Raw genomic sequence first — 56,042 nt, 5'->3', positions numbered from 1 at the left:
CACCAGAATGAATCCTGATTAGCTCGTTTAAAGAGTGCGCAAATTTGCTTATGCGTTCTGCCGTCCTGCGCCACCATCAGGCGCACTTCGTTTGCCCAGGATGCCCAGTTAGGCTCTTTAGGCCGGACTACTTCACCGTCACTTTCAGCGGCCTGCTCGTACATCGCGATGATTTTTCCCCATAGGTATTCCGCACAAGTCAAATCATCCTGACTGCCCCACTGCCGCTTCGGTACATTCCAGGTCACTGCTTCAGGATGTTTAGCAAGAAACTGTTCAACAGGAGATGAACTTTCAGCGTCCGGTTGCGAAGCTTCCGGACAAGAAGGGTTACTGATCTGTTTGTGGTGATCTGAGTAATGATCTGTATAGAGAATAGGTTCCGCGACTTCGCGGTTAGGGTTCCGCGGTTCTACGTTTTCGGTTCCGTGATTCTGCGGAATGGGTTCCGCGACTTCACGTTTCCCGTTCCGCGATTCTGCGTAATCCAGCGTTACCGGGAATAAAACGTTGATTAGAGCTTCGCCATTGATACGGTAATGCGTCTTTTTAGTGCCGTTGACCTGTCGCTGGGCCTTCTCAACAACCCCTGGTAACCATCGGGTACAAATCTTGTTTACCAGGCGCTGCACCTGATCTTCACTCACACCGCGAATCTCCGCCGCCAGCTCGCTGTGCTCTTTGTAAAACCAACCATCATTCAGATCTGATTTACCAGACCAGAACACAAGCTGGTTTAGCACAGCACCCAAAGCATGCGCTTGCTGATCGCCGGAGAAATAATCGAGGTACGGGACCGGAATGGTGATGCAATTCCTTTGCCCCGACAGCGATTGAACGATTTCAAATATCTGGCTCATGGTCGTCCGTTATCTCCCTGAACTTTTGCCTGAAATGCTCAAGTGGGCTGAAGCATTCATGCGGGTAGCCATCACGCAGGTAGATAACGCGCTGTGTTTCTGGCTCCCAGCGGATAACACGGACTGGCACTCCACGGTGGTCTTTGAACCTTCGGTTAAGTTCGCGCACAGGCGTTTTGCCCTCCGGTAGTAGACCCCCACAATTACAGAGGCCTGACTGTGGTTACATGACACCCAGCGATTTGATACTTTGCATTCATACCGAAACAGCGGAAGACCCGGAACCGGGATCATTCGCAGTTGCGGTAAGTGAGGATTTACGATTAAATTGCTCATGCGGATTATTTCTCCATACTCGAAGAGTTGTTCGCCAAGGCGCCCGGAGCTGCACACTCGCGGGCGTCACTCTTTTCTGGAAGGCAATAAACTCGTGAAATCAGGTTCAGAAACGTCATGAGCGTTACCCTGAACTGGTAAGCTATTTCGTTCAGGCTGTCCCATTCCCCTTTATCAACCACGCCATCATCGATGTATCGACGGTATGCGTTGACCAGATCCCCGAGCCTGCCCACCAGCTCAGCCAGCTTTAAGCCAATCTCTTCGTTCTCTGTTTCTGGTGCCGCGCCCGGGATATGGATCCCGTTATCGGTTTGACGAGAAAACGCATCAGCTATGTAGCTAACCCCAGCAGCTTTCTGTAGCACCATCGCCCACCCCATAGGGAAGATCTGATCCCCATCCACACGAAGGCGGTTAAACAGCGCATTCTCTGTTACCCCCAACCATTCCGCCGCTTCGGCGTAACCACCAGGCAGATCGGTAATCGTCTTTTTAATCGCGGCCACCAGCCAGGCTGGTTGACGTTCGACTTTCCAAATAGGTTCGTTACCCACGGTTAACCCCTTAATTCTGTGGTTATAAAAATCAGCTCGTCTGCTACTGTTTAGGGTAAATGTCAGGACGAAGATCAGATTTGCTGATAATCCCAGCAGTTGTTTCCTCCAGCTTTTTAGCCAAGGAAAAACCTGCCTTTTTGTAGCCATTGAAAACTAAACGCAGGTAGCCAGGCGTGGAACCTACGCTTCCAGCTAATTCGCCCTGCTGCTCTTTAGTTAAAGAGTCCCAATACTCTTTCATAATATGTACCTCCTGTGTACATATTACACGAAAGAAATGAACCTACAAGGTACTTGTACCATAGAGGTACACATTGTTTAATTTGCTGATGAAAACTATCCAGGAAATCAGGCGATTAAACGCCCGAAAATTGAGAGATGGTGTTGGGGGTAATAGCTACTTCGCTAACATGATCGATCGTGAACCTACACAAACCAGCCGGTTTATGGGTGAAGGTGCCACCAAAGGTATTGGTGACGCTATGGCAAGGCATATCGAAAAATGTTTTGACTTGCCTCAAGGTTGGCTAGATACCGAACATCAAACTACCAACATTGCTAAATCACCCGACGTTTCAGACGTTAATAGATCAATTACGATGGTCCCGGTTATATCCTGGGTGCAAGCCGGAGCATGGACGGATGCTGGTTATGCAGAGGTAGATTTGAGTAGTGTAGAAACATATCCTTGTCCCGTTCCGTGCGGGCCAATGACTTATATCTTACGCGTCATTGGTGATTCAATGATCGATGAGTATCGTCCTGGCGATATGATTTTTGTAGATCCAGAGGTTGCAGCTTCTCATGGCGATGATGTTATTGCTTTAATGCATGATTCTGGCGAAACGACGTTTAAACGATTAATAGAAGATAGTGGCGAAAAGTTTCTTAAAGCTTTAAACGCCAACTGGCCAGAACCATATATTAGGATCAATGGTAATTGCTCGATTATTGGCACCGTTGTTTTCTCAGGAAAACCACGACGGCACAGGCATAAGCCTTAACCCATCATCACAAACCTGCTTCGGCAGGTTTTTTTATCCTTGACAATGTACCCTCAAGGTACATAATGTACCTATACGAAACAGCGAACAGGCAGGACGCCCACGAAGTAGCCGCCGGTGGCATATGAATAACCGGATGATTCGCTGACAGGTGTCTTCGGGAGGGGTAACAGAGACGCGGTCTGATTAACCGCGACTCGTAGTCAAATTCCTATAGCTGGTGGCGATACCCAAGCCAGGAATACCAAAACCAGCAGGAGTGTTAAGGGTAAGGGCTAATCACCCCCTTAGCACCCCGCCCGAAGATACCTACCACCGCGCCTGATGTGGTTAAAAGCAGGCCAAAGCAATAACAAGTACTTCCCTGTTCTGGCGGCCCGGTGTTTTCCCACTTGTCCGGTAACCGCCAGCCTTTTTCAGGGCACAACAGAAAAGGGCATCACCGGGCGACGGGCTCATAACCCAATCCACCCGGGCAAAAAGAAAGCGGTCTCTGCAAGCCGCCGACCAATGCAGGTGCCCTTCTCTGTTGTGTATGGAGAAAGTTCGGCGGTTGCAGCCGCCTTAACGAGGGTAAAACCATGAGTAATGACCGCATGACCGTAGTGCCAGATTTTCTTGGCGAACTGGATGCCGGCGTGTTCATGAACAAAATCGCGGCAGCACTTAATACCACCGCGCTTGGCGTTCTGAACAACGGCAACAAAGGCAAAGTAGTCCTCACATTTGATTTTGAGCGTATGGGTAATTCCGTTGAAGAGAAGCGCGTGAAGATCAAGCACAAGCTGAACTACAGCACCCCGACACCGCGTGGTAAAGCCTCCGAAGAGGACACAACCGAAACCCCTATGTGGGTTAACAAAGGCGGGAAGCTCACCATCCTGCAGGAAGACCAGGGCAACTTGTTTACCCTCGGCGGGGATCCGGATGGAAAGTTACGCGCGGCGAAATAAGCCGTGATTGATAGCCCATAGTTTCAGTTTTTCTACATCTATCTTTAAGGAATTTTTATGTCTCAGTTAGACAGCGGTACCTTCAAGCAGGTCAAAGACCTGGTTCTTTCCGGTTATCACCTGAATGATATTCATGGCCTGGCTTGCCCGACCGCATTACTGCCAGAGGGCACTGGCGTTGAAAGCCTCGAGCGCTTTTCTCTGGAGCGTTTCCGCTTTCGTGGCGCAATGACCACAACCAGTATTGACGACTTCGCACGTTATTCTAAAGGTTACGCCAGCGACAGTGAGCCAGCTCGTTGCTTCATTGACGCTGACAACATGACCGCCCGTTCAGTGTTCAACATCGGCACCCTGGATAATCCCGGTCACGCCGATAACGTTGCTTCAATCACCCTGAAGAAAACCGCCCCGTTCCGCGCGTTACTGCAAATCGATGGCCAACGCCTGAAGCAAAAGCAAATCGCTGAATGGCTGGAAGACTGGAGCGATTACCTGCTGGCGTTTGATGCTGATGGCAATGCGATGCAGATTTCCCAGGCGGCTCAGGCTGTGCGTCGTATCACTATTCAGCAAGCAACCCAGCAGGACCATGAAACTGGTGATTTCGCTGGTAAAAAATCGCTGATGCAAAGCGTTGAAGCAAGCAGCAAAGACGTAATGCCTGTGGCGTTCGAGTTCAAATGTGTGCCGTATGAAGGTCTGGGCGAACGCCGCTTTAGCTTGCGTAACAGCCTGCTGACCAGCGATGAACCCTGCTTTGTTCTGCGCATCGTCCAACTTGAAGCCCAGGAAGAAGAGATTGCCAACGAATTCCGCGATTTGCTGATCAGCAAGTTCGAAGGTGAATCAGTGGAAACTTTCATCGGTAACTTTAAAGCCTAATTGCTCTGCATTAAATCCCCGGCGCCGCGGGGATTTATTGAAGCGTAATTCCATTAATTATCGCCAACCGGCGAGGGATTCGTGCAACCAAAATCTGCGCGGTGCAGCGCGCCAATATGGAGAAAACCATGAGCTACATTCAGACATTATCCGGCAAAAAATTTAACTACCTGACCGCCACTATCGACGATATCGATGTTGAGGATATCGCGACTGCTCTTTCCAACATCTGTCGATTCGCTGGGCATCTTCCAGAGTTCTACAGCGTAGCCCAGCACTCTGTGCTTGTAAGCCAGATTGTACCGCCAGAGTTCGCCTTTGAAGCGCTGATGCACGACGCTGCGGAGGCATATTGCCAGGATATTCCTGCCCCGCTCAAAGCCCTGTTACCTGACTACCAACGCATGGAAACTTATGTTGATGGTCTTATCCGCTTTAAATTCGGTATCTCTCTCGAACAAGCTGCTGTCGTGAAATATGCCGATCTAACCATGTTAGCTACCGAGCGCCGTGATCTGGAAATCGATGACGGCTCGAAATGGGAAATTCTCGAAGGTATTCCCTGCTCTGATCTCGTTCAGGTTATCCCTCTCCGCCCCGGTCAAGCCTATGGCCTGTTCATGAATCGCTTTAACGAACTGGTGGAGCTGCGCCAATGCGCCGCATGAAGGTAAAAGAACTCGTAGCGGAGGCTTTTGCCTCCGTTGCTGAATTGCCACCAAAGCATGCACCGCTTATGCGCGAAGTCGCCACCAGACTGGACGCTACGTTCGCAGCATTAAAAGAGTCTCTGGTGCAACTGGAACAGGAACGTAAAGGTAAAACGCCATGACCGTATTTGAATATCTCCAGTCTCATCCGAATACCACCAGCGGTGAAATCGCCAAAGGTATGAACAAAAAGACACCCGCGGTCGCTGGCGCATTATCGCAACTCTATGGTACAGGCCGGATCGTGAAGTCTGGTGTTCGTAAGGGTATTCCAACATACCGTGTTAACGATATGCCGTTTGGGTGTAGTAACAGCCTTACCATGATGTTTAACCAGCTATTGAATAGAGCCAGACAGGGAGGAGCGCTATGAGCAAATCGAGTATGGAGTATTACTTCGAGTTCCCTGCCTCTCGCGGCTTGCAGGGGGATACGCTTATTCTTTTGATGAACGTTCCAGGACGAACCCTATCCCGCGTACTGGCATCTGATAATTACGGACACACGCTTGAGCGTTCTCAGCGTGAACTCAATAAATCACGCGTAAAAAAATTTTACGAATACCTAGTGGCAGCTGCTGAAAATAAGGAGCCTTTCATCATCCCACCACTGGTTGGTAACTGTGCTTCACATGTGGAGTTTGAAGAGTTCGGCAATACAAACGTAGGCGTTGTTCGGTTCCCAATGGACGCAGAGATTAAACTTTTTGATGGGCAACATCGTGGTGCAGGTATAACCATGTTCTGCAGAGAATACGATACCCCCCTGTTTGTACCTTTGATGATGACTCTGCAACTACCACTGAAGACACGCCAGCAATTTTTCTCTGATATCAATAACAACGTATCTAAGCCTTCTGCAGCAATAAATATGGCTTATAACGGCAGGGATCAGGTTGCCCAGACAATGGTGTCATTCCTCTCCACTCACTCAGTGTTCTCCGAGATCACCGATTTTGAACACAGCGTGGTTCCTGCAAAAAGTGATCTCTGGATAAGTTTTAAGGCCATTGGCGATGCCACTGCAAAATTCGCGGGTAACGGGGACGACGCGCTGTCTACTGGCGATATTTATGACCTTTGGGAAGCGTGGCTGAAGCTGACGGCTATTGACGGTATCCGACACGGTGTATCACCAGCTGAATACAAGCGAGACTACATCCAATTCCATGCGGTGATGATCAATGCGTTTGGCTATGCAGTCCAGGAACTACTGAGGCGTCGCCCTGCGCATATCATCGTGCAGATGATCGAAGAACTGGTAACAAAAGCCACAATGACCGAGCTGGAAGACTTCTTCCTTATCTCTTCATGGGATGGTGTTTGTGCTGATGCCAGCAAAGAAAGAGCCACGGTAATTGCCAGCGTTCCGGCACAGAAAGCTGCAGCACAAAGGCTTGCAATGGCTATTACAGCAGGGACATTCGCAATGGAGGCAGCCCAATGACAGCACTCAACAAACAGGCGTTGCGTGTTCCTGAGCGCAAAAGACATGACTGGAGTCAGGCAGTAATGCGCGATTGCGACTTCTGTAGCCAATGGGCACTAACTGTTAAGCATGACGACGGCGGACATATATGCGCTAGCTGCTGCGACGCTGAATACACATCTGAACTTAAGTGCGCTCTTGAATCAGCGATTGACCGCGCTGAAGCCGCAGAACGCCGCATAGCAGAACTGGAGGCGCGGGAGGTGGCAGTAAAGCAATTCGATGACTTCCAGATTGTCCACTATGGCGGTTCTGAGGATTACGCGAAAGGTTATATCGACTGTCAGAACAACTACAACAAAGCGATGACCGCCGCTGGCATTGGCGTGAAGGGGGAGTGAGATGGATAAATTAATCAAACCTACCACCAAAGGTAAACATGACGGTTCATGTGATTATCTTTGCTCGGACGATGCGCGATTCATCGTTATGCGCGGCGATTATACGGAAGCGGAAATAATTCAGGCTTCTGTGTCCCAAGATGTAATCGACTCGGATGGTGCGGCTGATTTTGCAAGTAGCGCCCGCTATTACCAGTGCTGGTACAAAGTTAGCCCAATAGGTGGTCAGGATGGCTATTCAGGCTGGCATCATCCTCGTGACACGCCGTGTCGCGGCGCATATTTCGCATCAGTTTTGCAATGGGATTAAGGAGGACTAACCCATGACAACTAACCACCCGGCGCACGGTCCTGTATCACTCGAGCGCCTGCACCAGATACGTGAACACCTGCAGCATGATACCCAGTACTCAAACGGCGGGAACAGAGCTTATATTCTCGCTGATGTGCTGAAGGTGATTGATGGGGCTATTGCTGCTTTTGGTGCCGAGCCTGTGGCGTGGCTCCATTCTGATAATGGTATTGGTATTCCGGCAATAACAAGAAGTCGCAATGTTGCTGATAGCTGGTTTTCAAAAGGCTGGAATATCAAGCCACTCTACACCACACCGCCAGCGTCGGTAGTTCCGGATGCTATCAGCACGCGTCAGGCTATAGCAAAAATGGAAAATCACGAACCATGCGATTCGATAAACGTCGCCTATAAGTACGGCTGGAACGCATGCCGCGCCGCCATGCTTCAGGCGGGCAACTCTCCGGTAACTCCAGATGGTTTGGCTTTGGTGCCTAAGAGGCTAACCGCCGAGAACGGCGCAAAGGGTGTGCTGTCCGGTGAGTTTTCAGAAACGAAATTTATAAACTGCCCAGAGTGTTTTGGTGATGATGAATGCGAAACATGCGACGGCAGCGGTCGAATTGAGATAACAGTGCCAGTCAGTTGGACGAACATCAAGGCCATTTGGGCTAAAGGTGTCGAGCATTTCGAAGCGGCACCTCAGCAGGAGAATATATAACGTGAACAATTTAATGATCGACCTTGAGTCTATGGGCAAAAAACCGAATGCCCCTATCGTCTCCATTGGTGCCATATTCTTCGATCCGCAATGCGGTGAATTGGGTCAGGAGTTTTACACCGCCGTTAACCTTGAAAGCGCTATGGAGCAGGGAGCGGTGCCGGATGGTGACACTATTCTGTGGTGGTTAAGACAAAGCTCAGAAGCACGATCAGCAATCTGTGTTGATGATGCGATGCCGATATCATCTGCCCTATCTGAACTGAGCCATTTCATTAATCGGCATTCTGATAACCCAAAATATTTAAAAGTTTGGGGCAATGGAGCTACTTTCGACAACGTTATATTGCGCGGCGCATATGAGCGCGCCGGCCAGGTTTGCCCGTGGCAATTTTGGAACGATCACGACGTCAGAACCATCGTCACATTAGGCAGAGTTGTAGGTTTCGATCCTAAGCGTGATATGCCATTCGATGGGGTCGCACATAACGCACTGGCCGATGCGCGCCACCAGGCAAAATACGTGTCCGCGATCTGGCAGAAGTTGATTCCGGCCACCAGCAGCGACCTGTAATTTCCCCTGGGTGCAGCCAGGTTGTATGGAGAACGTCTATGAATACTTTGTTTTTACTTATGGCTGAGTTCAACACGCCTAACATCGAGCTGTCAGCTGTATGCCAAAAGTATTTCGGTATGAGCCCTAACACAGCAGAAGCGAAAGCAAATGCCTGTCAGTTACCTATCCCGACTTATCGTGTAGGAACATCACAGAAAGCGAAGCGCTGTATCAACATTCAGGATCTTGCTGAGTATATAGACCAGCGGCGTGAAGAAGGCAGAATTGAATGGGAAAGGGTTAGAACGAACAAACAGAAAAATAGTTGAGCTTCGCACCGATAAAATAGAAAAACCCGCCATCTGGCGGGCTTTCAAAAAGCACCAGCTATGATCATGCTGCCTTGCGACGACGAAGCTTACCCTGCTGCTCTTTACCAGAGACAATAGCGTGAGTGAACGCGTTAGGAGCAGCCTTCATCAGAACTTCAACAGCAGCACCCATACCTGCGAATGCTTTCATTGTGTCGAACTTAACCTGTGGCTTGGTTGCTTTTTGATCTTTCATAGAAAACTCCCGAGACGATAAGGGCGCCTCTAACCTCTTAGTTAAAGCTAGCTTGTCCAGCCAACTTGTGCCAATCGGTTCCTCCGATTGGTGACATCGTTTTTAGTAGTGAGAATACATAACGACTGTCCCAGATGTACCTTTAAGGTAATCCGGATGGATATCCTACAATCTGTAGACACTCGGCGTCTACACCTATTGTGCGAATTTAAGAAATGTCTCTTGTAGATTATCTGTGGCTGTAGACATCACGTAGCCACACTTTTCCATGCAAAAACCGAACGACTCATAAAATGGCTGCAGCTCAGGAACTGGTTCAACAATTTGAACAACCTCACACTCGACAGCCTTACAAAAAACAAAGGCACTCATTAGTGTGAGCAAAACCATGCGCCCTTTTAGTGGGTGTGATTCATCTTCCCTTGAGAACCTTTCAACAATATGGATGCGAAAGATTTTATCTTCAACCCCATAAACACAAATTGCCGCCCCTGAAGGAATCCCCTGCACTACTCCTTGCTGAACAAGTTTGATGCAAAATTCATACTTGTCATCAGAATTACCATAGGCACCGAGCATATAGTCCCACTCAAGCTCGCCATAACCACCACAGAGGATCTTGTAATCCTCATCACTGATCGGGCCAACTGCGAGAGGCAACCCCACATGGTCAATAACTAACTGAATGTTGTTACGAACAGATTGACCTATCTCGTCTAAAGTGAGCATTAGAGCCTCTCAAGCGGAACGGCGAAAGACCCCATTATACCTATTCCCGCCATGCAATGCCTGGTAAGAGTTGCGTATTAAATTAAAAACATCGGGTCCCCAATAGGCCCCCATAAAACACACGACACCGCTATTTCTCTGTATAATCCGTCCTATCGAGCATGGGCGCGATGGAGAAACGGTGAGCGGGGAAATGGCGTTGTGATTCTGAAGACATGGCGAAGTTTTGAGCATCTGGTGAATTGGGGGCGCTACTATAGCACAGGCCGCAATCGGATACGATTCGCCTTGATGTGATATCATAAAGTGATATCATAAATTGGACTTTGGCGGATGCAATACACAACGCAATGGAAGCATAAATGAAGTCATTAAACGCCAGACACCAGAAAACACTGCGGCTGATATTTTCGTTACCCACTCCTGCCACTCTGGAATGGCGAAAAATTGAGTCTCTGCTTGTCGCGTTAGGTGCAAAAGTATCGGAAGGAAACGGCTCCCGGATACGGTTCGAAATCAATCAGATTGTGGCTTCTTTCCACCGTCCCCACCCCGATAAAGAGGCAAAGGTTTACCAGGTTCGTGATGCAATGGCATTTCTTATCGCAGTAGGAGTAACTCCATGATGAATACCATGACGTACAAAGGCTATGCCGCAAAGATTGATTACAGCGACGAAGATTTATGCTTTATCGGGCGAGTGGCAGGCATCAGGGACGTGATTGGCTTTCACGCCGATAACGTTGCTGATCTTCGTACGGCCTTCGAAGAAGCCGTTGACGATTACATTGCCTATTGCGCTGAGCAAGGACGGGAACCACTGCGGCCAGCAAGTGGCAAAATCAGCCTGCGCATTTCTCCTGAGGTTCACTCTGCCATCAACGTTGCGGCGGAGGTTTCGGGGAAAAGCGTTAATCAGTGGATTAACGATACGCTTTCCAGAGCCGCGCACGGCTAGCAAGTATTGAGAGATCCCGGCGGCGCTTCGCCTGACCGGGCTACAGGTTTGTATGGCCCTGTAGCCCGGACGAGGTGCGCAGCACCGACGCCGGTAAGGGAGCTAAGTCAGAACGCGACGCTCAGTTGCGCCCCCGCGCCCCAGGTTTGGTTTTCACCGTACAACCCCATCAGGTCAACGTGTACCCGGTTAAACGGCGCAAAGCCAACGCCGCCGGTAAAGACGTTGCTGTCGTTGTGCTTTACATCGGCGCGATAGCCTGCGCGCACCGCCAGCCAGTCGAGCGGCCGCACTTCCGCGCCCACGCCAACGTACTGTGAGGTGTCTTCGCTTTTAAAGCCTTTGGTTTCGGTGAGATCGCCATCGGCGCTGAGGGTCAGCATATCGGTGTGCCAGGCCACCCCGGCGGTCACCAGCGGGCGAATCTGGTAGGTATCGTGCACGCCATCGACCTCTTTGGTGTCGATGTCGCGGGAGAACAGGTTTTGCCCGCTCAGTCCCACCGTCCAGTTATCGCCAACATCAGCGGCCAGACCGGCGTCAACGTTGAAGCCGGTATCGTCATTGCGATAGCGGCTGCTATTGATATCGTCGCTGCTGAAATTGTAGATGGAGGTGGTGTAGTTATAGAGCCAGGTTTGCTGCAGCTTTGGTGTAATACCCAGCGACACCGGCACGCCGCCGACGTCAAACTGGCGCGCGATAGCCACGCCGTAGTCGCTGACGATCGCTGCGCGGCCGTAGCCTTTCGACTTGAGATCCTGAGCACTCGCACCGGCCGCATTAAGAGGATTCGACTGAATGCTGCGCAGAAGCTCGATATCCCCTTGATCGATATACGAACTGACCCTCGCCCTTGCATTCGCTTTCGCCACGAAAGCCACATTCAGCGTATCGTTAGGAATACTGACTGCCAGTCCGGCACCGGCTTTGCCGCTGGCGGTTTTTCCTTTCAGCGAGGAGAGTTGATTTGCCAGATCGCCTGCCGCCGCTGAAATCTGGCTAAGATTAAGCGTACTTATCACCCGTCGGTAGTTGTTCACCTCATCGCTGATGTCGTCAATTTTGGTGCGCAGATCGTCCTTATCGGAAATCTGCGCACCAATGGTCGGCGCAATCAGCGTGATACCATCGTCCGGCTTCGCCTTCGCCAGCAGCGCCGGGTTGATGAGTACGCCGCTGCCATAATTCGCAGAAGCTACCCCCGTACCGCCCATCGCGTCGTTACGCGCCTCCGTCCAGCCATTTGCCGCCCCTGCCTGTCCCGCCACGAAAAAGGAGACAGCGACTCCCATTAGCGAAAATTTGTCTTTTTTATTCACAGTTTGCTCGTCTTATTGTCGGTAATGAAACAACCCTCCATCCGTTATCACCTGGATGGAGGCGAACTGTTGCTGTGAATAGCGGGAAAAAAAGCGGTGTGTTCCCCTAACTGAAATTTTTTCGGTTATCGTTATTTTTAATAAGCACCCTAATCTTTATAGAAGAAGATGCTAATTTCGCCCAGGTTTTCCATCGTGAGGGCCGAAAAACTGCGGCGGGTGATCGACCCAGCGATCCTCGCGCGTCACGGCGTACGAGGCGTTCAGCGGGTAATAGATGCGGTTGTGTTTTTTGTTCGCCTCACCCACCACCAGTAGCCGAACCTCTTCGGAGGTGTTGTTGATAAAGGTATGGCAAACGCCGGTTCCGGCAGGAAAGCCGACGCTATCTCCCGGCTGCAGCTTCCACAGATAGCCGTTGATCCACGCCTGCGGGTAGCCCTCCAGCACGTAGATAAACTCCTCTTCGTCACTCTCCGCATGTGGGTATGAGGTGCGGCGACCTGGCGGGAGACGCTCGTGGTGTATACCGAGATGACGTAGCCCCAGCGCGCGGGCCAGCGGCGCACCGATGGCAAAAAGCTCATTGCTGTCGGGGTAAGTGGAGTCATCGGGTCCTTCAACATCATGCCAATGGCGAATGCAATCGGGTCTTTTCATCATTTTTCATCCTGAGTGTGAAGTACGCCTGCTATAACACACCTATAGCACACCTGCGGAAACTCGGCGTTTCCGGCATAACATGATAAAGTAGGGGTTTGTTTCACCCGTAACCCGAGGACGCCAATGGATAAGACCACTACGCAAGAACTGTTAGCGCAGGCTGAAAAGCTGTGTGCGCAACGCGGCGTGCGCCTGACTCCGCAACGTCTGGAAGTGCTGCGTCTGATGAGTCTCCAGGAAGGGGCGATTAGCGCCTACGACCTGCTTGACCTGCTGCGCGTTAAAGAGCCCCAGGCTAAACCGCCGACGGTTTATCGCGCGCTGGAGTTTTTGCTCGAACAAGGCTTCGTGCATAAGGTGGAATCAGCCAACAGCTACGTGCTTTGCCACCTGTTCGATCAGCCAACTCACACCTCCGCCATGTTTATCTGCGATCGCTGCGGCGTGGTGAAGGAAGAGTGTGCGGAAGGGGTGGAAGACATTATGCATGCGCTGGCGGCCAAAATGGGCTTTGCCCTGCGTCACAACGTGATTGAAGCACACGGGCTGTGTTCGGCCTGCGTGGAAGTGGAAGCGTGCAGCGCGCACGAACACTGTCATCACGACCATACCATTCAGATTAAGAAGAAATCCCGCTAGCAGGCGCTAAACAGGGGGAGCGTACTTCCTTGTACGCACGGGCAGGAGGACGTTATTACCAGCGGTGGTTGTGGCGTTTGTCCCAGCTATCCACCTCTTTCTCGGCCTGATCTTTCGCGTAGCCGTAGCGTTCCTGAATTTTACCGACCAGCTGATCGCGTTTGCCTTCGATCACCGTCATATCATCATCGGTCAGTTTGCCCCATTGCTCTTTCACTTTACCTTTAACCTGTTTCCAGTTACCGCCGACTTCGTCTTTATTCATCATCGAATCCTCGATCGTCAGTGAGTGAATAGCAAAACCGATGCTTCAGGAAAGGCATCTTTTTCGCTAAGCGTGAGGTTAATTGTAGTCAGTCATTCTGAGGTCATTTCATTATTCGGAATCTTTAACCATTTCGTCAGGCAAACCAGCTGTTGTTTTTCCAGTGGCGGCGCCAGATAAAGGCCAGCGATAGCCCGCGCAGCGCAAGGAATACGGCGAGCGCCAGCCACAGTCCGTGGTTGCCAAGCAGCGGCAACGCCAGCATGGTGAGCGCAAATCCGGCGGCAGCCACCGCCATACTGTTACGCATCTCCGCGCCGCGAGTGGCGCCGATAAACATTCCGTCCAGCAGATAGCACCACACGCCAATCACCGGCAGCACCGCCTGCCAGAGCACATAACGGTCGGCAAGCTGCTGTAGCTCAGGCAGCGACGTCAGCAGCGCCACAATATGTTCACCCAGAAGGGCGTAAATCAGCGCAAACGCCAGCGCCACGACGCCCGCCTGGCGGCATGCTGCGCGCCAGACCTCCAGCAACTTGCTGCCGTCGCGCGCGCCATAGGCCTGCCCGGAGTGGGCTTCCACCGCGTAGGCAAAACCGTCCAGCGCGTAGGCGGTGAAGGTCAGCATGGTCATCAGCACCGCGTTCACCGCCACCACTTCGCTGCCAAGGCGGGCACCGAAGACGGTCACCGCGCCGAAGCAGAGCTGAAGCAGCAACGAGCGCAGCATGATGTCGCGATTGAGCGCCAGCAGGCGGCGAAAATCGCCCTGCCAGGCCGTTTTCAGCATCGCCCACGAGATCCCGCGCATCACCAGCACCTTGCGCGCCATCCCCAATCCCACCAGCAGCGTAGCGTATTCGGCAATCGCCGTTGCCAGCGCCGCACCCTGCACGTTCATATGCAGCCCCATCACCAGCCACAGGTCGAGCACGATATTCAGCACGTTCCCCACCACCAGCAGCACGACCGGCGCACGGGCGTACTGCACGCCCAGCAGCCAGCCAAGCAGCACCAGGTTCGCCAGCGATGCGGGGGCACTGAGCCAGCGGATATCAAGGAAGCGCCGCGCCTGCTCCAGCACTTCGCCGCTGCCGCCAACGATGGAGAGCGCCAGGTTAATCAGCGGCGTTTTGAAAAGAATGATCAGCAGCCCGGCGCCCAGCGCCAGCATAAGCGGCTGCACCAGCGCGCGGGCCAGCGCCTGCGGGTTCTTCGCACCAAACGCCTGCGCCGTAAGCCCAGTGGTACTCATGCGCAAAAACAGCAGCAGCATAAACAGGAAGCTGGTTGCCGTGGCGCCAATGGCTACGCCGCCCAGATAGACGGGGCTATCGAGATGGCCGATAACGGCGGTGTCGACCAGGCCCAGCAACGGCACGGTAATGTTGGAGAAGATCATCGGCAGCGCAAGGCGCCACAGCGCCTTATCGGCGTGAGTAAGTAGCGGCATGAGTTTTGACCAGAACGAAAAAAGGCTGCGATAGCGGAAGTATCGCAGCCATTAGAATGGGGGGAGAGTTACAGCCACTCGCCGTTGCGGATAACGCCAACGGCCAGCCCTTCGATGGAGAAGTTCTGCTGACGCAGATCGACCACGATAGGCTTAAATTCGCTGTTTTCCGGCAGCAGTTCGACGACGTTACCCTGTTTTTTCAGGCGTTTTACCGTCACCTCTTCGTCGATACGCGCGACCACAACCTGGCCGTTACGCACGTCCTGGGTTTTATGCACGGCGAGCAGGTCGCCATCCATAATACCGATGTCTTTCATCGACATACCGCTGACGCGCAGCAGGAAATCCGCGCTCGGCTTAAACAGGGACGGGTCAACCTGGTAGTGACCTTCGATGTGCTGCTGCGCCAGCAGCGGTTCGCCCGCCGCGACGCGGCCTACCAGCGGCAGGCCCTCTTCTTCTTCTACCAGCAGGCGGATACCGCGAGAAGCGCCTGAAACAATCTCAAGGACGCCTTTACGCGCCAGCGCTTTCAGATGCTCTTCAGCTGCGTTCGGGGAACGGAACCCCAAGCGCTGAGCAATTTCCGCACGCGTTGGCGGCATGCCCGTCTGGCTGATGTGATCCCGAATGAGATCAAACACCTCTTGCTGCCTGGTCGTTAACGCTTTCATTCCGCCCCCTGGGTGTATATACAGTTATGCTGTGAGTATATACAGCTACTGCCTATTTTGGAACCATAAAACTCACGAAATCAGGCAGTTTTCACGACTTTAGTGAAAATGAGACCACAGCAGCGTCGCCCAGGTGAACACCGCCACGAAAATAGACAGCAGAACCGCCGCCGAACCCATGTCTTTCGCCCGGCCGGAGAGCTCGTGATAATCAGAGCCGATACGGTCAACGACTGCTTCCAGTGCACTATTGAGAATTTCCACTATCATCACCAAAAGGACGGACCCGATGAGCAGGACACGGGTGATGGCATCGACATCCAGCCAGCAGGCGATAATAATCGCGATAACAGAGGCAACCCCTTCCTGGCGGAACGCCGCTTCATTGATCCACGCCGCGCGGAATCCTTTCCAGGAATAGCCCGCAGCTTTGATGATTCGGGTAATCCCAGTGGTATTATTGGCCATCTCAAGAACCTTTTTCGTTTTTACGTCAATGACAATGCTTGTTATGAGGCGGTAGAACAGAAATTTTACGGACTTTCTGATATTCTTGCCGCGCATTTGCATGATTAACCAGAGGCTTTACATCGTTTATGTCCGGCTGGCCACGAATTTACTACAAATTACTGAATTTACCATTAAGTGTTCTGGTAAAGAGCAAGTCTATTCCGGCACAACCTGCCCAGGAATTGGGGCTTGATACGTCGCGTCCTATTATGTACGTCCTGCCTTATAACTCTAAGGCTGACTTGCTGACGCTGCGCGCTCAGTGCCTGGCGCACGATTTACCCGACCCGCTTGAACCGCTTGAGATCGACGGTACGCTGCTGCCGCGCTACGTCTTTATCCACGGCGGCCCGCGCGTGTTCACCTACTACACGCCGAAAGAAGAGTCGATCAAACTGTTCCACGACTATCTCGACTTGCACCGCAGCAATCCTGACCTGGATGTGCAAATGGTGCCGGTATCGGTGATGTTTGGTCGCTCCCCAGGACGCGAAAAAGGCGAGGTTAACCCGCCGCTGCGTATGCTGAACGGCTTCCAGAAGTTCTTTGCCGTCTCCTGGCTTGGCCGCGACAGCTTTGTCCGTTTCTCACCTTCCGTCTCTCTGCGCCGCATGGCTGACGAACACGGTACCGATAAAACTATCGCTCAGAAACTGGCTCGCGTCGCGCGTATGCACTTTGCTCGTCAGCGTCTGGCGGCGGTCGGCCCGCGTCTTCCTGCTCGTCATGACCTTTTCAAGAAGCTGCTGGCGTCAAAAGCAATCGCCAAAGCGGTGGAAGACGAAGCGCGCAGCAAGAAAATTTCCCACGAGAAAGCGCAGCAGAACGCCATTGCGCTGATGGAAGAGATCGCCGCGAACTTCTCCTACGAGATGATTCGTCTGACCGACCGCATCCTCAGCTTCACCTGGAACCGTTTGTACCAGGGCATTAACGTTCACAACGCCGAGCGCGTACGCCAGCTGGCGCACGACGGGCATGAAATTGTCTATGTGCCGTGTCACCGCAGCCACATGGACTACCTGCTGCTCTCTTACGTGCTCTATCACCAGGGGCTGGTGCCGCCACACATTGCTGCTGGTATCAACCTGAACTTCTGGCCAGCAGGCCCGATTTTCCGCCGCCTGGGCGCCTTCTTTATTCGCCGTACCTTTAAGGGTAACAAGCTCTATTCCACCGTGTTCCGCGAATACCTCGGCGAGCTGTTCAGCCGCGGTTACTCCGTGGAGTACTTTGTGGAAGGCGGGCGTTCCCGTACCGGTCGTCTGCTGGATCCGAAAACCGGCACCCTGTCGATGACCATTCAGGCGATGCTGCGCGGCGGTTCCCGTCCTATCACATTAGTGCCGATTTACATCGGCTACGAACACGTGATGGAAGTGGGCACCTACGCGAAAGAACTGCGCGGCGCGACCAAAGAGAAAGAGAGCTTACCGCAGATGCTGCGCGGCTTGAGCAAGCTGCGTAATCTGGGCCAGGGCTACGTCAACTTCGGCGAACCGATGCCGCTGATGACCTATCTGAACCACCATGTGCCGGAGTGGCGCGAGTCTATCGACCCGATCGAAGCCGTGCGTCCTGCCTGGCTGACGCCGACCGTCAACAAGATGGCGGCTGAGCTGATGGTGCGTATCAACAACGCAGGCGCGGCAAACGCCATGAACCTGTGCTGTACCGCGCTGCTGGCTTCTCGTCAGCGTTCACTGACGCGCGAGCAGCTGACTCAGCAGCTCGATTGCTATCTGGCGCTGCTGCGTAACGCACCGTATGCGCCTGATGCGACGGCTCCAACGTCTTCTGCCAGCGAGCTTATCGATCACGCGCTGCAGATGAACAAGTTCGAAGTCGAGAAGGACACCATCGGCGACATCATCATTCTGCCGCGCGAGCAGGCGGTGCTGATGACCTACTACCGCAACAACATCGCGCATATGCTGATCATGCCGTCGCTGCTGGCATCGATTATGACCCAGCATCGCGAGATTTCCCGCGAGCAGGTGCTGAGCATTATCGATACGCTGTATCCGATGCTGAAAGCCGAGCTGTTCCTGCGCTGGGATCGCGCGGAGCTGCCAGCGGTTATCGATACGCTGATTGCGGAGATGGTTCGTCAGGAGATGCTTACCGAGCACAACGGCGAGCTGCGTATCAACGCTTCCCATTCCCGCACCCTGCAGCTGCTGGCTGCCGGCGCGCGCGAAACGCTGCAGCGTTATGCGATCACCTTCTGGCTGCTGAGCGGCAACCCGTCGATGAACCGCAGTACGCTGGAGAAAGAGAGCCGGACGCTGGCTCAGCGTCTCTCGGTGCTGCACGGTATCAACTCGCCGGAGTTCTTCGATAAAGCGGTGTTCTCTTCTCTGGTGTTAACCCTGCGCGATGAAGGCTATATCAGCGACAGCGGCGATGCCGAACCGGAAGAGACGATGAAGGTGTACCAGATGATGGCAAGCCTGATTACCTCAGACGTGCGCTTGACGATTGAGAGTGTGACGCAGGAAGAGGCGGCGCAGTAAAAACAAAAATCCCCGGCTGAGACCGGGGATTTTTTTATCCGTTGATTTTGTAGGCTCCGAGCCAATCCCGGCGGCGCTTCGCTTGGCCGGGCTACGGGTCGGGCAACGGTTTGTAGGCCGGATAAGGCGTTTCGGCAATACCTGTATCAGATCTGCCAGTAACTCATCGCCAGGCCAATAAACAACACCAGCCCCACGTAGTTATTATTCAGAAACGCCTGGAAGCATGGCCCACGTTCGCGGTGGCGAATCAGCTTCTGCTGGTAAACAAACAGCGCGCCAGCAATCAGAATTGACCAGTAAAACTCCCAATGCAGACCGTTCAGCCAGCCGATAAGCGCCATCAGCCCCAGCACGCACGCCTGCAGAATACCGATAATCAGGCGGTCGTTATCGCCGAATAGAATCGCCGTCGATTTAATGCCGATTTTCACATCGTCGTCGCGGTCAACCATCGCGTACTGTGTGTCGTAGGCCACCGCCCACAGGATGTTAGCCAGCAGCATCAGCCAGCAGCTCAGCGGCAGCGTTTCGCTGACGGCGGAAAAGGCCATCGGGATAGACCAGCCGAACGCCGCGCCTAGCACCACCTGCGGCAGATGGGTATAGCGCTTCATAAACGGGTAAACCCACGCCAATGCCAGCGCGGCAATCGACAGCAGGATAGTCATGGTGTTGAGGGTCAGCACCAGTATGAAGGAGAGCAGCACCAGCACGATAAACAGCGTACGGGCCTCTTTCTCCGTCACCGCTCCGCTCGGCAGCGGCCGATTAGCGGTACGCTTTACGTGGCCGTCAAATTTGCGATCCGCATAGTCATTCACCACGCAGCCCGCGGCGCGCATCAGCCAGACGCCGGCGACAAACACCGCCAGGATCCACAGCGGCGGCACGCCTGGGGAAGCCACCCATAGCGCCCACAGCGTCGGCCACAGCAGCAATAGCGCGCCAATCGGTTTGTCCGTACGCATGAGTCGATGGTAAGCGAGCAGCTTATTCGACCTAAGACTCCACTCCATTTTTCTTCTTCCTCTTAGTACAGCGGCGATGCGGGTAAAAAAAGCTCCGTCAGCAGCAGCGGTTTACCGCTCAGACGCAGGCGGGAACGTCGCCCCCACAGCGCATCATGACACCCTATTTCGATAAAATCCCGGGTCAACGTCGATGACGTAAACAGATAGCGCCCGAGCGGCGTTTGCCCCAGTTGCTGTAGCGCCAGCTCCGGGCCGCACAGCGTCGACTCCGGCACCACGGTACGCCCGGCAAGCCAGGGTTCGTCGCCCACGCACAATAATATTTCTCGCAGCCAATAGCGAGGTTCATCCGGCAACAAATGCTGCTCACCGTCCAGCGCGTCCCGGCCCACGAAGGCTTCATTCAGCAGCGTGACGCTAACGGGTTTCCCGAACTGCTCAAACCGTTTGGTCATGGAATCTTCCAGCATCAGCCAGTCACGCTGTGCCGATTCGAACGGGGGAATGACGTCAAAATAGCGCAGTGCGCGGAGTTGCGTCAGTGCGGGGTGCGACATGCCTGTCTCTCCAATACATAGCTTCTGGCCATTGTATCGCAGAACACAGCGGGAGGGGGTGCAGGAATGGTCAAATACGATCATTAGCGCAACAGCAGTGCAACAGTTTGTTGTCACGCTATGGAGTGTAGAAAAATGGCGTGCCCGGATGGGCACACCAAAAGGCTTCGCCTAAACATCAGCGCTGCGGGGTAAAGCTTACCCCTTGCCTTTTACAGCGCCGATAAAGGTGGAACGAGCAGATTTCGAGCCCAGGCGTTCGGCTTCATTCATCAGCTTCAGGGCTTTGTCGATATCCCCTTTCGCTACCGCCTGTTTAATACCGTTGTTGAAGTAGGTTTCCGTGTCATCCAGCATCGGCTCAGCTTTCGCCGCTGGAGCCGCGACTGGCGCAACCACCGGAGCGGCGGCAGGCGCACTTGCGGTGTTACCCACGGTGACCGGTGCCGGGCCGGAGGAGCCAAACAGTGGGCCTACCAGCACGCTGGAGCTGCTGTTGGTTTTTACCTTCAGCTTCACGAGGCCGTCAGTGGTGTGTTTTGCCACCGGGTCTGGGATATCCGGTACCGCGTTGCCGGTGCCTTTGGCGTAGGCTTTAGCCGGATCCAGCAATGTAGTGGTCTGCTGGAGATCTTTATCCGTGGTAAAGACCAGGACGTACAGCTTTTGCTGGCCCAGTGCAGGGGTCAGGCGCATAACGCCTTCCAGACGGTCGGCGCTCATCACGCCCGGTGCCTGATAGGTAAAGTAGCTGCTTGGGAAGAAAGCAGATGGCGTCATGTTCTGATCGAGAATCAGCACGTTCGGCGCAAAGACGTTGGTTTGTTTGTTCACTTCGCTGGTCAGCGTCAGCGTGAGTTCGCCAATATTGGCCGGCACGCTGTAGGCCACGACGTTACCGGTGATGCCCGGTACGTTCAGGCTCTGACCACCGGTAGAAATTTGGGTGGACTGCACTTTAGATTGATCGACCGGCGTCCAGGTCAGCTGCTGGAGGGCCGAGGTTGGGATAGTTGGCGCGGCGCTGGTGTTTTGCGGCACATAGTTGACGTCCGCAAGGCTGATACCCGGAACGCTCGCCAGCAATCCCGCGGATAAGCACAGAGCAACGAGACTTTTTTTCATTTTCATTATGATGACCTCAGAAATCGTCAGTCTAGCGGTAGCCAGGCAATAGCGCGCTAAACCTTACGGAACAGAGGGGCTTTCGCCCCTCGTCAGTTTATTGCTTCAGGTTAGTGCTGAATTACCACCAGATTTCCATCTGAGCACCGAAGGAGAACTCGTCGCTGTCGCCACGGCTAAAGCTCTTCGCAGCAGTATCGCTGTATGCTACGCCAGGTGTGTAGCCAGAAATGGTGCCATTACCCGTTGGCGCATAGCCCCATTTTTCATCCCACTTGGCGTAGGTTGCGAACACGCGGATTGCCGGACGAGACCAGATGCTGTCGCCAGCCTGCCACTGTTGTGCCAGGGTGATTTTGTACTGGTTGTTGGTATCGCCAGTTTGCTGAGATTTGACGTTGTCGTAGCCGACTTCCAGCAGGGTACTCATGATTGGCGTCCACTTGTACATTGGACGAACGCCCACGGTATACCACTTGGTTCCGTTCTTGTTATCCCAGCTGATGTCCTGGTACATACCGACATACATCAGATCCCAGTTTTCACCCAGCGAGATCGCACCATGATCCAGAACACGCACCAGGTGGCCGTTGTTGTTCATCGCATAGTTGATACCGTCAGTAGTGCCAATACTGGAACCCTGTGACAGACCTTTGCCCTGAGAGGTCATGGAGTCAGTAGCGTACTGAACAACAAACTTGTTGTAGCCTTTCAGCATGCTCTGAGTATGTTCTGCAGTGAACATCCAGCCATCTTTTGATGCGCCATCAACCAGATAGTAGCCATCACGCTCGTTAGCACGGCCATAGTCCACACCCAGTTCCAGGGTGCCGCCTGGGTTAACTTCCATCTGCGCTAAACGAACGTCAAAGACGTCGTTCGCAGTACGGGTGGTGTAATCATAGATGTCGTTGCTGGCGAAGGAAGAAGAACCGCCTGCTTCAGAGGAGCGAGTCGCTGCCAGAGAGAGCTTACCGAAGCCCAGGTCAACGTTTTCGATACCGGCACCAGGACCAGAGATATCCCAGTAGTAGAAGTCGATCATGTGAACGTCATGACGCTGGTAGAAGCGCTTACCGGCCCAGATGGTGGATCCTGGCAGCCATTCGATCAGGTTTTTACCCTGGACGTTCGCTTCACGGAACGCTGGGTCAGTGGATTCCCAGTCGTTCTGCTGTGCTACGGAGTAAGCCACGTTGGTGTCGAAGTAGAAGCTCTTATCGCCCTCTTTCCACACTTCCTGACCTAATTTAATTTCGGCATAGGTTTCACATTCGTTACCGAGACGGTATTTACTGCCGGCACCGGTTGCCTGGAAGCACTGTTGTTCACCGCCGCTGCCCGTCCAGCCAATGCCGGAACGCGCGTAACCATGGAAATCTACGGCCATTGCCTGAGCAGACATAATGCCTGCTGCGACGGCAACCGCCACGGGGAGTTTGCGCAGAGTAATCATCATTCTATCTCCTGAGATCATTGCTTTTCTTGAACATTCCACCCTTCTTGCCTTATCGCTGGCGACGTAAGAGCTTCATGCTTGTTTTGTTTTATGGGACTTCTTTAAACGCCTGGCTCTTTGTGCAGCCGACGACATGCGGTGCCATCCTCACGGAACAGATGACAGCGCTCTGGCGGCAAACCGATAGCGAATGTGGCTCCCTCTTCAACCAACACCACGTCGTTCTGGCGATAGATCAGGTTTTGACGGATGGCAGGGATCTGGATATGAATTTGCGTTTCGTGACCAAGCTGCTCGACAACGTTGACCACCCCTTCCAGCGTCACATCAGCGATGTGGCTCGGCAGCAGGTGTTCCGGGCGAATGCCCAGTGACATGTTGGCGCCAACCTGAACGTTGTTACTCTCCACCGGTAACCAGATCTGCTGACGGTTCGGCAGCTCGACCTGCACCTGGTCGATGGCGGTAGCGGTGACTTTGACCGGCAGGAAGTTCATCTTCGGCGAGCCAATGAAGCCTGCAACAAAGCGGTCTGCCGGGTAGTGATACAGTTCCAGCGGTTTCCCGACCTGCGCCACGCGACCGGCGTCCAGCACCACGATTTTGTCGGCCAGCGTCATCGCTTCGACCTGATCGTGGGTGACGTAAATCATCGTGCGGCCTAACCGTTTGTGCAGACGGGAGATTTCAATACGCATCTGAACGCGCAGCGCGGCGTCCAGGTTAGAAAGGGGTTCATCCAGCAGGAAGACGCGCGGCTCGGCCACCAGCGTACGACCAATCGCCACGCGCTGGCGCTGGCCGCCGGACAGGGCTTTCGGTTTACGTTCCAGAAGATGGGCTAACTGCAGCACTTCAGCGACCTGGGTCACGCGCTGGTTGATAATCTCTTTTTTGGCACCGGCCAGCTTCAGGCCAAAGGACATGTTTTCGGCGACGGACAGATGGGGATACAGCGCGTAGGACTGGAACACCATGCCCACGCCGCGTTCGGCTGGTGGGATATCGTTCATGCGGGTTTCGCCGATGAACAAATCACCGCTGGTGATGGTTTCGAGGCCCGCGATCATACGCAGCAACGTCGATTTACCGCAGCCGGATGGCCCGACAAACACCACGAACTCCCCTTCCTGGATGTCGAGGTTGATATCTTTTGATACCACCACGTCGCCCCAGGCTTTCGTTACATTGCGTAGCTGTACGTTCGCCATGCCCTTCTCCCTCGTTACAACTTGTCACCAACAGAAACATTCAAGATGGGCTGACTATGCCGTACACATCCATTCGGTGAATCCTCCACCCCCCCGGTTTTTTATGGGGGAGGAGACGGGAGGATGAGAAGGGGCGCTCTGCCCCCGATGACATCTCATCAAAACGAAAATCGTGATGGGGCCTGCAAAAAACGGCGCTTTTTTTTGTGCGCCAAGACGCATAACGGGGATTTATGTTACGGAGATCACACTACAGACCCCTAGGGCGTAGACTCCAGGAGGATGGAAAGGGGTTGCTAAAAAAGGAAACTCATCGACGTTAAACCACCTCTGTGTATCCACGAGTACATCACCTAGAAAGGACGGGATATATGAAAATTAAAACTGGCGCTCGCATCCTCGCGCTGTCCGCATTGACCACGATGATGTTTTCCGCCTCTGCCCTGGCAAAAATTGAAGAGGGAAAGCTGGTTATCTGGATCAACGGCGACAAAGGCTATAACGGCCTGGCCGAGGTAGGTAAGAAATTTGAGAAAGATACGGGGATTAAAGTCACCGTAGAACACCCGGATAAGCTGGAAGAAAAATTCCCGCAGGTTGCCGCGACCGGTGACGGCCCGGACATCATCTTCTGGGCGCATGACCGCTTTGGCGGCTACGCGCAGTCTGGCCTGCTGGCAGAAGTCACCCCAGACAAAGCGTTCCAGGACAAGCTCTACCCGTTCACCTGGGATGCCGTTCGCTACAACGGCAAGCTGATCGCTTACCCAATCGCGGTTGAAGCGCTGTCGCTGATTTACAACAAAGACCTCGTGCCAAATCCACCAAAAACCTGGGAAGAGATCCCTGCGCTGGATAAGACGCTGAAGGCGAAAGGCAAATCTGCGCTGATGTTCAACCTGCAAGAACCGTACTTCACCTGGCCGCTGATCGCTGCCGACGGTGGTTACGCGTTCAAGTTTGAAAACGGCAAGTATGACGTGAAAGACGTGGGCGTGGACAACGCTGGCGCGAAAGCGGGCCTGACCTTCCTGGTTGACCTTATCAAGAACAAGCACATGAACGCGGATACCGATTACTCCATCGCGGAAGCAGCCTTCAACAAGGGCGAAACGGCGATGACCATCAACGGTCCGTGGGCGTGGTCAAACATCGACAAGAGCAAAGTTAACTACGGTGTTACGCTGCTGCCAACCTTCAAAGGCAAGCCGTCTAAACCGTTCGTAGGCGTGCTGAGCGCCGGTATCAACGCTGCGAGCCCGAACAAAGAGCTGGCGAAAGAGTTCCTCGAAAACTACCTGCTGACCGACCAGGGTCTGGAAGAAGTGAACAAGGACAAACCGCTGGGCGCCGTTGCGCTGAAATCCTTCCAGGATACCTTAGCGAAAGATCCGCGTATCGCGGCCACCATGGATAACGCCCAGAAAGGCGAAATCATGCCGAACATCCCACAGATGTCTGCATTCTGGTATGCCGTTCGTACCGCGGTCATCAACGCCGCAAGCGGTCGTCAGACCGTCGATGCAGCGCTGAAGGACGCGCAGGGTCGTATCACCAAGTAATGTTTTTATCCCCTCTCCCTCAGGGAGAGGGGAAAAGCTCAAACGCTGTAGAGGAAGATCCCCATGGATGTCATTAAAAAGAAACATTGGTGGCAAAGCGACACGCTGAAATGGTCAGTGATTGGTCTGCTGGGCTTGCTGGTGGGTTACCTTGTAGTTTTAATGTACGCACAAGGGGAGTACCTGTTCGCCATCATGACGCTGATCTTAAGCTCAGCGGGCCTGTATATTTTCGCCAACCGTAAAACCTACGCCTGGCGCTACGTTTACCCTGGTATGGCCGGGATGGGGCTGTTCGTCCTGTTCCCACTGATTTGCACCATCGCCATCGCCTTTACCAACTACAGCAGCACCAACCAGCTCACCTTTGAACGCGCCCAGCAGGTGCTGATGGACCGTTCTTATCAGGCGGGCAAAACCTACAACTTCAGCCTGTTCCCGGCGGGTGATGAGTGGCAACTGGCCCTCACCGACGGCGAGAGCGGCAAAAATTACCTCTCCGACAGCTTTAAGATTGGCGGCGAGCAGAAGCTGCAGTTGAAAGAGACTGAAGCGCTGCCGACCAGCGAGCGCGCGCAGCTACGCGTGATCACCCAAAACCGTCAGGCGCTGAACCAACTGACCGCCGTGCTGCCGGATGAAAGCAAAGTCACCATGAGCTCGCTGCGCCAGTTCTCTGGCACCCAGCCACTCTACACCCTGGCCGATGACGGCCTGCTGACCAACAACCAGAGCGGCGTAAAATACCGTCCTAACAACGACGTCGGTTTCTACCAGACGGTGAACGCCGACGGTTCCTGGGGCGATGAGAAGCTGAGCCCTGGCTACACCGTCGGTATCGGCTGGGACAACTTCACCCGCGTCTTCACCGACGAAGGCATCCAGAAGCCGTTCTTCGCTATCTTCGTCTGGACGGTGGTCTTCTCGGTGCTGACCGTCATTCTGACCGTCGCCGTCGGTATGGTGCTGGCCTGCCTCGTACAGTGGGAATCACTGAAGGGCAAAGCCATCTACCGCGTGCTGTTGATTCTGCCGTACGCCGTACCGTCGTTTATCTCGATTCTGATTTTCAAAGGGCTGTTCAACCAGAGCTTTGGCGAAATCAACATGATGCTGAGCGCGCTGTTCGGTATCAAACCGGCTTGGTTCAGCGACCCGACCACCGCGCGTTCGATGATTGTGATCGTCAACACCTGGCTCGGCTACCCGTACATGATGATCCTGTGCATGGGCCTGCTGAAGGCAATTCCGGACGACCTGTATGAAGCGTCGGCAATGGATGGCGCGGGCCCGTTCCAGAACTTCTTCAAGATTACGTTACCGCTGCTGATTAAGCCGCTGACGCCGCTGATGATCGCCAGCTTCGCCTTTAACTTTAACAACTTCGTGCTGATTCAGCTGTTGACCAACGGCGGCCCGGACCGTCTCGGCACCACCACGCCGGCTGGCTATACCGATCTGCTGGTGAGCTATACCTACCGTATCGCCTTTGAAGGCGGCGGCGGCCAGGACTTCGGCCTGGCGGCAGCGATTGCGACGCTTATCTTCCTGCTGGTCGGTGCGCTTGCGATAGTGAACCTGAAAGCCACGCGCATGAAGTTTGATTAAGGGAGACTCGAACATGGCTATGGTACAACCCAAATCTCAGAAACTGCGTCTCTTTACCACGCACCTTCTGCTGCTGATTTTCATTGCGGCGATTATGTTCCCGCTGCTGATGGTTATCGCGATTTCACTGCGCGAAGGTAACTTCGCCACCGGCAGCCTGATCCCGGAGAACATCTCCTGGGAGCACTGGAAGCTGGCGCTGGGCTTCAGCGTTGAGCACGCCGATGGGCGCGTAACGCCGCCGCCGTTCCCGGTCCTGTTGTGGCTGTGGAACTCGGTGAAAATCGCCGGTATCACTGCGATTGGCATCGTGACGCTCTCCACCACCTGTGCCTATGCGTTTGCCCGCATGCGCTTCCCGGGCAAAGCTACGCTGCTGAAAGGGATGCTGATTTTCCAGATGTTCCCGGCGGTGCTGTCGCTGGTTGCCCTGTACGCATTGTTTGACCGTCTGGGCCAGTACATTCCGTTTATCGGTCTGAACACCCACGGCGGCGTGATCTTCGCCTACCTCGGCGGTATCGCGCTGCACGTCTGGACGATTAAAGGCTACTTCGAAACGATTGATGGTTCTCTGGAAGAAGCGGCGGCGCTGGATGGCGCTACCCCATGGCAGGCGTTCCGTCTGGTTCTGCTGCCGCTGTCGGTACCGATTCTGGCGGTGGTGTTTATCCTGTCGTTTATCGCCGCGATCACCGAAGTTCCGGTTGCATCACTGCTGCTGCGTGATGTGAACAGCTACACCCTGGCCGTTGGTATGCAGCAATACCTCAACCCGCAAAACTACCTGTGGGGTGACTTTGCCGCGGCGGCCGTACTTTCCGCTATCCCGATTACCGTGGTCTTCCTGCTGGCGCAGCGCTGGCTGGTGAATGGCCTGACGGCCGGGGGCGTGAAGGGCTAATTTTCATCAGCAATGCCACTGCTATTATCCTCAACTTGAACGTACCCTAACTTGTGACTGTTTGGCGCTCCTATGGAGCGCCTTTTGCAGGTATCGGTAGCCTCCGAGTCGTTCCCGGCGGCGCTTCGCTTGGCCGGGCTACAAACGTGCGGGCTTTATTCTCGTTTCAGCCGCTTCGAATTGCACAGCCACAGCGTAATCACCAGCAGCAGAATGGCGGCGGAGTAAATCAGCACGTCCAGCGGTGATTTATGGTCGACGATAATCAGCCGCACAATCGCGGTAATACCGATATAGACAAAGTAGCGTAGCGGGAAGTGAAAGCCAGACTGGAAGTACTTCACAATCAAGGCGATAAATTCAAAATAGAGGAAATAGACCACCAGCCCTTCTACCAGCTCGTACTTGCTGGTGCTCTCAGGAGCGAACAGCACGTCCGCCAGGTGTAATGTCTCTTTGCCGAGGAACACGACCAGGATCAAGCCAAGGCTGAGCAGGCCCAGGTTCAGCACGGTCTGCAGAATGGTGGAGATAAACTCAACGCGGGGACGAGAGAGTGACGTCATGGCTAGCTCCTCTTTTTCTAGGCCGAGATCTTTGTATAGCGCAGAAATGTGATCTGGATCTACTTTTTTATCCATCCTGAAGCTCCATAAACCGTCTGCGTATTCATGGCCAGCCCTCACGGGAGAACCTTAAACTCTGCCTCACCGCACACTTTATCCCCTTATCCCTTACCTCTGCGCGTGGCCTGCTGGCACAATCAACATCTGTTTATCATCAGGAGTAGACGGTACATGCAAAGCATTCGCCAGGTCGATACACGCAACGTTACCTGTGGGGAAAACGTGGTTATCTACGAACCCGCCAACCTCTATGATTGCACGCTTGGGGATAACGTTTTTATCGGCCCGTTTGTCGAGATTCAGGGTAATACGCGGATTGGTGCCAACAGCAAAATCCAGTCGCACACCTTTATCTGCGAGTACGTCACCGTCGGACGCGACTGCTTTATCGGCCACGGGGTGATGTTTGCCAACGATATGTTCCGCGAGGGCAAGCCCAACGCCGACCGCGAAAGCTGGGGGCGGATTACGATTGGCAACAACGTTTCTATCGGCAGCGGTGCGACCATCCTTGCGGTGTCGATTTGCGATGGCGTGGTGATTGGCGCGGGCAGTGTGGTGACCCGCTCCATTGAAGAGAAAGGGGTGTACGCCGGGAATCCAGCGCGGTTGTTGCGGCGGTTATAAAACCAATTGTAGCCCGGCCAAGCGAAGCGCCGCCGGGTTCGGTTCGGTACTCCCCGGAGTCGGCGTAAACGCCTCGTCCGGGCTACGGGATGCACGTTATCTGAAGTTCTGGCTTCTATCGCCGGTCATGTTATACAGCTCGAACTTGCGACCCAGCATCTGACCGCCGTCGCGCGTCAGCGGCGTCCAGCCAACCACCGCACGGCTGCGGGTTGGGCCGGAGGTGAAGAGATCCATCGGGATATTCACGTAAACCCCTTTGGTGAACTCCCCTTCGCCATACTCGTCCGCCGAAACGTTGGTAATGGTGGCGTATGCGCCCACCACAATGCCGCTGTCGAAGTGTTTCGAGATATCCAGCGTACCGCCTTTATCTCCCGCCAGATACTGCCCGACGCTGGCTTTCACCAGCACATCCTGCGCGAACGATGGCGTCCAATAGGCGGTGAGATGACCGGTTTTTACGCTGTAGTCGGTAAACTTCATCATGTCCTGCGCGCTGCGCCAGTCACGCTGCTTCACGTAGTTGGCGTTCAGACCAAAGGCCCAGTTACTGTCCACCGGGCGATAGAGCACTTCCGCCCCCGCGCCGCCGTACATGGTTTCCAGATAGCCACCGTAGACCTGGCCGTAGAAATCATTACCCAGGTACTGGAAGTAGTTCGCCTGCAGGTTATTCACGTACACATCGTTCTGCACGTATTCACGGATATGCGTACGCACGCGCGGCAGGGTTGAGTCCTTCGGTGGGTTGGTGTAGTTAAATTTATCGTAGTTGTTCGCCACGTTGGCAAACAGGCTGCCGCTGGTCAGCAGGTGGTCGGTCACCCACCAGTCCGCCGAGCCCATTACGCCCACCTGGTACATATAGAAGCTTTCCGCCCCGCCGATAGACTGGCTAAGCACCGGGTCGATATGGAAATCAAAGCGCGATTTGTCGATATACCAGCCCTGCTCGGTTTTATCCGGCACGATTGGCGTGACGCGTTTTTGCTCCAGCGGCGTCTCCTGGCCAAGCGGCTCCCCGGCAAGATGCCGTTGCAGGCTCGCCACATCGGTTTCCGTGGTCACTTCCGGCAGATTCAGCCGCGTTTCGGTAATGCGGATCGTGCGGATCCCTTCCGGAAGATCGTTGGCAATGATCCGATTGGCACGTTCGATCCCTTCACGCGAATCACGGTACTTCACCTGCTCACCGGTGACGTACAGCGTGTCGCCCTGCACCTGAATATTCGGTGCCGCAAATCCGGCGTTGTACTTAAGCTGGGTGAGTTGGTTCGCCACCACCGAATGCTGGAGGATCGGATCCTGCGGCTGAGGTCGGTAGGTCGGGCGCGCGTTGTCGTTATAGGACGGACGCAGATCGTTAAAGTTAGTGCGTAGGGTAAAGCCGAACATTACCGTATTGCCACGCTCGTAGCTCAGGTTCACGTCGGCCCAGTCGGTAACGCGATAAATGGCACCAACGTTAATTTTGCTCTTCTGATCGAGCTTGCCAGCAAAGTCCTGCTGGTAGTTGTTACCTTCATACTCCAGCTTCAGGCGCAGCGGCTGCCACGGCGTCTGGTACTCAATACCGCCAAAATAGGCTGCCGGGCCATGGAACATCTGGCTGCCGTCGACCGAGCCCGCTTTACGATAGCTATTATCGCGGTAGCAGTATTTGTCACTGTAGGAGCAAAACGGGTTGGTCGCGTTGCCGCTGGTACCGAGGTAGCCCCAGCCTAAGCCGAGGGTAAAGTCGAACGGCCCCCAGGCTTTGCTGGCAACGATATACTCTGAGTCAAACAGGCCGGTACCGCCGATATCACGCGCCCCGACCGCCACCTGCGGCATCCAGTAGCTCTCTTCCCACAGACGCAGCTTCACGTCGAAGGCTTTATCTTTATAGGTTTGCGAGCCGGAGAAGGCCTCTACGCTGCTGTAGTCTTTGGTGCGCACGTCGGTGTAGCGCAGCGTGGTTTCCAGCCACGGGAAAAGCTGGGCGGAGGCGGAGTAATAGCGGTACTGATCGTTATCGCGATAGTTCAGGCTGAATTCGCCGTCGCGCGCCATGCGCGCCGTCGGGGTTTGCAGCAGGCCAACGCCGCCAAAATCTGACTGCGAGGGGCCAATCGGTGCGGGGTAAGTTTCCGCATGACACGCCGCGCTGACCGATAGAGCCAGTAGACTGTAAAGACAGGCTTTTTTCATTATTCAGGTCTCCGCTGCGACAGGGAGCGAAGGATTTCAGCGTTCAGCGCTTCATATTTATTCGTCCACAGTGAGTCGGCAAAGCCGACAAACAGAATGCTGCCGGGCATCGGTTCAACGTGCCGCTTATTCCAGTACGCCACCGGCGCTTTTTGCGTGCGCCCGTCCGGGTAAATCACCCAGGCGTAACTACGATCCGCGCCGCTGAGCAGGCTGACATCATCGAGGTAGCTGGCGGCGTCGCGCCCCGGCGTGAAGGGCATTTTTCCCGGTTTATCCACCAGCCCCACCAGCGTAACGGTGGAAGGCTCGCGCCCCAGCCACAGGGTGTAATTGCCTTCGAGCGGCGGGTTATTTTTGTTGTGAACCCTCACGGTGTCAGGGTCCAACGGCACCAGTAAGCGTCCGGTCACCGGGATAGCCTGCAACTGGTTGCGCAGAGCATTAATCGCCCCCGCCGCGCTGCCGCCCTCATCCACCGCCAGCGCGGCAAGTTCTGCCAACAGCGCCTGATGTTCACGCCCGGCTTTAGCAGCTGCCATCGGAGAGGTGATTACCGCGCCGGGCCACCAACTTCCCGCCAGCCTCGGTTGCCTTACCAGGTCGGCTAGTCGTTCGGCGTGGGTTAAGGTCAGCGTTTTTTCGTTTCCGGCGATATGAACCTCAACGGTGCCTGCCGCCAGGGCGGCAAAGGAGATAGCGCTGAGCATAACGGCGATAATTAACGGTTTTTTCATGATTTCGCCGCCTTGATAAGCGTGGTTTTCACCGGGAACGTCCCCGCGCCGAGGTACTGTTCCGACTGGCGAATTTGACCTTCGCTATCGACCCAGTAACGGTTGCGCCAGCTCGCTTCAGAGGTGGTGACCTCCTCTTCCAGCACGCGCACAGCGGTGTTCTGGCCTACCATCGTCAGCGTGTCGTTATCGTCCCAGTGGAAGGTGGACGTGGCGGTGGCATAGCGTACCTGCTGGTGCTCGGTCCAGCCCATCGTCCGCGTCCAGCGCGCGCCGTCGGTAATCTGGTTCGGACGGGCTAGGGGATCGTTGTCGAGGTTATTCACCGTGAGCAGGTTGTCGCCCCCGAGCTGCGTTTTCACCAGCCGTCCATGCTGAGTGACCAGCATCGCCCGGTCCTGTGTCAGCCATTTCTGCTGACCTTCTTCGGAATACGCCAGCACCACGAAGATCTGCGGGCCGCCATTAAGCTGCATATATTGGCTGGCGTACGGCATGGTCTGGATTTCGTCATCGGTGAGCTGCACGCCCGACTCACCAGATACGCTTTGCCAAAGCGATTTCCCCAGTCCCTTGGTGCTGGGTGAACACGCCTGAAGCAACAGGCAAATTAGGGGAATAACAAGTCGCTTCACGACGCTTCTCCAGGGGCGAAATAACCACACCGAAGTGTGGTTAGGATTAACGTACCGATTACTACTGGGTACGGGTGGTCGTTGTCGTGCTGGTCGTGGTGGTGGTCCCGGTGTTGGAACCATCGCCGCCAGCCGCTGCCAGCGCCATACCGACCGCAGAACCTACGGTGCTGGCGCTGGTGGCGGTTGAACTCCCGGCCGACACGGACGTTGCTGCTGCACCAGCCGCTTCACCTGTTTCAATAGGTGCCGCGCTGGCGCTTGCCGCAGCAAACACCGATATGGCAAAAATGCCATAGAGGATTTTCTTCATGCATATTCCCTTCATTAGATGAATGGAGATGTACCCGAAAATATTCAGGCGTCATCGAGTATACACAACCAAATGAACGGAATTCGGTGATGGGAAATAGGAGAAGGTTTTTTAGGAAAATATGAAGATGGAATATAAGAAAATAAAATATCAATAAATAACAATCAGTTAATTGAAGATACAAAAATGGCAATATACGGTTAATCCGAAACACACACCTGGGATAGGTGATATTTAGGATTATACTCAATATCAATATAATTCAGAAAACAGAGATATACGGAATTATCTGACAAAAAAATGCCGGCATTACGCCGGCATTGAGAATATATAACCTTACGCGCGCCAGGATTTATAACGGTTGATCAGGCCGTTGGTGGAGCTATCGTGGCTGTCGATGGCTTTATCATCATTCAGCTCCGGCAGAATGCGGTTAGCCAGCTGTTTACCCAGCTCAACGCCCCATTGGTCGAAGGTGAAGATGTTCAGGATTGCACCCTGAGTGAAGATTTTGTGCTCGTACAGGGCAATCAGCGCACCCAGGCTGTACGGGGTAATTTCGCGCAGCAGGATGGAGTTGGTTGGACGGTTGCCTTCGAACACTTTGAACGGTACCACGTAATCCAGGGTTGCTGGGTCTTTACCCTGGTCACGGTATTCCTGCTCAACCACTTCACGAGATTTACCAAACGCCAGCGCTTCGGTCTGAGCGAAGAAGTTAGACAGCAGCTTCGGATGGTGGTCGGTCAGCGGGTTGTGGGTGATGGCCGGGGCGATGAAATCGCACGGTACGATTTTGGTGCCCTGGTGGATCAGCTGATAGAACGCGTGCTGGCCATTGGTGCCCGGCTCGCCCCAGATGATTGGGCCAGTCTGGTGCTCAACTTTGTTGCCGTTACGGTCAACATACTTACCGTTGGACTCCATGTTGCCCTGCTGGAAGTACGCGGCAAAGCGGTGCATGTACTGGTCGTACGGCAGAATCGCTTCAGTTTCGGTACCGTAAAAATTGTTGTACCAGATGCCGATCAGCGCCAGCAGTACCGGCAGGTTTTTCTCCGCCGGGGTGGTGGAGAAGTGCTTATCCATCGCGTGTGCGCCTGAAAGCAGTTCAACGAAGTTGTCGTAGCCTACAGACAGGATGATAGACAGGCCAATCGCGGACCACAGTGAGTAACGGCCGCCAACCCAGTCCCAGAACTCGAACATGTTGGCCGTATCGATACCGAACTCGGACACCGCTTTACCGTTGGTAGACAGCGCAGCGAAGTGTTTTGCCACGTGCTTCTGATCGCCCGCGCTTGCCAGGAACCAGTCGCGCGCGCTGTGGGCGTTGGTCATGGTTTCCTGAGTGGTGAAGGTTTTAGACGCCACCAGGAACAGCGTGGTTTCCGGGTTCAGGTTCTTCAGCGCTTCGGCGATGTGGGTACCATCGACGTTAGAGACGAAGTGCATATTCAGATGATTTTTGTACGGACGCAGCGCTTCAGTCACCATGAATGGGCCGAGGTCGGAGCCGCCGATACCGATGTTCACCACGTCAGTGATGGATTTGCCGGTATAGCCTTTCCACTGACCGGAGATGATCGCCTCAGAGAAGGCTTTCATCTTCTCCAGCACCGCGTTCACTTCCGGCATCACGTCTTTGCCATCAACGATAATCGGGGTATTGCTACGGTTACGCAGCGCCACGTGCAGCACGGCACGGTCTTCGGTGCGGTTGATTTTCTCGCCGGAGAACATGGACTTAATCGCGCCGCTCAGATCGGTCTCTTTGGCCAGATCCAGCAGTTTTGCCAGGGTCTCTTCGGTAATACGGTTTTTGGAGAAATCGACCAGCATCTGATCGTCGAAGGTGGCGGAAAACTTGCTGAAACGGTCGCCATCTTTGGCGAACAGTTCCGCAATGGTCACGTCCTTCATGGCATCGAAGTGTTTCTGTAGTGCCTGCCACGCAGCGGTCTGCGTTGGGTTGATGTTTTTCATTAGCAATACCCTTCTGATTTAAGAATCAAACTGCCCTCGATTGTAGCGCCTGTCACAAAAAATTGTGATGGTTTTAATGTTATCCCCCCTAAGGCTGACAAAATCGCCCAGAAAACAGACAAAAGTATAGCCTTTATAAGCCCCGTTTCTGTGGGGCTCGCCTGCATGAAAAATCCGCATAACCCCAACGTTGACAAGCTACCCGCTAACCCTTTATTTATAAAGGTACTACCTGCGCGTGCGCAGGCCAGAAGAGGCGCGTTGCCCAGGTAAAGGGTGTGGGAGGAACCAATCCTGTGAAAACACCTGAGGGGGAGCAACGCCGAGATGCGTGAACAACAGGTTGCGTTCACCATCGGCTGCAGGGGCTGAATCCCCTGGGTTGTCACCAGAAACGTTCGCAGTCGGGCGTTTCGCAAGTGGTGGAGCACTTCTGGGTGAAATCGTAGTTGTTTATCGCTCTGCGCCCACCCGTCTTTCGCTCTTCCCTTGTGCCAAGGCTGAATAATTTGGTCCGGTTTATTTAAACCAGGCCTCCCCTGACACGAGGTTATTATGACAGCATTAGTCGTCGCCAAATTTGGTGGCACCAGCGTGGCCGATTTTGACGCCATGAACCGTAGCGCCGATGTGGTGCTCTCCGACGCTAGCGTACGCGTGGTTGTGCTGTCTGCTTCGGCGGGCGTCACCAACCTGTTGGTTGCCCTCGCCGAAGGGCTGGAACCAGCTGAGCGTCAGGCCAAACTGGAAGCCATTCGCGCCATTCAGTACGCCGTGCTTGAACGTCTGGCAAATCCTGCCGTTATCCGCGATGAAATCGAACGCCTGCTGGAAAACCTCGGTACGCTGGCGGAAGCCGCTTCTCTGGCAACCTCCACCGCCCTGACCGATGAACTGGTCAGCCACGGCGAACTGATGTCCACCCTGCTGTTTGTTGAAATTCTGCGTGAACGCCACGTGCAGGCGCAGTGGTTTGACGTGCGTAAAGTGATGCGTACCAGCGACCGCTTTGGCCGCGCCGAGCCGGACGTTGCCGCACTGGCAGAACTGGCCACCCAGCAGTTGGCCCCGCGTCTCGAAGAAGGTCTGGTGATCACCCAGGGCTTTATCGGTAGCGAAGGCAAAGGCCGTACTACCACGCTTGGCCGTGGCGGCAGCGACTATACCGCTGCGCTGCTGGGCGAAGCGCTGCATGCGACCCGCGTCGATATCTGGACCGACGTGCCGGGCATCTACACCACCGACCCGCGTGTGGTGCCAGCGGCAAAACGTATTGATGAAATCGCTTTTGAAGAGGCCGCTGAACTGGCGACCTTTGGCGCGAAAGTGCTGCATCCGGCCACCCTGCTGCCTGCCGTTCGCAGCGATATTCCGGTGTTTGTCGGTTCCAGCAAAGATCCAAAAGCTGGCGGCACCATGGTGTGCAATAAAACCGCCAACCCGCCGCTGTTCCGCGCGCTGGCGCTGCGCCGCAAGCAGACCCTGCTGACCCTGCACAGCCTGAACATGCTGCACTCCCGCGGCTTCCTGGCGGAAGTGTTCGGCATTCTGGCGCGCCACAGCATCTCTGTCGATCTGATCACCACCTCTGAAGTGAGTGTTGCGCTGACGCTGGATACCACCGGTTCAACTTCTACCGGCGACACGCTGCTGACGCAGTCATTGCTGATGGAACTGTCGGCGCTGTGCCGCGTAGAAGTGGAAGAGAACCTGGCGTTGGTGGCGTTGATTGGTAACAACCTGTCGAAAGCCTGCGGCGTGGGTAAAGAGGTGTTTGGCGTGCTTGAGCCGTTCAACATCCGCATGATTTGCTACGGCGCATCCAGCTATAACCTATGTTTCCTGGTACCGGGCGCGGAAGCCGAGCAGGTGGTGCAGAAACTTCATCATAATTTGTTTGAATAATATTTCACCACGCGATAAACAATAACTATAGCCGGGCTCGAACCCGGCTTTTTTATAACAACACAACACCAATATATCGCAAGGAATACAACATGCTCCCCGTAATCACCCGGCTGTTCCCGTTATGGGCGCTGCTGCTCTCTGTTATTGCCTACTTCACTCCCACTACCTTCACGCCTATTGGGCCGCTGGTTCCCTCGCTGCTGATGCTGATTATGTTCGGCATGGGCGTGCATCTAAAGGTGGACGATTTTAAACGCGTACTGTCACGACCTGCGCCAGTTGCGGCGGGGATTTTCCTGCACTATCTGGTGATGCCGCTCGCTGCCTGGCTGCTGGCGCTGGCTTTCCATATGCCGCCGGAGCTGTCCGCCGGGATGGTGCTGGTGGGTAGCGTGGCCAGTGGAACCGCGTCGAACGTGATGATCTTTCTGGCGAAGGGCGATGTGGCACTGTCGGTCACTATTTCGTCCGTCTCCACGCTGGTTGGCGTGGTCGCCACGCCGTTACTGACCCGCCTGTACGTCGATGCGCATATTCAGGTCGATGTGATGGGTATGCTGCTCAGCATTCTGCAGATTGTGGTGATCCCGATTGCTATGGGTCTGGTTATCCACCACCTGTTCCCACGCGTGGTGAAAGCAGTAGAGCCTTATCTGCCAGCGTTTTCGATGGTCTGCATTCTGGCGATTATCAGCGCAGTGGTCGCCGGTTCCGCGTCGCATATCGCGTCCGTAGGCTTTATGGTGATTATCGCGGTTATTCTGCACAACACCATCGGCCTGCTCGGCGGTTACTGGGGTGGTCGTCTGTTTGGTTTTGATGAGTCGACCTGCCGCACGCTAGCCATTGAGGTCGGCATGCAGAACTCCGGGCTTGCCGCGGCGCTGGGGAAAATCTACTTCGGGCCGCTGGCCGCGCTTCCGGGCGCACTGTTCTCCGTATGGCATAACCTGTCTGGGTCACTGCTGGCGGGGTACTGGTCAGGGAAGCCTATCAAGCAGACAAAGCAAAAATAAACTCGTAGCCCGGCGGCGCTTTGCCTGGCCGGGCTACAAAGATATGCCCCTTTGCCGTACACTGGGTTAACTATCCGATTGAGGGCAACCCTTATGGCACTCCCCCGCATTACGCAAAAAGAGATGACCGAGCGCGAGCAGCGTGAACTGAAAACCCTGCTCGACCGCGCGCGCATTGCGCATGGCCGTCCGCTGTCCAACGCGGAAACCAATAGCGTGAAAAAGGAGTACATCGATAAGCTGATGGTTCAGCGCGAAGCCGAAGCGAAGAAAGCCCGCCAGGTGAAAAAACAGCAGGCTTATAAACCGGATAGCGAAAGTTCGTTTTCGTGGTCGGCGAACACGCCGACGCGCGGCAGGCGTTAACGGCCTTTCTTTTTACGTCCCGGCGCAGTGAAACGCTTACCGTTTCCATTGCCCGCCGGGCGCGCTGGTTTCTCGCTGGTCTTTTCCATCTTCACCACCGGGCGCTTGATACCGGCGGTTTTCGGCTTGGCCTTCACCTTCGGCTTAGCTTCGGAGGAGGAATTTTCAATCAGCTTGAACAAATCCACCAGCTCATCGTCGGTCAGGTCGCGCCACTCACCCAGCGGGATCCCCGTCAGGCTGACGTTCATAATGCGCGTACGCTCGAGCTTGGTCACTTCAAAACCGAAGTGTTCGCACATGCGGCGAATCTGACGGTTTAAGCCCTGCACCAGGGTAATACGGAAGACGAAAGGCGCCTCTTTCTTCACCTTACACTTCTTCGTCACCGTACCCAGAATCGGTACGCCCGCGCCCATCCCGCGAATAAATTCATCGGTAACCGGCTTGTCGACGGTGACCAGATACTCTTTCTCGTGGTCGTTGCCGGCACGCAGGATCTTGTTCACCAGGTCGCCGTGGTTGGTGAGGAAAATCAGCCCTTGGGAGTCTTTATCCAGACGGCCAATCGGGAAGATACGCTTGCTGTGGTTAACGAAATCCACAATGTTGTCGCGCTCGCCGTCTTCGGTGGTACTGACGATACCGACGGGTTTATTCAGCGCAATCAGCACCAGATCATCCGCTTCCCGCGGCTCAATCAATCGACCGTTCACTTTCACAACGTCGCCCGGCACAACCTGATCGCCAATGGTGGCGCGCTTACCGTTGATAAAGACGTTGCCTTGTTCGATAAAGCGATCCGCTTCGCGACGCGAGCAGATGCCGCTTTCGCTGATGTATTTATTTAATCGGGTGGATGAGTCTGGCAGCATAAATTCTCCTGTAAAAGCGAAATATACCCTACCTTTCGGGTGAGAAAAAATAGTCCGCGACAAATCATTGTTTTCATCACGCCCTTTCTGCACAAAAGTGCATGCCTATGACCAGCGGCTTTTCCATAAATACGCTTGAACTCCCGGCATGACGGCGTTATACCAGATCGAGAACCCGTTTTTACGCTTTGCACATATGTGCAGGAGTCAGCCACTTCAATGGAAAACAGCGACGATATCCGCCTGATCGTGAAAATTGCCCAGCTTTATTACGAGCAGGAGATGACGCAGGCGCAAATCGCCCACCAGCTGGGGATTTATCGCACTACCATCAGCCGCCTGCTCAAACGCGGGCGCGAGCTGGGCATCGTGACCATCGCCATCAACTATGACTACAACGATAGCCTGTGGCTGGAAGAGCGGCTGAAGCAGAAATTTGGCCTGAAAGAGGCCGTCGTGGCACCGCTGGAGAGCGAGACAGGAATTTACGGCGCGCAGCTGTTTGAACGGCTGCTGTCGCCGAACGCCGTGATTGGTTTCGGCTGGGGCCGCGCGGTCAGCGCGCTGGTCGAGGCGTTACCGCAGTCCAGTCAGCCTCGTCCGCTGGTGTGCGTGCCTATCGTTGGCGGCCCCTCTGGCAAGCTTCCTAGCCGCTACCACGTCAACACGCTGACCTACAGCGCCGCCACACGACTCAAGGGCGAGTCGTATCTCGCTGACTTCCCGGCTTTGCTGGATAACCCGCTGATTCGCCAGGGCATCATGCAATCTCCGCATTTTCAGACGCTGGCCGAGTACTGGCAGCGTCTGGACATCGCGCTGGTTGGCATCGGCTCCCCCGCTATTCGTCATGCGGCCAACTGGCAGGCATTTTACGGTAATGCGCAAAGCGATGAGCTGGAGGCGCTTCAGGTGGCAGGAGATATCTGCTCGCGCTTTTTTGCCGCTGACGGCACGCCCGTTGCTACCGCAATGCAGGACAAAACGCTCTCCATTGAGCTCAAAACCTTAAAGCAGGCTCGCTATATCATCGGCCTGGCAAGCGGTGAAGAGAAGCATGCCGCTATCCTTGGTGCGCTGCGCGGGCAGCATATCAACGCGCTGGTCACCGACCGGGCCACCGCAGAATATTTAGTGCAGTAAAACATTAACGAGGACATGACCATGATTAACCGCGATACCCAGCTGTGCATGTCGCTTGCCGGCCGCCCCGGCAACTTTGGCACGCGCTTTCATAACTATCTGTATGAGAAACTGGGGCTGAATTTTATCTATAAAGCGTTTACCACGCAGGACATTGAGGAGGCGGTGAAAGGCGTTCGCGCGCTGGGTATCCGCGGCTGTGCGGTGTCGATGCCGTTTAAAGAGAGCTGCATGGTATTTCTGGATGCTATCGATCCCTCGGCCAAAGTCATCGACTCCGTCAACACCATCGTCAATGACAACGGCCATCTGACCGGGTTTAACACTGACTACATCGCGGTAAAAAACCTGATTACCAGCCACCAGCTTGATACCTCCGCCCGCGTGATGATTCAGGGCAGCGGCGGGATGGGGAAAGCGGTGATTGCCGCCTTCCGCGACGCAGGCTTTAGCGATGTGATTATCGCCGCCCGCAACGAGGCCAACGGCACCGCGCTGGCAAAACAGTACGGCTTCCAGTGGCAGGCACAGCCGGACGGTGACGGTATTGATATTCTGGTTAACGTCACGCCTATCGGCATGGCGGGCGGCAAAGAGAGCGAGCAGCTCGCCTTTAGTGAAGCGATGGTGGCACGCGCCAGCGTGGTCTTTGACGTGGTGGCCCTGCCGCCGGAAACGCCGGTGATTCAGCTCGCCCAGCGCTTGGGGAAAAAGACCATCAGCGGTGCTGAAGTGATTGCTCTGCAGGCAGTGGAGCAGTTTGTGATGTACACCGGCGTAAGGCCGGACGATGCGCTGGTAGCTGAGGCGGCGGCGTTTGCCAGAGCGGGATAGTAGACACGGTAGGCCATCTGCGAGCCCGCCTCCTGACTCTCTACTGCAACATCGTGAACTACATCAGTAAGCGGCCCGACGCAGGGTGGTAACATGCCGCCCTGCTCGATAATTTTCTGATGAATAGGAGAAATGATGGACTTACTTCTGCTGAGTAACTCGACGCTGCCGGGTAAAGCCTGGCTGGAACACGCGCTGCCGCTGATTGCCGGGCAGTTGAACGGCCGCCGTCGCGCGGTGTTTCTGCCGTTTGCGGGCGTGACGCAGACCTGGGACGAGTACACTGCAAAAACCGCCGCCGTTCTGGCGCCGTTAGGCGTGACGGTCACCGGTATCCATAGCGTGGCAGACCCTATCTCCGCGATTGAAAATGCCGAGGTGATTATCGTCGGCGGCGGCAACACCTTCCAGCTGCTGAAAGAGAGCCGCGAGCGCGGGCTGCTGGCACCAATTGTCGACGTAGTGAAGCGCGGCGCGCTGTACGTCGGCTGGAGCGCGGGCGCTAACCTTGCCTGCCAGACTATCCGCACCACTAACGATATGCCGATTGTCGATCCGAAAGGGTTTGATGCGCTGGGGCTGTTCCCGCTGCAGATTAACCCACACTTCACCAACGCGCTGCCGGAAGGCCATAAGGGCGAAACCCGCGAGCAGCGTATCCGCGAACTGTTGGTCGTGGCGCCGGAATTAACGGTGATTGGTCTGCCGGAAGGCAACTGGATTCAGGTGGCAAACGGGGAAGCGACGCTTGGCGGGCCGCGTACCACCTATGTGTTCAGAGCGGGAGAAGAGGCGGTCGCGCTGGAGGAAGGGCATCGCTTCTGAGCCGTAAACCCGGGGGCGGCGTAAACGCCTCGCCCGGGCTACGTATCATCAAGGTAGCCCGGCCGAGCGCAGCGACGCCGGGGTTGCACTAGTAATCGTCGCGATCGTCGTCTTCATCCGGCTGCTCCAGCACGCTGTAGGCAACGGAGCAGAACAGCGAGTTCAGGCGCAGCATGTCACCCAGCAGCGCCAGGTGCAGCGTACTGGTTTCAATACTCTGCACGTTCTGCTGGTGCAGACGGTCGACGTGCGCGTGGGCGTAGCGGCGGTTCAGAATGCGGAACCGGTGCTTGCTGCGACGCAGGCGACGGGCGCTGGTGACGTCACCGGCAAAGAAGACCGACATCGCCAGCTGCAGGTTGCTTAACAGCAGCTCATACAGCGCTTCCAGCTCTTTTAACCCCTCAACAGAGAAGGCACGACGCGCGGCCAGCGATTTGTCGGCGATCTCGCTGCCCATGCGCTCAATAATGTCCGAGGCCTGTTCAAGGTTAAGCGACATTTCGATAATCTCCGCCCAGCGGCGGGACTCCTCTTCCGCCAGCTCATCTTTCGGCATTCGCGCCAGATAGAGCTTGATGGCGGTGTAGAGCACGTTGATATCATCCGCCTGCTTACGCAGGTTTTTCTCTTCACGCGGCTCGCCGTGCATCACCTTCTTTAACCCATCCAGCATCTGCTCGGTGGCATCACCGATGCGCAGCGTTTCGCGGGCGGCATTGGCCAGCGCCAGCGTTGGAGTATCCAGCGCGGTCACGTCCAGGTGCTTCGGCTTGAGGTTGGCATCCAGCTCCGGCTCATCGCGGATCAAGCGCTTACAGAGTCGTGCCATCGGCTCGGCGAACGGCACCATCGCCACGCAGCGAATCAGGTTATAGAAGACGTGGAAGTAGATAACCAGTTCGGACTCCGGCAGCGGCAGCTTGTGCATCACGTCGGCCAGCATATGGACGAACGGCAGAATAATCAGGCTGCCCACCAGCTTGAACAGCAGGCTTCCCAGCGCTACGCGGCGGGCGGCGGCGTTCGCGGCGCTGTTGTTGAGCATCGCCAGCAGGCCAGAGCCCAGGTTGGCGCCAATCACCAGGCACAGCGCCACCGGGAAGGAGATAATCCCTGCGGTGGTCAGCGTCGCGGTCAGCAGTACTGCCGCCAGGCTGGAGTAACTGATGATGGCAAACACCGCACCAATCAGGGCATCCAGCAGAATATCGCCGGTCAGCGAGGCAAAAATCACCTGTACGCCGTTGGCTTCGGTAATCGGCCTGACCGCCTGAACAATTAATTCCAGCGCCAGCAGGATGAGCCCCAGGCCAATTCCGACGCGGCCAAGTTGCCCTTCGCGGGTCTGCTTGCGGCCAAGGAAAAAGGCCACGCCGATAAATATCAGCAGCGGCGACAGCCACGATAGATCGAAGGTCAGGATACGCGCCATCAGCGCGGTCCCCACGTCGGCGCCCAGCACAATCACCAGCGCGGGCGTCAGGGCGACCAGATCCTGCGCGACAAAGGAGGTCACCAGCATGGTGGTGGCGTTACTGCTCTGGACCAGCGCGGTAACACCAATACCCGCGCAGAAGGCGAGCGGTTTTTTCTCGACGCTGCGGCTGAGCACGGTACGCAGGCGCGCGCCGAAGACGCGCATCACGCCAGTACGCACGATATGGGTGCCCCACACCAACAGCGAGACGGCAGAAAGCAGGTGCAGCAGAGTTAACACGGAATCATTTTCTCCTTATTGTTATGGGTTCCTGGGGCTCATGATGTCGGCATAGTGCCTGATGACGCTGCGCTTATCAGGTCGACAAATCATCCCTGTGCTGGCCGAATAAGGTATGCAACGCGCGTGAGCTTTCTTTCAGTATAAGGGTTTACGCACAATAAAGAGACAGGGCGCCCTAAGAGCGCCCTGTTAGTTGTAAGGAAAGATGACGGTTTTGTGAATCAGTCGGCATCGTAGCCGAGGTTCGGCGCCAGCCAGCGCTCCACTTCCGCCACGCTCATCCCTTTACGGAAAGCGTAATCCTCAACCTGGTCGCGCTGAATCTGCGCCACCGCGTAGTACTTGCTGTCCGGGTGGCTAAAGTACCAGCCGGAAACCGACGCGCCAGGCCACATGGCGAAGGATTCAGTCAGCTTCATGCCGGTGTGGGTTTCCACATCCAGCAGCTCCCAGATGGTGCCCTTCTCGGTGTGTTCCGGGCAGGCCGGGTAGCCCGGTGCCGGGCGAATACCCTGATAGTTTTCGCGGATCAGCTCTTCATTGCTCAGGTTTTCATTCGGCGCATAGCCCCAGTAAACCTTACGCACGCGCTCGTGCAGATACTCGGCGAAGGCTTCCGCCAGACGGTCGGAAATCGCCTTCACCATGATCTTGTTGTAATCATCGTGCTGCGCTTCAAACGCATCGGCCAGTGCATCTTCTTCCAGACCGCCGGTTACCGCGAAGGCACCGATGTAGTCCGCTTTGCCGGAGGTTTTCGGCGCGACAAAGTCAGACAGACAGTAGTTCGCAAAGCCGACTTTCTCCGTCTGCTGGCGCAGATGGCGGCTGACGGTCAGCACGTGGGTGCGCGTTTCGTCGCGATAGATTTCCACATCGTCACCCACGCGGTTGGCCGGGAACAGCCCGACGACGCCACGAGGGTTGAGGGATTTCTCCGCGCTCAGTTGATCGAGCATGTCGTTGGCATCTTTGAACAGGCGCTTCGCCTCTTCACCCACCACTTCATCTTCAAGAATGCGCGGGTACTTCCCGGCCAGCGACCAGGTCATAAAGAACGGCGTCCAGTCGATGTAGTTACGTAGCGTTTCGATGCTGGCTTCCACTTCCTGCACGCCCAGACGATGCGCCACCGGCGGGGTGTAGTTTTCCCAGTCGAACGCCAGATCGTTTTCACGCGCCGCAGTCAGCGTTACCGGCGGCGTGCGTGGTTTCTTACGCCCGTGCTGAATACGCACGGTTTCGTACTCTTTACGCGTACGAGCAACAAAGTCGTCGTGCTGGGTATCCGAGAGCAGTGCCGCGACAACGCCAACGGTGCGCGAGGCGTTCTGTACATAAACCGTTGGGCCGCTGTAGTTCTGCTCGATTTTCACCGCGGTGTGCGCTTTGGAGGTGGTCGCGCCGCCAATCAGTAGCGGAATGGTAAAGCCCTGACGCTCCATTTCTTTTGCCACGTTGACCATTTCATCCAGCGACGGGGTAATCAGGCCAGAGAGACCAATCAGATCCGCATTCACCTCTTTGGCGGTTTTGAGGATTTTATCCGCCGGGACCATCACGCCGAGGTCGATGATTTCGTAGTTATTACACTGCAACACCACGCCAACGATGTTTTTGCCGATGTCGTGTACGTCGCCTTTCACGGTCGCGATAACCATCTTGCCGTTGCTGGAGCCTTTCTCTTTGCTGGCTTCAATGTACGGTTCAAGGTAGGCCACTGCCTGCTTCATCACGCGGGCCGATTTCACCACCTGCGGCAGGAACATTTTGCCCTCGCCGAACAGGTCACCGACCACGTTCATGCCGTCCATCAACGGCCCTTCGATAACCTCAATCGGGCGCGCGGCCTGCTGGCGGGCTTCTTCAGTATCGAGTTCGATAAATTCGGTAATGCCTTTCACCAGCGAGTATTCGAGACGCTTTTTCACGTCCCAGCTACGCCATTCCGCCTGTTGCGCGTTGGCGGTCTCGTCGGTTTTGCTGCCGCGATATTTCTCGGCCAGCTCCAGCAGACGCTCGGTGCCGTCGTCGCGACGGTTGAGGATCACATCCTCTACCGCATCGCGCAGCTCGGCCGGCAGGTCGTCATAAATCGCCAGCTGACCAGCGTTAACGATCCCCATGTCCATGCCGTTACGGATGGCGTAGTAGAGGAACACCGCGTGAATCGCTTCTCGCACCGGGTCGTTGCCGCGGAACGAGAACGACACGTTAGAAACACCGCCGGAGATCAGCGCATGTGGCAGTTCGCGTTTGATGTCTTCACAGGCGCCGATAAAGTCCTGCGCGTAGTTGTTGTGCTCTTCAATGCCGGTAGCCACGGCGAAGATATTCGGGTCAAAGATGATGTCTTCCGGCGGGAAGCCCACCTCTTGGGTCAGAATATTGTAGGCGCGGCGGCAAATCTCAATTTTACGTTCGCGAGTGTCAGCCTGGCCCACTTCATCAAAGGCCATCACTACCATCGCCGCGCCGTAGCGACGCACCTTTTTCGCGTGTTCGATAAACGGCTCAACGCCCTCTTTCATCGAGATGGAGTTGACGATGCCCTTGCCCTGGATGCACTTCAGCCCTTTTTCAATAACCTCCCATTTGGAGGAGTCGATCATAATCGGTACGCGGGCAATATCCGGTTCACCGGCAATCAGGTTGAGGAAACGCACCATCGCCGCTTCGGCGTCAAGCATCCCTTCATCCATGTTGATGTCGATAATCTGTGCACCGCTTTCCACCTGCTGGCGGGCCACGTCCAGCGCTTCGTTGTATTTTTCTTCTTTGATCAGGCGTTTAAATTTCGCCGAGCCGGTGACGTTGGTACGTTCGCCGACGTTCACAAACAGGCTGTCGTCGCCGATGTTCAGCGGCTCAAGGCCGGACAGACGACAAGCGACCGGCAGATCCGGCAGCTTGCGCGGCGGCAAGCCTTCAACCGCGCGGCTCATCGCCGCAATGTGTTCTGGGGTGGTGCCGCAGCAGCCGCCGACCACGTTGAGGAAGCCCGCCTGCGCCCATTCCTGAATCTGGGCCGCCATCGTGTCGGCATCGAGGTCGTACTCGCCGAAGGCGTTCGGCAGACCGGCGTTCGGGTGCGCGGTCACGTAGCATTCCGCAATACGCGACAGCTCCTGCACATACTGGCGCAGTTCATCCGGGCCTAACGCGCAGTTGAGGCCGAAGGTCAGGGCGTCGGCGTGACGCAGGGAGTTATAGAACGCTTCGGTGGTCTGGCCGGAGAGCGTACGCCCGGAGGCGTCGGTGATGGTGCCGGAAATCATGATCGGCAGGTCAACGCCCAGCGCTTCAAACTCTTCCTTCACCGCAAAAATCGCCGCTTTGGCGTTCAGGGTATCGAAGACGGTCTCAATCAGGATCAGGTCGCTACCGCCCTCCACCAGCGCTTTGGTGGATTCACGGTAGGCCGCCACCAGTTGATCGAAGGTGACGTTACGGTAAGCCGGGTCGTTGACGTCCGGTGAGATAGACGCAGTACGGTTGGTTGGGCCAAGCACGCCTGCGACGTAGCGCGGTTTATTTGGCGTACGTGCCGTCCATTCGTCTGCACAGGCACGTGCCAGCTTCGCAGCAGCAAAGTTAATCTCCGCCGACAGAGACTCCATCTGGTAATCCGCCATGGCGATGATCGTGGAGTTAAAGGTGTTGGTTTCAATGATATCCGCGCCCGCTTCAAAGTAGGCGTTATGGATAGCGCTGATCACCTCCGGCTTGCTGAGCACCAGCAGGTCGTTGTTTCCCTTCAGGTCACAGGGCCAGTCGGCGAAACGCTCGCCGCGGAAGTCCTGCTCGCTCAGACGATAGCCCTGGATCATGGTGCCCATGCCCCCGTCCAGAACCAGAATACGTTCATTTAACTGCGCACGCAGTTGCTCCACTTTGCTGCTCACAAGCACTCCCGACACCGCTCAACGAAACCCAGACATAAAAAGGCAATAAAGCATACTGGCATAAACTGTGAGGGTGGAAAAGGAAACAACTTGCTACTTGAGACATGTTCAACATGACTCATCGGAGCAGTAATACGAACGGTTGTATTATAATCAATAAAAACGAAAACAATTTCCACGATACAGAAAGGAGTTGCGATGGTTGCCAACGTTCCTGCGAAACGCGGTAGAAAACCCGCCCCTGCCGCTGCCCCCGCAACTGGCCAGGTACAATCACTGACCCGCGGCCTGAAGCTGCTGGAGTGGATTGCCGAATCCCATAGCAGCGTCGCGCTGACCGAACTTGCGCAGCAGGCTGGGCTGCCGAACTCCACCACGCACCGCCTGCTCACCACCATGCAGCAGCTGGGGTTCGTGCGTCAGGTGGGTGAACTGGGCCACTGGTCCGTGGGCGCGCACGCCTTTATCGTCGGCAGCAGCTTCCTGCAAAGCCGTAATCTGCTAGCAATTGTCCACCCGATTCTGCGCAAGCTGATGGAAGACTCCGGCGAAACGGTGAATCTGGCGGTGCTGGATAAGAGCGATCATCAGGCGATTATTATTGACCAGGTACAGTGTACGCAGCTGATGCGTATGTCCGCCCCGATTGGCGGCAAGCTGCCAATGCACGCCTCCGGCGCGGGCAAGGCATTTTTATCTCAGCTGAGCGAAGAGGAAGTTACCAGCCTGCTGCACCGCAAGGGGCTGCACGCTTACACCCACGCGACGCTGGTATCGCCGGTGCACCTGAAGGACGATTTGGCCCAGACGCGCAAGCGCGGCTATTCGTTTGATGATGAAGAGCATGCGCTCGGCCTGCGCTGCGTGGCATCGTGTATTTACGATGAGCACCGCGAGCCGTTTGCGGCTATCTCCATCTCCGGGCCGATTTCCCGTATTACCGACGACCGGGTCACCGAGTTTGGTGCGATGGTGATTAAGGCGGCAAAAGAGGTAACGCTGGCGTACGGCGGGATCCGATAAGAAAGATTGAGTAGCCCGGCCGAGCAAAGCGACGCCGGGGAAGCTCGGAGCAAAACCCCGGCGTCGCTTTGCTCGGCCGGGCTACATCAGGTGTAGCGTACGCTGAAACGCTGGCGGCGACGGTAGGCATAAACGTCTTCTACATGCCCATTTTTGATACGCGTCTGCAGGCCGCGCCAGTAGTCGGCGCTGAGCAGGTCGGCGTGCATTTCCTCAAACAGCGGCCCGATACGCGGGTCGGCGCACAGCCAGTGGCGGAACTCCTCCGGGAAAACATCCCCCGGCGACACGCTGTACCAGGGCTCGCTGGCGAGCTCGTCTTCCGGGTAGCGCGGCGGCGGAATGTCGCGGAAGTTGACCTCCGTCATATAGCAAATCTCATCGTAGTCGTAGAACACCACGCGGCCATGGCGGGTGACGCCGAAGTTTTTAAACAGCATATCGCCAGGGAAAATATTGGCGGCAGCAAGCTGACGAATGGCGTTGCCGTACTCCTCCACCGCATCACGCAGCGGCTGGCCCTCCACCCGCTCCAGCCAGATATTCAGCGGCACCATTCGGCGTTCGATGTAGAGATGGCTTATCGCAATTTTATCGCCCATATCGACGATCTTACCCGGCACTTCCTGCAACAACAGCGCCATTAACGCAGGCGCAATCTGCTGCTTATCCAGCACAAAGTTTTCAAATTCCTGGGTATCCGCCATGCGGCCCACGCGGTCATGCTCTTTTACCAGCTGATAGCAGGCGCGCACGTGAGCGGCAGACATCTCTTTTTGCGGCGCAAAGCGGTCTTTAATGACCTTAAACACCCGGTCAAAGCCCGGCAGCGTAAACACCAGCATCACCATCCCGCGAATGCCCGGTGCTTCGATAAACTGCTCGTCGGTGCTGGCGATATAGTTCAGGTACTCACGATAGCTTTCGGTTTTCGCATGCTTCTGGCAGCCAATCGCCATATACAGTTCGGCAGTGGTTTTACCCGGCAGGATCTCCCGCAGCCACTCCACCAGGGCGGCGGGCAACGGGGCATAAACCATAAAGTAGGAACGCGCGAAGCCAAAGACGATACTCGCCTCTTCGGTGGTGGTGAGGCAGGTATCGACGAAAAGCTCCCCTTCATCAGTGCGGTGAATTGGGATTAAAAACGGCAGAGTGCCGTTTGGCGTGATGAGTTTACCGATAAGCCAGGCCGCTTTATTACGGTAAAACAGCTCGTTAGCAATTTGCAGATGCGCACGCTGCAGCATCTCAGCGCCCAGCGTTTCGCTCAGGTGCGCCATAATGTAGCCGACATCGCGGAATTTATTTTGCCACGGCAGACGTAGCGGCAGGTCGCTGAGCATTTTGAAAATCACCGCTTCCCAGCCATATTCGGGGAAGAAGTCTTTCGCTAGCGGCCGGGGGATAGCGCGGAAGCGGCGTTCCGGCTGCGAGCTGAAAATAAATAACCGCTCGGGGCTAAGCGAGCGGTGATCGAATAATCGACAATAGACCGAGTTAAAAAAGCTCTCGGCAATTTCAAAGCGCGGATAATCCGGCAGCAGTCGGGTGTACTGCGCCTTAACGCGCAGCAGAAAATCCGCATCGGTGCTTTTACCATCGGTAATGCAGCGCAGCTGTTCAACCACCAACCCCACGTGGTGGTCGTACAGATGGATACGGCTTTTCATCGCCTGCTGAACCGCATGCCAGTCGGCCTGTTCAAACCGTTGCTGTGCGCCGGAAGTGACTTCCAGAAAACGCCCATACTGGGCGTCAAATCCCTGCAAAATGGTCTGCGCAATCAGTAATTCCAGGCCTCGCGTCATCAATTCTCTCCATCCGGCACCGAGTCATGCCGGATGGCGCGTTCGCTTATCCGGCCTACATGTCGTTGTAGGCCCGGTAAGCGCTGCGCTACCGGGCAGTAATCAGAACTGCGATTCTTCAGTCGAGCCGGTCAGCGCGGTCACCGAGGAGGTGCCGCCCTGGATAATAGTGGTGACATTATCGAAATAGCCGGTGCCCACTTCCTGCTGGTGAGAAACGAAGGTGTAGCCATCTTTCGCCGCCGCGAACTCAGCCTGCTGAACCTTCTCAACGTAGTGCTTCATCCCTTCGCCCTGGGCGTATGAGTGCGCCAGGTCGAACATGTTGAACCACATGCTGTGGATGCCCGCCAGGGTGATGAACTGATATTTGTAGCCCATATCTGACAGCTGCTGCTGGAAGCTGGCGATGGTTTTATCATCCAGCTTTTTCTGCCAGTTGAACGACGGCGAGCAGTTGTAGGCCAGCAGCTTGCCAGGGTATTTCGCGTGGATCGCATCGGCAAAGCGCTTCGCCAATGCCAGATCCGGGGTGGAAGTTTCACACCATACCAGGTCAGCATACGGCGCGTAGGCCAGGCCGCGGCTGATCGCTTGTTCAATGCCCGCATGGGTGCGGTAGAAACCTTCGCTGGTGCGCTCGCCGGTAATGAAGTCGCTGTCGTACGGGTCGCAGTCGGAGGTGATGAGATCTGCCGCATCTGCATCAGTACGGGCGATCAGCAGGGTCGGTACGCCCATCACATCGGCCGCCAGACGCGCAGCAACCAGCTTCTGAATCGCTTCCTGAGTGGGTACCAGCACCTTGCCGCCCATGTGACCGCATTTTTTCACTGAGGCCAGCTGATCTTCGAAGTGTACTGCCGCTGCACCGGCTGCAATCATCGACTTCATCAGTTCAAACGCGTTCAGTACGCCGCCGAAGCCGGCTTCCGCATCGGCGACAATCGGCAGGAAATAGTCCACATAGCGCGGGTCGTTTGGCTCAATACCGTTCGCCCACTGAATTTGATCCGCACGACGGAAGGTGTTGTTGATTCTGTCGACCACCGCCGGGACGGAGTTCGCTGGATAGAGCGACTGGTCCGGGTACATGCTGGAGGCCAGGTTCGCGTCTGCCGCCACCTGCCAGCCGGACAGGTACACCGCTTCAATACCCGCTTTCGCCTGCTGCAGCGCCTGACCGCCGGTCAGCGCGCCAAGGCTGTTGACGTAGCCCTTTTTCGATTCACCGTGCAGCAAACGCCACATTCTGGCAGCGCCGAGCTGGGCCAGCGTACATTCCGGGTTAACCGACCCGCGCAGTTTCACCACTTCTTCCGCGCTGTACGGGCGACGAATGCCCTCCCAGCGAGGCTGCGTCCACTCTTTTTGTAAATCTTCGATTTGTTGGGTACGAGTTTTCATGTGCAGATGCTCCATATTGTTATGTGGTGAATTACGCCAGCAGGCGGTAGCCAGGCAGGGTCAAGAAGTCGATAAGTTCGTCGGAGGTGGTGATCTGCTCCATCAGGCGTGCGGCATCATCGAAACGGCCGCCGCTGAAGCGCGCATCGCCCAGCTCGTCTTTGATAACCAGCAGCTCTTCGGCCAGCATCTGGCGGAACAGCGGTTTGGTAACCGGTTTGCCGTTGCTCAGCGTCTTCTGATGGTGGATCCACTGCCAGATGGAGGTGCGGGAGATCTCAGCGGTTGCCGCATCTTCCATCAGGCCATAAATCGGTACGCAGCCGTTGCCGGAGATCCAGGCTTCGATGTACTGCACCGCCACGCGAATGTTGGCGCGCATTCCCTCTTCCGTACGCTCACCGTCGCACGGTGACAGCAGTTCTTCAGCGGTAATCAGCGCGTCGTCAGCGCGGGAAACGGCTAACTGGTTTGGACGCTCGCCCAACACCTCGTTAAACACCGCCATTGCGGTATCCGCCAGACCGGGGTGCGCCACCCAGGTGCCGTCGTGGCCGTTATTGGCTTCCAGCGATTTATCCGCCTTCACCTTGTTCAGCACCTGCGCGTTGCGCTCGGCATCTTTGCTTGGGATAAACGCCGCCATGCCGCCCATCGCGAAAGCGCCGCGTTTGTGGCAGGTTTTAATCAGCAGGCGCGAGTAGGCGCTGAGGAATGGTTTATCCATTGTCACTACCTGACGGTCCGGCAGTACGCGGTCCGGGTGGTTCTTCAGGGTTTTGATATAGCTGAAGATGTAGTCCCAACGGCCGCAGTTCAGGCCGACAATATGGTCACGCAGCGCGTGCAAAATTTCGTCCATCTGGAAAACTGCCGGCAGCGTTTCAATCAGCAGCGTGGCTTTGATGGTGCCGCGCGGCAGGTTGAAGCGATCTTCTGCGAAGCAGAACACCTCGTTCCACCAGGCCGCTTCCTGCCAGGCCTGCGTTTTCGGCAGATAGAAATAGGGGCTGCTGCCTTTTGCCAGCAACGCTTTGTAGTTGTGGAAGAAGTAGAGCGCGAAATCAAACAGGCTGCCCGGGATGGCTTCACCGCGCCATGTGACGTGTTTTTCCGGCAGATGCAGGCCACGCACACGGCAGATGAGCACCGCCGGATCGGGCTTAAGCTGGTAAATTTTGCCCGCATCGTTGGTATAGCTGATGGTGCCATTGACGGCATCGCGCAGGTTGATCTGGCCTTCAATCACCTTGTTCCAGTCCGGCGCGAGGGAGTCTTCAAAATCGGCCATGAACACTTTGACGTTCGCGTTCATCGCGTTAATCACCATTTTGCGCTCAACCGGCCCGGTGATTTCTACGCGACGATCCTGCAAATCAGCCGGAATACCGCGAACCGTCCAGTTACCCTCTCTAATGGAAGCGGTTTCCGAAATGAAACCGGGGAGTTTACCGTCATCGATATCCTGCTGCTGCTGAATACGTGCAGCCAGCAGCTTATTGCGTTTAGGCGTAAATCGGGTCACCAGTTCGGTCAGAAATTCCACCGCTTCCGCAGTCAGAACTTGCTGTTCCTGCGCGCCAGAAGGCTTCAGAAAAGCCAGTTCATCGGTTGTTGTGGCCTGTTGTGTCATGGTGCAGCTCCTCGTGAGTGATCCGAATAGTTTCCCCGCCAGCTGAGCAGAAGATCGTTGTGTGGTTTTCGCTCAACGTTTTTAATCCTAATCAATAAAATTAAAAAAACAAAAACAATTTCCATTTTTAATTAAAAACAAATACAACTTATTGATTAGTAATAAGATAAAAATTTATTTTGCACTGGGGGTGATTTCGGAAACAAAAAAGGCACTCGAAGGTGCCTGATTGAGAATGCTGAAACGCTTTAGGATCGTGGAAGGTAGAAGATCAATCCAGCGTAGGGTTCATATTCCGCAGATCATACGGAGTGATCTGGTAGACGTAGTAGTTGAGCCAGTTAGCAAACAGCAGATTTCCGTGGCTGCGCCAGGTCGCGTGCGGTTTGTTATTCGGGTCATCTTTCGGGAAGTAGTTATACGGCACTTCCGGGGTTAAACCGGCATCCACATCGCGGAAAAATTCGCTCGCCAGGGTATGCGCATCATATTCCGGGTGGCCGGTAACAAAGGCGATACGCTTATCTTTGCTGGCAAACAGATAGGCGTCACCACCTTCCGTTTCGGCGAGAATTTCCAGGTCGGTATAGTCACGAATCAGCTGCGCCGGGAAGTCGGCATAGCGAGAGTGCGGGGCCAGGAAGCTATCATCAAAGCCGCGCGTCAGCAGGGCATGCGGGTGGAGAATGTGGTGTTCATAAACGCCGGAGAGCTTGTCGTTGCGGGTTTGCTTGGGAATGCCATAGAGAATATTGAGCGCGGCCTGTACCGCCCAACAGACAAACAGCGTCGACGTGACGTGATCTTTGGCCCACTCGAGCACCTGTTTGATCTGCGGCCAGTAGGCAACGTCGTTAAATTCTACCAGCCCAAGCGGCGCACCGGTGACGATCAGACCATCGAAGTTCTGGTCGCGAATGTCGTCGAAATTGCAGTAAAAGTTATTAAGATGCTCCGTTGGTGTATTACGCGACTCGCGCGCATCGATACGCAAGAGCTGGATATCCAGCTGCAGCGGAGAGTTTGACAGAAGACGTAAAAATTGGTTTTCTGTCTCAATCTTCTTCGGCATCAGGTTGAGTATCAGCACCTTCAAAGGACGAATTTCCTGACCCGTAGCACGCGACGTGGTCATCACAAAGACGTTCTCATCACGCAAGAAATTGACGGCTGGTAGCTCGTCCTGCACCCGAATCGGCATAACCTTATTACCTCACAGCATACGTATAAACGTTTAGACATCCAGACAGCTAACGATACCCAGATTTCCGTTAAATGTCGAGTCTGCAAGTTGAAGGTGAGAAAGTTTCAATTACTAATAAGGTAGAATGTTGAAACGATTCGAAAAGGAGAAAAACGATGATAATTCGACGTTCACAGCGCCATGAGGGCGAACGACTGATTGCGATTTGGTGTCGTTCGGTCGATGCGACGCATGATTTTCTTTCCGCGCAGGATAGGGCCGATATTGAGGTCCAGGTACGGGCATTTCTGCCGGAAGCCCCGCTCTGGGTGGCGGTAGATGATAATGATGTGCCGGTGGCGTTTATGCTGCTGTCTGAGCATCATCTGGAGGCGCTATTCGTCGATCCTGATGCACGAGGAACCGGCGTGGGGCGCAAGTTGGTTGAACATGCGCTGTCGCTGATTCCCGATCTGACCACGGATGTTAACGAGCAGAATGCGCAGGCGGTGGGGTTCTATCAGAAGATGGGGTTTGTCGTGACCGGCCGGTCGGAGACGGACGATCATGGGCGACCTTATCCGTTGCTGCATTTACGTTATTGCGGTGCATCCCCGGAGTCGGCGTAAACGCCTCGTCCGGGCTACCAGATCCGTTGCCCGGGCGAACGCAGTGACCCCGGGATGTTCACCGCACTTTCACTTTCCACAGACGAAAAAAAGCCCATCCGTCAGGATGGGCTTCTTCACTTAATTGATGCCTGGCAGTTCCCTACTCTCGCATGGGGAGACCCCACACTACCATCGGCGCTACGGCGTTTCACTTCTGAGTTCGGCATGGGGTCAGGTGGGACCACCGCGCTACA

58 protein-coding genes, 1 rRNA gene and 1 riboswitch (1 of these 60 running past the window's edge) are annotated in these 56,042 nt (G+C 55.2%); of the genes, 28 read left to right on the top strand and 31 right to left on the bottom strand.

The features are described 5' to 3' along the window. The 4 genes from FHC49_RS24465 to FHC49_RS18005 all read right to left on the bottom strand — a co-directional run. A protein-coding gene (locus tag FHC49_RS24465; protein WP_255581406.1) for a hypothetical protein crosses the window boundary here: on the bottom strand, positions 1-860 show its 5' portion. Its footprint begins 163 nt before the window's first position; only the first 860 of its 1,023 coding nucleotides appear in the window; the start codon lies at positions 858-860; the stop codon falls past the left edge of the window. Beyond that, positions 844-1,029, bottom strand: a complete 186-nt coding sequence (locus FHC49_RS18015) for a DUF4222 domain-containing protein (RefSeq protein ID WP_071828988.1) — start codon at positions 1,027-1,029, stop codon at positions 844-846. Before FHC49_RS18015 ends, FHC49_RS24465 begins: the two co-directional genes overlap by 17 nt. 172 nt (positions 1,030-1,201) lie before the next feature. Beyond that, positions 1,202-1,753 carry a YmfL family putative regulatory protein gene (locus tag FHC49_RS18010; protein ID WP_047722332.1) on the bottom strand — a complete coding sequence of 184 codons (552 nt, stop codon included), beginning with the start codon at positions 1,751-1,753 and terminating at the stop codon, positions 1,202-1,204. A gap of 43 nt (positions 1,754-1,796) precedes the next feature. After that, positions 1,797-1,997 carry a YdaS family helix-turn-helix protein gene (locus tag FHC49_RS18005; protein WP_053390031.1) on the bottom strand — a complete coding sequence of 67 codons (201 nt, stop codon included), beginning with the start codon at positions 1,995-1,997 and terminating at the stop codon, positions 1,797-1,799. 88 nt (positions 1,998-2,085) lie between these two features. On the opposite strand from FHC49_RS18005, the gene FHC49_RS18000 reads away from it, so the two are divergent. The 12 genes from FHC49_RS18000 to FHC49_RS17945 all read left to right on the top strand — a co-directional run bounded on the left by FHC49_RS18000 (position 2,086) and on the right by FHC49_RS17945 (position 9,035). Further along, a complete protein-coding gene (locus FHC49_RS18000) occupies positions 2,086-2,760 on the top strand; it encodes a LexA family transcriptional regulator (protein ID WP_053390032.1) in 675 nt (224 codons plus the stop codon). Positions 2,761-3,341: 581 nt separating this feature from the next. Continuing rightward, entirely contained in the window at positions 3,342-3,713 is a 372-nt protein-coding gene (locus FHC49_RS17995) for a hypothetical protein (protein ID WP_044691226.1), read from the top strand. 57 nt (positions 3,714-3,770) lie between these two features. Further along, positions 3,771-4,598, top strand: a complete 828-nt coding sequence (locus FHC49_RS17990; RefSeq protein ID WP_139935006.1) for a YfdQ family protein — start codon at positions 3,771-3,773, stop codon at positions 4,596-4,598. Between the two features lie 128 nt (positions 4,599-4,726). Beyond that, a complete protein-coding gene (locus FHC49_RS17985; protein ID WP_071696451.1) occupies positions 4,727-5,266 on the top strand; it encodes a hypothetical protein in 540 nt (179 codons plus the stop codon). Next, on the top strand, positions 5,254-5,430 hold the full coding sequence (locus FHC49_RS17980; protein WP_001253786.1) for a hypothetical protein: 177 nt from the start codon (positions 5,254-5,256) through the stop codon (positions 5,428-5,430). The genes FHC49_RS17985 and FHC49_RS17980 overlap by 13 nt, the downstream gene beginning before the upstream one ends. Then, positions 5,427-5,681 (top strand): hypothetical protein, encoded by a 255-nt coding sequence (locus tag FHC49_RS17975; RefSeq protein ID WP_220440483.1) that lies wholly within the window; start codon positions 5,427-5,429, stop codon positions 5,679-5,681. The genes FHC49_RS17980 and FHC49_RS17975 overlap by 4 nt, the downstream gene beginning before the upstream one ends. Then, positions 5,678-6,754: a DGQHR domain-containing protein gene (locus FHC49_RS17970; protein ID WP_220440482.1), complete on the top strand. Its 1,077-nt coding sequence runs from the start codon at positions 5,678-5,680 to the stop codon at positions 6,752-6,754. Before FHC49_RS17975 ends, FHC49_RS17970 begins: the two co-directional genes overlap by 4 nt. Beyond that, positions 6,751-7,137 (top strand): hypothetical protein, encoded by a 387-nt coding sequence (locus FHC49_RS17965; protein WP_220440481.1) that lies wholly within the window; start codon positions 6,751-6,753, stop codon positions 7,135-7,137. The genes FHC49_RS17970 and FHC49_RS17965 overlap by 4 nt, the downstream gene beginning before the upstream one ends. Before the next feature lies 1 nt (position 7,138). Then, positions 7,139-7,447: a hypothetical protein gene (locus FHC49_RS17960; protein WP_149335238.1), complete on the top strand. Its 309-nt coding sequence runs from the start codon at positions 7,139-7,141 to the stop codon at positions 7,445-7,447. A 13-nt stretch (positions 7,448-7,460) separates the two neighbouring features. Beyond that, positions 7,461-8,150 (top strand): hypothetical protein, encoded by a 690-nt coding sequence (locus tag FHC49_RS17955; RefSeq protein ID WP_220440480.1) that lies wholly within the window; start codon positions 7,461-7,463, stop codon positions 8,148-8,150. Position 8,151: 1 nt separating this feature from the next. Next, the gene (locus tag FHC49_RS17950) at positions 8,152-8,724 is read left to right on the top strand and encodes a 3'-5' exonuclease (RefSeq protein ID WP_020838474.1); all 573 of its coding nucleotides are present in this window, start codon (positions 8,152-8,154) and stop codon (positions 8,722-8,724) included. A 38-nt stretch (positions 8,725-8,762) separates the two neighbouring features. Further along, a complete protein-coding gene (locus FHC49_RS17945; protein WP_020838472.1) occupies positions 8,763-9,035 on the top strand; it encodes a pyocin activator PrtN family protein in 273 nt (90 codons plus the stop codon). A 64-nt stretch (positions 9,036-9,099) separates the two neighbouring features. Here FHC49_RS17945 and FHC49_RS17940 read toward each other — a convergent pair whose 3' ends face one another. Next, a complete protein-coding gene (locus FHC49_RS17940; RefSeq protein WP_020838469.1) occupies positions 9,100-9,273 on the bottom strand; it encodes a hypothetical protein in 174 nt (57 codons plus the stop codon). Between the two features lie 195 nt (positions 9,274-9,468). Continuing rightward, entirely contained in the window at positions 9,469-10,002 is a 534-nt protein-coding gene (locus FHC49_RS17935; protein ID WP_047722340.1) for a hypothetical protein, read from the bottom strand. A 362-nt stretch (positions 10,003-10,364) separates the two neighbouring features. On the opposite strand from FHC49_RS17935, the gene FHC49_RS17930 reads away from it, so the two are divergent. Beyond that, complete coding sequence (locus FHC49_RS17930) at positions 10,365-10,628, top strand: type II toxin-antitoxin system HicA family toxin (protein WP_220440479.1); 264 nt, start codon at positions 10,365-10,367, stop codon at positions 10,626-10,628. Further along, positions 10,625-10,960, top strand: a complete 336-nt coding sequence (locus FHC49_RS17925; protein WP_220440478.1) for a type II toxin-antitoxin system HicB family antitoxin — start codon at positions 10,625-10,627, stop codon at positions 10,958-10,960. The genes FHC49_RS17930 and FHC49_RS17925 overlap by 4 nt, the downstream gene beginning before the upstream one ends. A gap of 107 nt (positions 10,961-11,067) precedes the next feature. On the opposite strand, the gene FHC49_RS17920 is transcribed toward FHC49_RS17925, so the two are convergent. Together FHC49_RS17920 and FHC49_RS17915 are read right to left on the bottom strand one after the other, a co-directional pair. Next, on the bottom strand, positions 11,068-12,282 hold the full coding sequence (locus FHC49_RS17920) for a conjugal transfer protein TraF (RefSeq protein ID WP_220440477.1): 1,215 nt from the start codon (positions 12,280-12,282) through the stop codon (positions 11,068-11,070). A gap of 171 nt (positions 12,283-12,453) precedes the next feature. Continuing rightward, the gene (locus FHC49_RS17915) at positions 12,454-12,942 is read right to left on the bottom strand and encodes a cupin domain-containing protein (RefSeq protein WP_035897345.1); all 489 of its coding nucleotides are present in this window, start codon (positions 12,940-12,942) and stop codon (positions 12,454-12,456) included. 126 nt (positions 12,943-13,068) lie between these two features. Here FHC49_RS17915 and zur point away from each other — a divergent pair, with 126 nt between their 5' ends. Further along, positions 13,069-13,584: a zinc uptake transcriptional repressor Zur gene (zur, locus tag FHC49_RS17910; RefSeq protein WP_035897338.1), complete on the top strand. Its 516-nt coding sequence runs from the start codon at positions 13,069-13,071 to the stop codon at positions 13,582-13,584. 55 nt (positions 13,585-13,639) lie between these two features. Here the strand turns inward: zur and FHC49_RS17905 are convergent, their stop codons facing one another. The 4 genes from FHC49_RS17905 to FHC49_RS17890 form a co-directional block, all read right to left on the bottom strand. Next, complete coding sequence (locus FHC49_RS17905) at positions 13,640-13,849, bottom strand: CsbD family protein (RefSeq protein ID WP_035897337.1); 210 nt, start codon at positions 13,847-13,849, stop codon at positions 13,640-13,642. 136 nt (positions 13,850-13,985) lie between these two features. Then, on the bottom strand, positions 13,986-15,305 hold the full coding sequence (gene dinF, locus FHC49_RS17900; protein WP_220440476.1) for an MATE family efflux transporter DinF: 1,320 nt from the start codon (positions 15,303-15,305) through the stop codon (positions 13,986-13,988). Between the two features lie 68 nt (positions 15,306-15,373). Then, positions 15,374-15,982: a transcriptional repressor LexA gene (gene lexA / locus FHC49_RS17895; protein WP_035897335.1), complete on the bottom strand. Its 609-nt coding sequence runs from the start codon at positions 15,980-15,982 to the stop codon at positions 15,374-15,376. Between the two features lie 99 nt (positions 15,983-16,081). After that, positions 16,082-16,450 carry a diacylglycerol kinase gene (locus tag FHC49_RS17890; RefSeq protein ID WP_185668449.1) on the bottom strand — a complete coding sequence of 123 codons (369 nt, stop codon included), beginning with the start codon at positions 16,448-16,450 and terminating at the stop codon, positions 16,082-16,084. 128 nt (positions 16,451-16,578) lie between these two features. On the opposite strand from FHC49_RS17890, the gene plsB reads away from it, so the two are divergent. Beyond that, positions 16,579-19,008 carry a glycerol-3-phosphate 1-O-acyltransferase PlsB gene (gene plsB / locus FHC49_RS17885; protein WP_220440475.1) on the top strand — a complete coding sequence of 810 codons (2,430 nt, stop codon included), beginning with the start codon at positions 16,579-16,581 and terminating at the stop codon, positions 19,006-19,008. A gap of 146 nt (positions 19,009-19,154) precedes the next feature. Here plsB and ubiA read toward each other — a convergent pair whose 3' ends face one another. The 5 genes from ubiA to malK form a co-directional block, all read right to left on the bottom strand. Beyond that, complete coding sequence (gene ubiA, locus FHC49_RS17880; protein WP_185668447.1) at positions 19,155-20,027, bottom strand: 4-hydroxybenzoate octaprenyltransferase; 873 nt, start codon at positions 20,025-20,027, stop codon at positions 19,155-19,157. Positions 20,028-20,041: 14 nt separating this feature from the next. Beyond that, entirely contained in the window at positions 20,042-20,539 is a 498-nt protein-coding gene (ubiC, locus tag FHC49_RS17875; RefSeq protein ID WP_220440474.1) for a chorismate lyase, read from the bottom strand. Between the two features lie 198 nt (positions 20,540-20,737). Beyond that, a complete protein-coding gene (malM, locus tag FHC49_RS17870; RefSeq protein ID WP_185668445.1) occupies positions 20,738-21,670 on the bottom strand; it encodes a maltose operon protein MalM in 933 nt (310 codons plus the stop codon). A 115-nt stretch (positions 21,671-21,785) separates the two neighbouring features. Continuing rightward, complete coding sequence (locus FHC49_RS17865; protein WP_220440473.1) at positions 21,786-23,123, bottom strand: maltoporin; 1,338 nt, start codon at positions 23,121-23,123, stop codon at positions 21,786-21,788. Positions 23,124-23,224: 101 nt separating this feature from the next. After that, positions 23,225-24,334, bottom strand: a complete 1,110-nt coding sequence (malK, locus tag FHC49_RS17860; RefSeq protein WP_220440472.1) for a maltose/maltodextrin ABC transporter ATP-binding protein MalK — start codon at positions 24,332-24,334, stop codon at positions 23,225-23,227. A 371-nt stretch (positions 24,335-24,705) separates the two neighbouring features. Between malK and malE the strand changes: the two genes are divergently transcribed. The 3 genes from malE to malG all read left to right on the top strand — a co-directional run bounded on the left by malE (position 24,706) and on the right by malG (position 28,408). Beyond that, on the top strand, positions 24,706-25,896 hold the full coding sequence (gene malE, locus FHC49_RS17855) for a maltose/maltodextrin ABC transporter substrate-binding protein MalE (RefSeq protein WP_185668442.1): 1,191 nt from the start codon (positions 24,706-24,708) through the stop codon (positions 25,894-25,896). A 63-nt stretch (positions 25,897-25,959) separates the two neighbouring features. Further along, positions 25,960-27,504 (top strand): maltose ABC transporter permease MalF, encoded by a 1,545-nt coding sequence (gene malF, locus FHC49_RS17850; protein ID WP_185668441.1) that lies wholly within the window; start codon positions 25,960-25,962, stop codon positions 27,502-27,504. Positions 27,505-27,517: 13 nt separating this feature from the next. Then, positions 27,518-28,408, top strand: a complete 891-nt coding sequence (gene malG / locus FHC49_RS17845; RefSeq protein ID WP_185668440.1) for a maltose ABC transporter permease MalG — start codon at positions 27,518-27,520, stop codon at positions 28,406-28,408. Positions 28,409-28,563: 155 nt separating this feature from the next. Here malG and psiE read toward each other — a convergent pair whose 3' ends face one another. After that, on the bottom strand, positions 28,564-28,974 hold the full coding sequence (gene psiE, locus FHC49_RS17840) for a phosphate-starvation-inducible protein PsiE (RefSeq protein WP_035896861.1): 411 nt from the start codon (positions 28,972-28,974) through the stop codon (positions 28,564-28,566). Positions 28,975-29,205: 231 nt separating this feature from the next. Here psiE and FHC49_RS17835 point away from each other — a divergent pair, with 231 nt between their 5' ends. Then, positions 29,206-29,661 (top strand): acyltransferase, encoded by a 456-nt coding sequence (locus tag FHC49_RS17835; RefSeq protein WP_220440471.1) that lies wholly within the window; start codon positions 29,206-29,208, stop codon positions 29,659-29,661. Positions 29,662-29,757: 96 nt separating this feature from the next. Here the strand turns inward: FHC49_RS17835 and FHC49_RS17830 are convergent, their stop codons facing one another. The 5 genes from FHC49_RS17830 to pgi form a co-directional block, all read right to left on the bottom strand. Further along, positions 29,758-31,854 carry a YjbH domain-containing protein gene (locus FHC49_RS17830; protein WP_220440470.1) on the bottom strand — a complete coding sequence of 699 codons (2,097 nt, stop codon included), beginning with the start codon at positions 31,852-31,854 and terminating at the stop codon, positions 29,758-29,760. Then, entirely contained in the window at positions 31,854-32,591 is a 738-nt protein-coding gene (locus FHC49_RS17825) for a capsule biosynthesis GfcC family protein (protein WP_220440469.1), read from the bottom strand. Before FHC49_RS17825 ends, FHC49_RS17830 begins: the two co-directional genes overlap by 1 nt. Continuing rightward, positions 32,588-33,226 carry a YjbF family lipoprotein gene (locus tag FHC49_RS17820; RefSeq protein ID WP_220440468.1) on the bottom strand — a complete coding sequence of 213 codons (639 nt, stop codon included), beginning with the start codon at positions 33,224-33,226 and terminating at the stop codon, positions 32,588-32,590. Before FHC49_RS17820 ends, FHC49_RS17825 begins: the two co-directional genes overlap by 4 nt. A gap of 61 nt (positions 33,227-33,287) precedes the next feature. Continuing rightward, the gene (gene yjbE / locus FHC49_RS17815; RefSeq protein WP_220440467.1) at positions 33,288-33,539 is read right to left on the bottom strand and encodes an exopolysaccharide production protein YjbE; all 252 of its coding nucleotides are present in this window, start codon (positions 33,537-33,539) and stop codon (positions 33,288-33,290) included. Between the two features lie 336 nt (positions 33,540-33,875). Continuing rightward, on the bottom strand, positions 33,876-35,525 hold the full coding sequence (gene pgi / locus FHC49_RS17810) for a glucose-6-phosphate isomerase (protein WP_220440466.1): 1,650 nt from the start codon (positions 35,523-35,525) through the stop codon (positions 33,876-33,878). Between the two features lie 243 nt (positions 35,526-35,768). Next, positions 35,769-35,966: riboswitch (Lysine riboswitch) on the top strand. Positions 35,967-36,080: 114 nt separating this feature from the next. Here pgi and lysC point away from each other — a divergent pair. The 3 genes from lysC (at position 36,081) to FHC49_RS17795 (ending at position 38,815) form a co-directional block, all read left to right on the top strand. Next, entirely contained in the window at positions 36,081-37,430 is a 1,350-nt protein-coding gene (gene lysC, locus FHC49_RS17805) for a lysine-sensitive aspartokinase 3 (RefSeq protein WP_185668434.1), read from the top strand. Positions 37,431-37,522: 92 nt separating this feature from the next. Beyond that, positions 37,523-38,449, top strand: a complete 927-nt coding sequence (panS, locus tag FHC49_RS17800) for a ketopantoate/pantoate/pantothenate transporter PanS (protein WP_220440465.1) — start codon at positions 37,523-37,525, stop codon at positions 38,447-38,449. Between the two features lie 93 nt (positions 38,450-38,542). Then, on the top strand, positions 38,543-38,815 hold the full coding sequence (locus FHC49_RS17795) for a DUF3811 domain-containing protein (protein ID WP_220440464.1): 273 nt from the start codon (positions 38,543-38,545) through the stop codon (positions 38,813-38,815). Here the strand turns inward: FHC49_RS17795 and rluF are convergent. Beyond that, complete coding sequence (gene rluF / locus FHC49_RS17790; protein ID WP_185668431.1) at positions 38,812-39,690, bottom strand: 23S rRNA pseudouridine(2604) synthase RluF; 879 nt, start codon at positions 39,688-39,690, stop codon at positions 38,812-38,814. The two genes, FHC49_RS17795 and rluF, sit on opposite strands and share 4 nt — an antisense overlap. 219 nt (positions 39,691-39,909) lie before the next feature. On the opposite strand from rluF, the gene FHC49_RS17785 reads away from it, so the two are divergent. From FHC49_RS17785 to pepE, 3 genes are all read left to right on the top strand, one after another. Then, entirely contained in the window at positions 39,910-40,833 is a 924-nt protein-coding gene (locus FHC49_RS17785) for a sugar-binding transcriptional regulator (RefSeq protein WP_220440463.1), read from the top strand. Positions 40,834-40,854: 21 nt separating this feature from the next. Further along, positions 40,855-41,667, top strand: coding sequence for a shikimate 5-dehydrogenase (locus tag FHC49_RS17780; RefSeq protein ID WP_220440462.1), 813 nt, complete (start codon positions 40,855-40,857; stop codon positions 41,665-41,667). 135 nt (positions 41,668-41,802) lie between these two features. After that, on the top strand, positions 41,803-42,492 hold the full coding sequence (gene pepE / locus FHC49_RS17775; RefSeq protein ID WP_185668505.1) for a dipeptidase PepE: 690 nt from the start codon (positions 41,803-41,805) through the stop codon (positions 42,490-42,492). Positions 42,493-42,580: 88 nt separating this feature from the next. Here the strand turns inward: pepE and FHC49_RS17770 are convergent, their stop codons facing one another. Together FHC49_RS17770 and metH are read right to left on the bottom strand one after the other, a co-directional pair. Beyond that, positions 42,581-44,212 carry a Na/Pi cotransporter family protein gene (locus FHC49_RS17770; protein WP_185668428.1) on the bottom strand — a complete coding sequence of 544 codons (1,632 nt, stop codon included), beginning with the start codon at positions 44,210-44,212 and terminating at the stop codon, positions 42,581-42,583. A 224-nt stretch (positions 44,213-44,436) separates the two neighbouring features. Then, on the bottom strand, positions 44,437-48,120 hold the full coding sequence (metH, locus tag FHC49_RS17765; protein ID WP_220440461.1) for a methionine synthase: 3,684 nt from the start codon (positions 48,118-48,120) through the stop codon (positions 44,437-44,439). Between the two features lie 198 nt (positions 48,121-48,318). On the opposite strand from metH, the gene iclR reads away from it, so the two are divergent. Beyond that, on the top strand, positions 48,319-49,143 hold the full coding sequence (gene iclR / locus FHC49_RS17760) for a glyoxylate bypass operon transcriptional repressor IclR (protein ID WP_185668426.1): 825 nt from the start codon (positions 48,319-48,321) through the stop codon (positions 49,141-49,143). A gap of 86 nt (positions 49,144-49,229) precedes the next feature. Here iclR and aceK read toward each other — a convergent pair whose 3' ends face one another. The 4 genes from aceK to metA form a co-directional block, all read right to left on the bottom strand. Beyond that, positions 49,230-50,954, bottom strand: coding sequence for a bifunctional isocitrate dehydrogenase kinase/phosphatase (aceK, locus tag FHC49_RS17755; RefSeq protein WP_185668425.1), 1,725 nt, complete (start codon positions 50,952-50,954; stop codon positions 49,230-49,232). Positions 50,955-51,056: 102 nt separating this feature from the next. After that, positions 51,057-52,361 (bottom strand): isocitrate lyase, encoded by a 1,305-nt coding sequence (gene aceA / locus FHC49_RS17750; protein ID WP_185668424.1) that lies wholly within the window; start codon positions 52,359-52,361, stop codon positions 51,057-51,059. Between the two features lie 31 nt (positions 52,362-52,392). Continuing rightward, the gene (gene aceB / locus FHC49_RS17745) at positions 52,393-53,994 is read right to left on the bottom strand and encodes a malate synthase A (protein WP_220440460.1); all 1,602 of its coding nucleotides are present in this window, start codon (positions 53,992-53,994) and stop codon (positions 52,393-52,395) included. A gap of 271 nt (positions 53,995-54,265) precedes the next feature. Then, positions 54,266-55,195 (bottom strand): homoserine O-succinyltransferase, encoded by a 930-nt coding sequence (gene metA / locus FHC49_RS17740; RefSeq protein ID WP_185668422.1) that lies wholly within the window; start codon positions 55,193-55,195, stop codon positions 54,266-54,268. Between the two features lie 158 nt (positions 55,196-55,353). Here metA and FHC49_RS17735 point away from each other — a divergent pair, with 158 nt between their 5' ends. Further along, on the top strand, positions 55,354-55,806 hold the full coding sequence (locus tag FHC49_RS17735; RefSeq protein ID WP_220440459.1) for an acetyltransferase: 453 nt from the start codon (positions 55,354-55,356) through the stop codon (positions 55,804-55,806). Between the two features lie 129 nt (positions 55,807-55,935). Here the strand turns inward: FHC49_RS17735 and rrf are convergent. Next, positions 55,936-56,042 (bottom strand): 5S ribosomal RNA (gene rrf / locus FHC49_RS17730); the annotation flags it as partial.

It is taken from the genome of Kluyvera sp. EC_51 (genome assembly GCF_019584505.1).
Taxonomy (GTDB): Bacteria; Pseudomonadota; Gammaproteobacteria; order Enterobacterales; family Enterobacteriaceae; genus Kluyvera; species Kluyvera sichuanensis.
The sequence above is the reverse complement of the archived record's forward strand: the minus strand, read 5'-3'. Positions and strand labels throughout refer to the sequence as shown.

Bases quoted from the DNA above. Each gene is read 5' to 3' on its own strand.
- lexA (WP_035897335.1), bottom strand. From the start codon at position 15,982: ATGAAAGCGTTAACGACCAGGCAGCAAGAGGTGTTTGATCTCATTCGG.
- plsB (WP_220440475.1), top strand. From the start codon at position 16,579: ATGTCCGGCTGGCCACGAATTTACTACAAATTACTGAATTTACCATTA.
- FHC49_RS17735 (WP_220440459.1), top strand. From the start codon at position 55,354: ATGATAATTCGACGTTCACAGCGCCATGAGGGCGAACGACTGATTGCG.
- FHC49_RS17945 (WP_020838472.1), top strand. From the start codon at position 8,763: ATGAATACTTTGTTTTTACTTATGGCTGAGTTCAACACGCCTAACATC.
- pgi (WP_220440466.1), bottom strand. From the start codon at position 35,525: ATGAAAAACATCAACCCAACGCAGACCGCTGCGTGGCAGGCACTACAG.
- FHC49_RS17905 (WP_035897337.1), bottom strand. From the start codon at position 13,849: ATGAATAAAGACGAAGTCGGCGGTAACTGGAAACAGGTTAAAGGTAAA.
- FHC49_RS17830 (WP_220440470.1), bottom strand. From the start codon at position 31,854: ATGAAAAAAGCCTGTCTTTACAGTCTACTGGCTCTATCGGTCAGCGCG.
- FHC49_RS17970 (WP_220440482.1), top strand. From the start codon at position 5,678: ATGAGCAAATCGAGTATGGAGTATTACTTCGAGTTCCCTGCCTCTCGC.
- pepE (WP_185668505.1), top strand. From the start codon at position 41,803: ATGGACTTACTTCTGCTGAGTAACTCGACGCTGCCGGGTAAAGCCTGG.
- FHC49_RS17890 (WP_185668449.1), bottom strand. From the start codon at position 16,450: ATGGCCAATAATACCACTGGGATTACCCGAATCATCAAAGCTGCGGGC.
- FHC49_RS17780 (WP_220440462.1), top strand. From the start codon at position 40,855: ATGATTAACCGCGATACCCAGCTGTGCATGTCGCTTGCCGGCCGCCCC.
- FHC49_RS17975 (WP_220440483.1), top strand. From the start codon at position 5,427: ATGACCGTATTTGAATATCTCCAGTCTCATCCGAATACCACCAGCGGT.
- ubiC (WP_220440474.1), bottom strand. From the start codon at position 20,539: ATGTCGCACCCCGCACTGACGCAACTCCGCGCACTGCGCTATTTTGAC.
- FHC49_RS17940 (WP_020838469.1), bottom strand. From the start codon at position 9,273: ATGAAAGATCAAAAAGCAACCAAGCCACAGGTTAAGTTCGACACAATG.
- malF (WP_185668441.1), top strand. From the start codon at position 25,960: ATGGATGTCATTAAAAAGAAACATTGGTGGCAAAGCGACACGCTGAAA.
- psiE (WP_035896861.1), bottom strand. From the start codon at position 28,974: ATGACGTCACTCTCTCGTCCCCGCGTTGAGTTTATCTCCACCATTCTG.
- lysC (WP_185668434.1), top strand. From the start codon at position 36,081: ATGACAGCATTAGTCGTCGCCAAATTTGGTGGCACCAGCGTGGCCGAT.
- FHC49_RS18005 (WP_053390031.1), bottom strand. From the start codon at position 1,997: ATGAAAGAGTATTGGGACTCTTTAACTAAAGAGCAGCAGGGCGAATTA.
- FHC49_RS17980 (WP_001253786.1), top strand. From the start codon at position 5,254: ATGCGCCGCATGAAGGTAAAAGAACTCGTAGCGGAGGCTTTTGCCTCC.
- FHC49_RS17935 (WP_047722340.1), bottom strand. From the start codon at position 10,002: ATGCTCACTTTAGACGAGATAGGTCAATCTGTTCGTAACAACATTCAG.
- FHC49_RS18000 (WP_053390032.1), top strand. From the start codon at position 2,086: ATGAAAACTATCCAGGAAATCAGGCGATTAAACGCCCGAAAATTGAGA.
- FHC49_RS17825 (WP_220440469.1), bottom strand. From the start codon at position 32,591: ATGAAAAAACCGTTAATTATCGCCGTTATGCTCAGCGCTATCTCCTTT.
- FHC49_RS17930 (WP_220440479.1), top strand. From the start codon at position 10,365: ATGAAGTCATTAAACGCCAGACACCAGAAAACACTGCGGCTGATATTT.
- FHC49_RS17990 (WP_139935006.1), top strand. From the start codon at position 3,771: ATGTCTCAGTTAGACAGCGGTACCTTCAAGCAGGTCAAAGACCTGGTT.
- rluF (WP_185668431.1), bottom strand. From the start codon at position 39,690: ATGCTGCCAGACTCATCCACCCGATTAAATAAATACATCAGCGAAAGC.
- malK (WP_220440472.1), bottom strand. From the start codon at position 24,334: ATGGCGAACGTACAGCTACGCAATGTAACGAAAGCCTGGGGCGACGTG.
- metA (WP_185668422.1), bottom strand. From the start codon at position 55,195: ATGCCGATTCGGGTGCAGGACGAGCTACCAGCCGTCAATTTCTTGCGT.
- FHC49_RS17795 (WP_220440464.1), top strand. From the start codon at position 38,543: ATGGCACTCCCCCGCATTACGCAAAAAGAGATGACCGAGCGCGAGCAG.
- aceK (WP_185668425.1), bottom strand. From the start codon at position 50,954: ATGACGCGAGGCCTGGAATTACTGATTGCGCAGACCATTTTGCAGGGA.
- malG (WP_185668440.1), top strand. From the start codon at position 27,518: ATGGCTATGGTACAACCCAAATCTCAGAAACTGCGTCTCTTTACCACG.
- aceA (WP_185668424.1), bottom strand. From the start codon at position 52,361: ATGAAAACTCGTACCCAACAAATCGAAGATTTACAAAAAGAGTGGACG.
- FHC49_RS17965 (WP_220440481.1), top strand. From the start codon at position 6,751: ATGACAGCACTCAACAAACAGGCGTTGCGTGTTCCTGAGCGCAAAAGA.
- FHC49_RS17925 (WP_220440478.1), top strand. From the start codon at position 10,625: ATGATGAATACCATGACGTACAAAGGCTATGCCGCAAAGATTGATTAC.
- ubiA (WP_185668447.1), bottom strand. From the start codon at position 20,027: ATGGAGTGGAGTCTTAGGTCGAATAAGCTGCTCGCTTACCATCGACTC.
- malE (WP_185668442.1), top strand. From the start codon at position 24,706: ATGAAAATTAAAACTGGCGCTCGCATCCTCGCGCTGTCCGCATTGACC.
- panS (WP_220440465.1), top strand. From the start codon at position 37,523: ATGCTCCCCGTAATCACCCGGCTGTTCCCGTTATGGGCGCTGCTGCTC.
- yjbE (WP_220440467.1), bottom strand. From the start codon at position 33,539: ATGAAGAAAATCCTCTATGGCATTTTTGCCATATCGGTGTTTGCTGCG.
- iclR (WP_185668426.1), top strand. From the start codon at position 48,319: ATGGTTGCCAACGTTCCTGCGAAACGCGGTAGAAAACCCGCCCCTGCC.
- FHC49_RS17835 (WP_220440471.1), top strand. From the start codon at position 29,206: ATGCAAAGCATTCGCCAGGTCGATACACGCAACGTTACCTGTGGGGAA.
- FHC49_RS17785 (WP_220440463.1), top strand. From the start codon at position 39,910: ATGGAAAACAGCGACGATATCCGCCTGATCGTGAAAATTGCCCAGCTT.
- dinF (WP_220440476.1), bottom strand. From the start codon at position 15,305: ATGCCGCTACTTACTCACGCCGATAAGGCGCTGTGGCGCCTTGCGCTG.
- FHC49_RS17915 (WP_035897345.1), bottom strand. From the start codon at position 12,942: ATGAAAAGACCCGATTGCATTCGCCATTGGCATGATGTTGAAGGACCC.
- FHC49_RS17995 (WP_044691226.1), top strand. From the start codon at position 3,342: ATGAGTAATGACCGCATGACCGTAGTGCCAGATTTTCTTGGCGAACTG.
- FHC49_RS17960 (WP_149335238.1), top strand. From the start codon at position 7,139: ATGGATAAATTAATCAAACCTACCACCAAAGGTAAACATGACGGTTCA.
- FHC49_RS17865 (WP_220440473.1), bottom strand. From the start codon at position 23,123: ATGATGATTACTCTGCGCAAACTCCCCGTGGCGGTTGCCGTCGCAGCA.
- malM (WP_185668445.1), bottom strand. From the start codon at position 21,670: ATGAAAATGAAAAAAAGTCTCGTTGCTCTGTGCTTATCCGCGGGATTG.
- aceB (WP_220440460.1), bottom strand. From the start codon at position 53,994: ATGACACAACAGGCCACAACAACCGATGAACTGGCTTTTCTGAAGCCT.
- FHC49_RS17955 (WP_220440480.1), top strand. From the start codon at position 7,461: ATGACAACTAACCACCCGGCGCACGGTCCTGTATCACTCGAGCGCCTG.
- zur (WP_035897338.1), top strand. From the start codon at position 13,069: ATGGATAAGACCACTACGCAAGAACTGTTAGCGCAGGCTGAAAAGCTG.
- FHC49_RS17985 (WP_071696451.1), top strand. From the start codon at position 4,727: ATGAGCTACATTCAGACATTATCCGGCAAAAAATTTAACTACCTGACC.